The 57,671-nt window shown below is 63.8% G+C and carries 39 protein-coding genes, 1 tRNA gene and 2 riboswitches (1 of these 42 running past the window's edge); of the genes, 23 read left to right on the top strand and 17 right to left on the bottom strand.

The features are described from left to right. The 3 genes from SSA02_RS12525 to SSA02_RS12515 form a co-directional block, all read right to left on the bottom strand. Positions 1-108: the 5' end (the start) of a tagatose kinase gene (locus SSA02_RS12525; RefSeq protein WP_246103913.1), read on the bottom strand. Its footprint begins 879 nt before the window's first position; the window shows 108 of its 987 coding nt (coding positions 1-108); the start codon lies at positions 106-108; its stop codon lies beyond the left edge, outside the window. Between the two features lie 85 nt (positions 109-193). After that, entirely contained in the window at positions 194-988 is a 795-nt protein-coding gene (locus SSA02_RS12520; RefSeq protein WP_147094424.1) for a DeoR family transcriptional regulator, read from the bottom strand. Between the two features lie 102 nt (positions 989-1,090). Then, a complete protein-coding gene (locus tag SSA02_RS12515) occupies positions 1,091-1,783 on the bottom strand; it encodes an NUDIX domain-containing protein (RefSeq protein ID WP_246103912.1) in 693 nt (230 codons plus the stop codon). A 194-nt stretch (positions 1,784-1,977) separates the two neighbouring features. Between SSA02_RS12515 and SSA02_RS12510 the strand changes: the two genes are divergently transcribed. The 3 genes from SSA02_RS12510 (at position 1,978) to SSA02_RS12500 (ending at position 5,509) form a co-directional block, all read left to right on the top strand. Then, a complete protein-coding gene (locus tag SSA02_RS12510; RefSeq protein WP_147094423.1) occupies positions 1,978-2,931 on the top strand; it encodes a bile acid:sodium symporter family protein in 954 nt (317 codons plus the stop codon). 290 nt (positions 2,932-3,221) lie between these two features. Continuing rightward, positions 3,222-4,397, top strand: coding sequence for a mechanosensitive ion channel family protein (locus tag SSA02_RS12505; protein ID WP_147094422.1), 1,176 nt, complete (start codon positions 3,222-3,224; stop codon positions 4,395-4,397). 212 nt (positions 4,398-4,609) lie between these two features. Next, entirely contained in the window at positions 4,610-5,509 is a 900-nt protein-coding gene (locus tag SSA02_RS12500) for a sugar phosphate isomerase/epimerase family protein (protein WP_147094421.1), read from the top strand. Between the two features lie 106 nt (positions 5,510-5,615). Here SSA02_RS12500 and SSA02_RS12495 read toward each other — a convergent pair whose 3' ends face one another. After that, a complete protein-coding gene (locus SSA02_RS12495; RefSeq protein ID WP_147094420.1) occupies positions 5,616-7,466 on the bottom strand; it encodes a Na+/H+ antiporter in 1,851 nt (616 codons plus the stop codon). Positions 7,467-7,560: 94 nt separating this feature from the next. Here SSA02_RS12495 and SSA02_RS12490 point away from each other — a divergent pair, with 94 nt between their 5' ends. From SSA02_RS12490 to SSA02_RS12455, 8 genes are all read left to right on the top strand, one after another. Beyond that, a complete protein-coding gene (locus SSA02_RS12490; protein ID WP_147094419.1) occupies positions 7,561-8,835 on the top strand; it encodes a metallophosphoesterase family protein in 1,275 nt (424 codons plus the stop codon). Beyond that, a complete protein-coding gene (locus tag SSA02_RS12485) occupies positions 8,832-12,389 on the top strand; it encodes a YhaN family protein (RefSeq protein WP_147094418.1) in 3,558 nt (1,185 codons plus the stop codon). Before SSA02_RS12490 ends, SSA02_RS12485 begins: the two co-directional genes overlap by 4 nt. Positions 12,390-12,399: 10 nt before the next feature. Then, positions 12,400-13,365: an SDR family NAD(P)-dependent oxidoreductase gene (locus SSA02_RS12480; RefSeq protein WP_147094417.1), complete on the top strand. Its 966-nt coding sequence runs from the start codon at positions 12,400-12,402 to the stop codon at positions 13,363-13,365. A 48-nt stretch (positions 13,366-13,413) separates the two neighbouring features. Then, a complete protein-coding gene (locus tag SSA02_RS12475) occupies positions 13,414-16,725 on the top strand; it encodes an efflux RND transporter permease subunit (RefSeq protein ID WP_147094416.1) in 3,312 nt (1,103 codons plus the stop codon). Between the two features lie 10 nt (positions 16,726-16,735). Beyond that, the gene (locus SSA02_RS12470; RefSeq protein WP_186807795.1) at positions 16,736-18,712 is read left to right on the top strand and encodes a S9 family peptidase; all 1,977 of its coding nucleotides are present in this window, start codon (positions 16,736-16,738) and stop codon (positions 18,710-18,712) included. Positions 18,713-19,057: 345 nt separating this feature from the next. Further along, a complete protein-coding gene (locus tag SSA02_RS12970; protein ID WP_371859225.1) occupies positions 19,058-20,053 on the top strand; it encodes a L,D-transpeptidase in 996 nt (331 codons plus the stop codon). Positions 20,054-20,189: 136 nt separating this feature from the next. Beyond that, complete coding sequence (locus SSA02_RS12460) at positions 20,190-21,620, top strand: aspartate ammonia-lyase (protein ID WP_147094414.1); 1,431 nt, start codon at positions 20,190-20,192, stop codon at positions 21,618-21,620. Positions 21,621-21,679: 59 nt separating this feature from the next. After that, on the top strand, positions 21,680-23,179 hold the full coding sequence (locus tag SSA02_RS12455) for a replicative DNA helicase (RefSeq protein WP_147094413.1): 1,500 nt from the start codon (positions 21,680-21,682) through the stop codon (positions 23,177-23,179). A gap of 62 nt (positions 23,180-23,241) precedes the next feature. Here SSA02_RS12455 and atzF read toward each other — a convergent pair whose 3' ends face one another. The 4 genes from atzF to SSA02_RS12435 are packed head-to-tail and all read right to left on the bottom strand — an operon-like array spanning position 23,242 to position 28,046. Then, positions 23,242-25,056: an allophanate hydrolase gene (gene atzF, locus SSA02_RS12450; RefSeq protein ID WP_147094412.1), complete on the bottom strand. Its 1,815-nt coding sequence runs from the start codon at positions 25,054-25,056 to the stop codon at positions 23,242-23,244. 33 nt (positions 25,057-25,089) lie between these two features. After that, on the bottom strand, positions 25,090-25,737 hold the full coding sequence (locus SSA02_RS12445) for an urea amidolyase associated protein UAAP2 (protein WP_147094411.1): 648 nt from the start codon (positions 25,735-25,737) through the stop codon (positions 25,090-25,092). Positions 25,738-25,750: 13 nt separating this feature from the next. Next, the gene (locus SSA02_RS12440) at positions 25,751-26,488 is read right to left on the bottom strand and encodes an urea amidolyase associated protein UAAP1 (RefSeq protein ID WP_147094410.1); all 738 of its coding nucleotides are present in this window, start codon (positions 26,486-26,488) and stop codon (positions 25,751-25,753) included. 1 nt (position 26,489) lies between these two features. Then, on the bottom strand, positions 26,490-28,046 hold the full coding sequence (locus tag SSA02_RS12435) for an amino acid permease (protein ID WP_147094409.1): 1,557 nt from the start codon (positions 28,044-28,046) through the stop codon (positions 26,490-26,492). A gap of 176 nt (positions 28,047-28,222) precedes the next feature. Further along, positions 28,223-28,328, bottom strand: a riboswitch (guanidine-I (ykkC/yxkD leader). A 126-nt stretch (positions 28,329-28,454) separates the two neighbouring features. Beyond that, positions 28,455-28,564: riboswitch (guanidine-I (ykkC/yxkD leader) on the top strand. A 64-nt stretch (positions 28,565-28,628) separates the two neighbouring features. On the opposite strand from SSA02_RS12435, the gene uca reads away from it, so the two are divergent. Beyond that, positions 28,629-32,252: an urea carboxylase gene (gene uca, locus SSA02_RS12430; RefSeq protein WP_147094437.1), complete on the top strand. Its 3,624-nt coding sequence runs from the start codon at positions 28,629-28,631 to the stop codon at positions 32,250-32,252. Between the two features lie 69 nt (positions 32,253-32,321). On the opposite strand, the gene SSA02_RS12425 is transcribed toward uca, so the two are convergent. Further along, a complete protein-coding gene (locus tag SSA02_RS12425; protein WP_147094408.1) occupies positions 32,322-33,191 on the bottom strand; it encodes an aldo/keto reductase in 870 nt (289 codons plus the stop codon). 311 nt (positions 33,192-33,502) lie between these two features. Here SSA02_RS12425 and hisG point away from each other — a divergent pair, with 311 nt between their 5' ends. The 7 genes from hisG (at position 33,503) to SSA02_RS12390 (ending at position 37,918) form a co-directional block, all read left to right on the top strand. Further along, positions 33,503-34,246: an ATP phosphoribosyltransferase gene (gene hisG / locus SSA02_RS12420; protein WP_147094407.1), complete on the top strand. Its 744-nt coding sequence runs from the start codon at positions 33,503-33,505 to the stop codon at positions 34,244-34,246. Further along, entirely contained in the window at positions 34,243-35,550 is a 1,308-nt protein-coding gene (hisD, locus tag SSA02_RS12415; protein WP_147094406.1) for a histidinol dehydrogenase, read from the top strand. Before hisG ends, hisD begins: the two co-directional genes overlap by 4 nt. 130 nt (positions 35,551-35,680) lie before the next feature. Further along, positions 35,681-35,899: a translation initiation factor IF-1 gene (gene infA / locus SSA02_RS12410; protein ID WP_023979930.1), complete on the top strand. Its 219-nt coding sequence runs from the start codon at positions 35,681-35,683 to the stop codon at positions 35,897-35,899. Between the two features lie 12 nt (positions 35,900-35,911). Beyond that, positions 35,912-36,520 (top strand): Maf family protein, encoded by a 609-nt coding sequence (locus tag SSA02_RS12405; RefSeq protein WP_147094405.1) that lies wholly within the window; start codon positions 35,912-35,914, stop codon positions 36,518-36,520. Beyond that, on the top strand, positions 36,517-37,605 hold the full coding sequence (locus SSA02_RS12400) for a ribonuclease E/G (RefSeq protein ID WP_147094404.1): 1,089 nt from the start codon (positions 36,517-36,519) through the stop codon (positions 37,603-37,605). Before SSA02_RS12405 ends, SSA02_RS12400 begins: the two co-directional genes overlap by 4 nt. Beyond that, positions 37,602-37,814: a DNA gyrase inhibitor YacG gene (locus SSA02_RS12395; protein ID WP_147094403.1), complete on the top strand. Its 213-nt coding sequence runs from the start codon at positions 37,602-37,604 to the stop codon at positions 37,812-37,814. The genes SSA02_RS12400 and SSA02_RS12395 overlap by 4 nt, the downstream gene beginning before the upstream one ends. A 28-nt stretch (positions 37,815-37,842) precedes the next feature. Beyond that, a tRNA-Phe gene (locus SSA02_RS12390) sits at positions 37,843-37,918 on the top strand. Between the two features lie 176 nt (positions 37,919-38,094). Here the strand turns inward: SSA02_RS12390 and SSA02_RS12385 are convergent. Beyond that, on the bottom strand, positions 38,095-38,826 hold the full coding sequence (locus tag SSA02_RS12385; RefSeq protein ID WP_147094402.1) for an SDR family NAD(P)-dependent oxidoreductase: 732 nt from the start codon (positions 38,824-38,826) through the stop codon (positions 38,095-38,097). 138 nt (positions 38,827-38,964) lie between these two features. Here SSA02_RS12385 and SSA02_RS12380 point away from each other — a divergent pair, with 138 nt between their 5' ends. Next, positions 38,965-39,903: an AraC family transcriptional regulator gene (locus SSA02_RS12380; RefSeq protein WP_186807794.1), complete on the top strand. Its 939-nt coding sequence runs from the start codon at positions 38,965-38,967 to the stop codon at positions 39,901-39,903. 324 nt (positions 39,904-40,227) lie between these two features. On the opposite strand, the gene SSA02_RS12375 is transcribed toward SSA02_RS12380, so the two are convergent. Then, positions 40,228-42,486, bottom strand: a complete 2,259-nt coding sequence (locus SSA02_RS12375; protein WP_306345089.1) for a protein-disulfide reductase DsbD family protein — start codon at positions 42,484-42,486, stop codon at positions 40,228-40,230. A 1-nt stretch (position 42,487) separates the two neighbouring features. Here SSA02_RS12375 and hrpB point away from each other — a divergent pair, with 1 nt between their 5' ends. After that, positions 42,488-45,004 (top strand): ATP-dependent helicase HrpB, encoded by a 2,517-nt coding sequence (hrpB, locus tag SSA02_RS12370; protein ID WP_147094400.1) that lies wholly within the window; start codon positions 42,488-42,490, stop codon positions 45,002-45,004. 81 nt (positions 45,005-45,085) lie between these two features. Here hrpB and SSA02_RS12365 read toward each other — a convergent pair whose 3' ends face one another. From SSA02_RS12365 to SSA02_RS12340, 6 genes are all read right to left on the bottom strand, one after another. Next, positions 45,086-47,317 carry a TonB-dependent siderophore receptor gene (locus tag SSA02_RS12365; RefSeq protein ID WP_246103909.1) on the bottom strand — a complete coding sequence of 744 codons (2,232 nt, stop codon included), beginning with the start codon at positions 47,315-47,317 and terminating at the stop codon, positions 45,086-45,088. Between the two features lie 168 nt (positions 47,318-47,485). After that, a complete protein-coding gene (gene ydiJ / locus SSA02_RS12360; protein ID WP_246103908.1) occupies positions 47,486-50,557 on the bottom strand; it encodes a D-2-hydroxyglutarate dehydrogenase YdiJ in 3,072 nt (1,023 codons plus the stop codon). A 129-nt stretch (positions 50,558-50,686) separates the two neighbouring features. Continuing rightward, the gene (locus SSA02_RS12355) at positions 50,687-51,028 is read right to left on the bottom strand and encodes a hypothetical protein (protein WP_147094399.1); all 342 of its coding nucleotides are present in this window, start codon (positions 51,026-51,028) and stop codon (positions 50,687-50,689) included. A gap of 113 nt (positions 51,029-51,141) precedes the next feature. Further along, positions 51,142-52,554 (bottom strand): HAMP domain-containing sensor histidine kinase, encoded by a 1,413-nt coding sequence (locus tag SSA02_RS12350; protein WP_246103907.1) that lies wholly within the window; start codon positions 52,552-52,554, stop codon positions 51,142-51,144. A gap of 18 nt (positions 52,555-52,572) precedes the next feature. Continuing rightward, on the bottom strand, positions 52,573-53,253 hold the full coding sequence (locus SSA02_RS12345; RefSeq protein ID WP_147094398.1) for a winged helix-turn-helix domain-containing protein: 681 nt from the start codon (positions 53,251-53,253) through the stop codon (positions 52,573-52,575). 96 nt (positions 53,254-53,349) lie between these two features. Next, a complete protein-coding gene (locus SSA02_RS12340) occupies positions 53,350-54,531 on the bottom strand; it encodes a S1C family serine protease (protein WP_147094397.1) in 1,182 nt (393 codons plus the stop codon). Positions 54,532-54,825: 294 nt separating this feature from the next. On the opposite strand from SSA02_RS12340, the gene rfaE1 reads away from it, so the two are divergent. Further along, a complete protein-coding gene (rfaE1, locus tag SSA02_RS12335; protein WP_147094396.1) occupies positions 54,826-56,298 on the top strand; it encodes a D-glycero-beta-D-manno-heptose-7-phosphate kinase in 1,473 nt (490 codons plus the stop codon). 18 nt (positions 56,299-56,316) lie between these two features. Further along, on the top strand, positions 56,317-57,477 hold the full coding sequence (locus tag SSA02_RS12330) for an AGE family epimerase/isomerase (protein ID WP_147094395.1): 1,161 nt from the start codon (positions 56,317-56,319) through the stop codon (positions 57,475-57,477). Positions 57,478-57,671 lie beyond the last annotated feature (194 nt).

The raw sequence follows: 57,671 nt of genomic DNA, 5'->3' as shown, positions 1-57,671 counted from the left end.
AAAACCGGTTCCGGGCGTTTCGGCCATGATCTCCACCACGATCTCTCCGATCGTGACCACGCAACAGGGAGCTTCGGGGGCACCGCCCGCCTTTGAGAGGGACATCATGATCCGGCAATCCTCAGTGAACAGGAAAAAGTCTCAGGCGCGATGAGGGGCAGAAGGACGCGGATGCGATCACGGTCTCTCTCCGTCACTCAGTGCAGAACACGGCGGATCGGGAGCCGGGATTCTCCTCGCGGGCATCCCGCCCGGTTATCCCCTCACGGGCGTCCCGCCCGATCACCTCCATCCGGGCGTCCCGCCCGATCACGGGGCCGCCCTCCGACGCCCGTCCGTCCGGAACATGCAGAAGCAGGACACGCTCCGCCTGTCCGCACGCGGCCTCGAGGCAGTTCCCGCTCCGGTCCAGACAGACGACGCGGTCTTCGGTGACATGCGAGACGGCAAGGATGGCGAAATCGATCTCGTAGAACGAGAGGGCCTGCCGCGCAGCCGGATCGCCAACCGGAAGACCTTGCCGGTCATAGCTGCCACCGAGCAGGGCGATCGTGGAGTCGCAGCTCCGGCTTGCGAGATGAAAACTGTCGAGCCCGTTCACGAGGAAGCGCAACGCCCCGGACAGGGCATGGAGCGGAACAAGGGACGAGGCCCGGGAATTATCGAGAAACACCGTCTGTCCCGCACCGATCCGACGCGCGGCCTGACGGGCCAAAGCATGACATCCGGCGATATCGGGCGGCTCGTCGCCGGACGATACGGGCATCCTGTCCAGGCAGGGCCTGGCGCCGCCATTGACCCTGATCACGAGGTTCTGGTTCTGCAGATAGGCCAGATCCGAACGGATCGTCACGGAGGACACATCGAACAGCTCGGCAAGGGTCTCGGTACGGGCGAATCCCAGCCGTCTTACAGCATCGATGATCGCCAACCGTCGCTTGAGCGTTGCACGCCCCACACCCGCCGACATCCATCCCTCCCCGGTCATCGCATTCTTTCCAAACGAAAGAAGAGCTTTCGAAAGATAAGGTTCTTTTTTCCTCTCTGCCAGCGCCTCCCTGCGCCGTGCCGGTCACAATACCGGGATCGATCAGGGTCCCGCAGCGGGCCGAACCGAACAGAGCCCTTCCAGCGCCGCGTACTGAAGAAGCAGAACGGTCTTCGCATCCATGATCCGCCCGTCCCGGATCATGGCCATGGCTTCGGGAAATCCGATCTCGAGAGCCTCGATCTCCTCGCCCTCCTCGACCAGACCGCCGCCCGGGCCGGTACGCATGGCCCGGCTATAGGCACCGACGAAACAATGCAGCCGCTCGCTCAACGAACCGGGGCTCATGTAATACCGGCCGATCTCGCTGATCTCACCGACGCTCACGCCTGTCTCCTCCTCGACCTCCTTGCGGATTGCCGCCTCGGGCGCGCGCGCATCGAGCATGCCCGCGCAAACCTCGACGAACCCGGATCCGTCGCCACCGAGATAGACCGGAAGCCGGAACTGCCGTGTCAGCAGGACGGTATTGCGCGACCGGTCGTAGAGCAGGATCGCAGCGCCATCCCCGTGGTCGTAGACCTCGCGCGACAGGGTCTGTCGTGTTCCGTCCCGGCGGCGATAGGCGAGCGTGTATTGCGTGAGTTTCCCCCAGCCATCGGAGAGACGCGCCTCCCCGACGATCGATATCCGCTCATCCGTTTCCGCCCCTCCGCGTATCTCCGTGCCCGGCCCTTCATCATCCCGCCGCATCCCGTCCGAACCCCGCGCCTCGCCCGTATCGTGCTCCGTCATGATCTCGCTCCCTCCCTGCCCGTGATACGCGCCCGATCTGCGCACGCGTCATATGCGCGACATGCCTGTAAAGAAGGGTCGCGCACGGCATCGCCGCGCGCAAGCGTCCCGTTCACGCTCCCGCCCTCCGGCGAAACGAAGGGCCGCAGGGGACGCTCTTGCCAAAAAGGCCCGATGCAGGAGAAATCTCCGCCATGCCGAAGCTCGACCCCTTTCTCCTGAGTCTGATCGCCGCCATCGGGCTTGCGACAATCCTGCCCTGTCATGGACTGGGCGCGACCGTCCTCGCCCATCTGACGACCCTCTGCATCGCCATCATGTTCTTTCTCCAGGGCGCGCGTCTGCAGCCGCAAGCTGTTCTGGAAAGCGTGCGCGACTGGCGTTTGCAGGGCAGCGTGCTCGCCTGCACATTCCTGCTCTTTCCCCTGCTCGGCCTCGCCCTGCGGGCGCTCTTTCCGCATCTTCTCACACCCGATATGTGGCAGGGGCTTCTCTTTCTGTGCTGTCTGCCCTCCACCGTGCAGAGCTCGATCGCCCTGACCTCCATCGCCCGCGGAAACGTCCCGGCCTCGATCTGTGCCGCGACGCTCTCCAATCTCGCGGGAATCGTCCTCACCCCCGTGCTCGTAGGGATGATCATCCGCCGCGGCGGAGTCTGGTCCGGACAGGCCGTCATCGATATCGCAACCCAGCTTCTGCTGCCCTTCGGTCTGGGTCAGATCCTGCACCGGCGTCTTGGAGACTGGGCGAGACGCAACAGGAAACTGCTTTCCCTGACCGATCGCGGTTCGATCGTGCTTGTCGTCTATACCGCATTCAGCCATGCCGTCTTCCAGGGGCTCTGGCACAGCATCTCCCTTCCGGATCTGGCCCTGACCGCGGGACTCGATCTGGCGCTTCTGGTTCTCGTCCTGTTTCTGTCACGGCTCCTCGGACGGATATCCGGCTTTTCCGAGGAAAGCGCGATCTCGCTCATGCTCTGCGGTTCGAAGAAATCGCTCGCGACCGGCGTGCCCATGGCCAACATCCTGTTTCCCGCGTCGATCGTGGGAACGGTGGTACTGCCGCTGATGATCTATCATCAGATCCAGCTCTTTCTCTGCACGCTTCTGGCCCGTCATCTGGCCCGGCGCCCCGAGCGCCCCTGACCCCGCCTCCCAGCCCGCCCCCGGCCTGAACGAAGAGCCTCCCCGGGGTGGCGGCCTGCGCCCCGGGGTGGCACCGACGCACAGGAGAGCCGACGCCAGGAGAACCGGGGCACCAATGGGCTTTTCTTACCGTTCTTTCATGGGAAACGGGGCCGGGCTCGCAAGTTAGGGTCGTTGACGCCCCCTCCCGGTTACATCACATTAAAGTGATAATACCGCTCCGAGATCCGGCAGGACAGGCCGGAAGACAGCAAGGAAGACCTGTGATCAAGAAAGATTATGTGCACTCCATGTCGAGACTCCTCGCATGGTTTGACTGGCTCCCGCCCGCACTCGCCTCGACCCTTCTCCTCGTGGCGGCGGCCCTGATCGCACTCCTGTTCAGCAGGCTCATCACCGAGGCGCTTCCCCGTCTTCCCGGTCTCAAGCGCATCGCCTTCATCCACGAGACCATAGCCCGGCTCCAGAACCACATCCGCGTGCTTCTGATGATCGTGGCCGCGAGTGCCGCCCTTCCGGCCACGACCGGCTTCGCGCCGTCCACGACCCAGTTCCTCGGGCATTTCTTCGCGTTCTCCTTCATCATCACGATCGGTTTCGGTCTCATCAAGGCGTTCCGGTTCGGAACGGACAAATATCTCGACCGGATCGCCAACCGCGAACATGTCGATGACATCACGGTGCGGTCTCACCAGACCCAGATCCGGATCCTGCGACGCCTGATCGAGATCACGTTCGGGGTCATCACGGTCGCGGCTGCCCTGATGGTGTTCGAATCCGTCAGACAATACGGTCTCTCGCTCTTCGCTTCCGCCGGTGCCGCCTCCCTCGTCGTCGGTCTCTCTGCCCGCCCGGCCCTGTCCAACCTGATCGCCGGTATCCAGATCGCCATCACCCAGCCCATCCGCATGGAGGACATGCTGATCCTCAACGGCGACTGGGCCTATGTCGAGGAGATCAATGCCACCTATGTGGTCCTGCGCACCTGGGACCGCCGCCGCTATATCGTGCCGATCGCCTATTTTCTCGAAAACCCGTTCCAGAACTGGACGCATAGCTCGCCATCGCTCATCGGCTCGCTCTTCCTCTGGCTCGACTACCAGACCCCGGTCGAAACCGTCCGCAAGTTCTTCCTTGAGGAGCTCGAGAAAAGCACGGACTGGGATCACGACATGGGATCGGTCGGCTGTCAGGTGGTCGACAGCAATGCCACGGTCATCTCGATCCGCCTCATCGCGGGGGCGAACGACGCGAACTGCATGTGGAATCTCTGCTGCGATCTGCGCGAGCGCATGCTCAAGCGCCTGCGTGAGGAGCTGCCCCAGTCCCTGCCGCGCGATCGTACCGCAATCGTGCCGGGCACGCCCGACAGCCCCGCATGGCCGGACAGCCTCGTTTCGCCGCCGGTCAACCGTCCCGCACCCGGCAGCCAGTACGACGGGCCGGATATCCGCCCCCGGTCCTGACACCTGCTCCGGGGGGGCAGCCCGGATCGGGCGCGGCAAGGCAAGGCAAGGCAAGGCATGGGGCATGATCGGATTTGATCATCCCCGTCGCGACGCGGGGCGTCGGCATTGCCTAATCTGGCGCCGACCTGCCCGCCCCGGACACCGCCCGGATACATCCGGACGATGGGGAGGCAGGACGCCGGAATGCCTCTGCCGAAGGAGCCCCAAGGGTGAAACTCGTTCTCGATCCCTATATGCAACGCCACCTCTCATTGCCGGAGATCGCCAGGGTCACGGCGGATTACGGTTTTGATGGCATAGAGCTCTCTCCCCGCTCGGATTTTCTCGAATGGTGGGTCATGCCCCGCGCCACCTCGCAACGTATCCGGGAATTCAAGCGGGCCATACGCGAGCACGGCACCGAGCTCGCCACGCTCCAGCCCATGTATCGCTGGGCCAGCCCTGTCGAGGAGGAACGCCGGGCCGCGATGCGCTACTGGCGTCGTGCCATCGAAATCGCCTCGGAGATGGAATGCCCTCTCATGGTTTCCGAATTCGGGCGCGGCACCTCGCCCGAGCGCTCGGCGGGGCTGCCGCCGGGGGTCGCTACACCGGAGACCTGCGAGGACGCATTCTGGCGCTCGATGGACGATCTGGTCCCCATTCTCGAGCGTTCGGGCATCACCCTTTCTCTCGAACCGCATCCCGAAGACTGGGTGGAGACCTTCCACCCGGCCATCGATATCATCCGCAATATCGGCTCCGATGCGGTCAAGATGTCCTATATCGTGCCCCATACCTTCTTCTACGGGGGCGATATGGCGGCCATGCTGAAGGAAGCCGCAGATATTCTCGCCCATGTGAGGGTGGCGGATACGTTCGACCATCGCGGATCTTCCGAGCTGCGCTACATCGTCAATCCTCCGGGCGCGAAAGTCCGTGTGCATCAGCATCTCGATATCGGGCAGGGGGATATCGACTGGAAGCTCTTCTTCGACACGCTGGCGGAAATCCGCTTCGACGGGGTCCTGTCCTCCTGCGTCTTCGCCTGGGAAGAGCGCGCCGAGGACTCGTCGCGTTTCATGCTCAGGACGATGCGTGAGGAACTCGCCAAGCGCAATCTCGGCTGATCCGCGCCGGTAACGCAGAGGCCGGAAACCGCATCGGTCTCACCGCGCCCGGGATAGGGATCGGGATAGGGATCGGGAATATCCCGTGCTCCCGGGTGGCGGCATCTCAGATGTCCTGAGGAAGCCGCTGCACCCGCGCCCTCAAGAGCTGTTCCTCGAAATCGAGCTCCTGCTCCAGCTCCCATTCCGTCTGATCGTTGATCTTCCGCTCCGAAAACAGGGAATGGAGCGCCTGACGCTGGGCCCTCAACAGGACGAGACGCAGAGCGAGCTCGATCCGCTCACGCCTGAGCGCAAGATGACGGTTCATGGGGGTGATCTGCCGGGCCTCGTCGATCTGGTTCAGACGATTCTCGTAGCTTTGTCCGAGCCGGTCGATCACATCCTGACGGATCGCCTCATCCTCGCTCGTGCCGTCCCCGCCCCGCTGGCCGCCCTGACCCATCTGCTGCACGGCAGCCTGTGCGGTACCCTGCGTCGCACCCTGGGCCGCACCTTGGGCCGCATCCCGGGCGGCATCCTGTACAGCACCTTGGGCGGTATCCGGCACTTCATCAGGCCCGGTGTCCGGTTGGGCGCCCCGTCCACGGCCTGCGTCATGCGCGTGCTTTTCCTGCTGCAGGCGCTCCAGGGCTGCGCGCAGCAGCGTCTGACGCGCCATGCGTTCCTCCAGGGCATGGCGGTCCGTCCCCTCGGGCGGGATGAACCGGATACAGGCCGGCATGATCAGCCCCGCGCCGATCAGCGACATGACGATCACACCGGCTGCGATCGTCACGATCAGCTCGCGATCGGGGAATCCGTCCATCCCCGCGCCTGCGACGGGAAGGGAGAGCACCGCTGCAAGCGTGACCGCACCGCGCACCCCGGCAAAGGTCAGCAGAACCGAGCTCAGAACGCCCGGCCAGGCGAAGGATTTATGCATCCAGCGGGAAACGAGCCAGCGTCGCAGGATCGAGAGCCAGAGCCCAGCCAGACGCAGGAGGCTCATGATGGCGTACACGGCCGCAACGAGCGTCACGAGCTGGATCAGCGTCACATGACGCGCATGGGCCAGCTCCATACCCCGATCGAGCAGAGACGGAAGCTGGAGCCCGAGAAGCAGGAAGATCAGGGCGTTGAAGACGTAGCTCAGCATCGTCCAGACCGTCGTCGCCTGGAGCCGTGTCGCGGTATTGGCTTCCTCGATCACGCCCATCATCTTGATGACCATGCAGGCGGCCACCGAGGCCAGTATCCCGGACCCACCGAGCCTCTCGGCCACGATATAGGTCGAGAACGGGAGCAGGACCATGAGCGTGATCTGCAAGGGCGGATCGTCGAAACCGCGCCGCAGCAGAACACGATTGATCCGTGCCGCTCCATAGGCGATCAGCGCGCCCACTCCCATCCCGCCGAGTGCGACGAGCAGAAAGCCGCCGAAAGCCTGACGGTAGGAAAAGACCCCGGTCATGGCCGCAGCCGTGGCGAAGCGGAAACAGACGAGCCCCGATGCATCGTTGAAAAGCGCTTCGCCAGACAGGATATGGATCATGCGTTCGGGCACATGTCGCCCCGCGATCAGACTGGTTACGGCAACCGTGTCCGTCGGCGAGAGCGCTGCGGCCAGAGCGAAGCAGCAAGCGAGATCGAGCGTGGGGATGAGCCAGTGTATGGCGTATCCGCAAAAGACCGTGCTCAGCACCACGAGGCCGAAAGCCAGAAAGAAGATCGTACCGCGCAATTCGTGGAATTCTCTCAGCGGCATCCGGAACGCATCCGCGAACAGGAGAGGCGGCAGGAAAACCAGCATGAAGAGATCGGGCTCGAGCCCGATACGAACCCCGAGACTCGCAGCGACGACGCCGAGCAGGATCTGGATCAGGGGAAGCGGCACGAGATTGCGAAGAAGCCGGGCCAGAAGACTGCTCAGGGCAGCCATGACGAGAAGGAGGAGGATATTGTCTGCGGGAATCATGATCGCCGAGCCCGGCAGATCTCTTCTGGTAATCTCGTCATGGGTCGGACAAGGCGCCTGACGCAGGGCCGGAAAACTCTGCTACAAGACGCTGATGAGCTCCTTTCGCTTTCTGCATGCGGCCGATCTTCATCTCGATAGCCCACTTCGCGGGCTTGCGCAGCACGAGGGATTGTCACTTTCCCGCATTCGCAATGCCTCGCGCAAGGCGCTCGACACGCTGGTCGAGACGGCATTGCGCGAAGACGTGGCCTTCGTCGTCATCGCCGGCGATCTCTATGACGGCTCCTGGAAGACCATCGGCACGGGTCTCTACATGGCGCGCGCCCTGGGGCGTCTGCTCTCCCACAATATCCGTGTCTTTCTCCTCCAGGGCAATCACGATGCGGTCTCGGTCCTGACGCGTGACCTTCCGCTCCCCGAAGGGGTCGCCCGTTTTCCGTCGCAGGCGCCGGAGACGTTCCGTATCGACACGCTCGGGGTCGCGCTTCATGGCCAGAGTTTCGCCTCCCGTCACGTTCCAGACGACATGACCCGGTTCTATCCGCCCCCCGTCCCCGGCTATTTCAATATCGGCGTTCTGCACACCTCCCTCTCGGGACACGGACGGCACGAAACCTATGCGCCCTGCACGCAGGAAGGACTGGCCGCGCTCGGCTACGATTACTGGGCGCTCGGCCATGTGCATGAACGCATGATCGCCGGCCCCTCGCCTCACATCGTCTTTCCCGGCGTTCTGCAGGGTCGGCACATCCACGAGCAGGGCGAAAAGGGCGCCGTGCTGGTGACCGTGCGCGACGGGGCCGTCTGCGCGGTCGATCCCGTCCTTTGCGACGATGTCCGGTGGACGCATGAAACGCTCGATTGCACCGGGATCGAACAGGACTCCGCCCTGCACGAGCGTATCGGCGCATTGCTCCGTTCCGTCGCCGGACGCGATCCGGAGAGGCTCTTCATCCTGCGCCTGACCCTGTGCGGGGAAACCTCCTTGCATCAGACACTCGCGCGACAGCCGCAGGCCCTGCGGGAAGCCATACTCCATCTGGCGGCGATGAGCGGCGGAACGGTCGAACTCGAGAAACTGGTCATCGAGACGCGGCCGCCCGAAAGGACAGCCTCCCTCTCCCCCGCAGGCCGGGACGACGATGCAATCGCCGGTTTTCTCCGCGAGGCCGCGGAAGATCCGGCCCTGCGCGCGCAGATCAGGGACGATCTCGAAGCCTGCCTCGGAACCCTCCCTCTCGACACGCCCGTACCCGGCTCGCTTCTGGCCCTGATCCGGTCGGGGGACTGGGATACGCTCCTCCCCCGTATTTCCGAAACATTGCTCGCGCGGCTTTCCGACGGGTCCGAAGGTGACGCGCCATGAGAATCGCACGGCTCGACCTCATCCGTTACGGCGGGTTTGCCGGGAAAACGCTCGATTTCGGGCAGCCCGCCTGCGATCTGCATATCCTGCACGGACCGAACGAGGCGGGAAAATCGACACTCATGCAGGCCGTGAGCGATCTGCTCTTCGGTTTTCCCCATCACAAGGGGCAGGACTGGCAATTCGATGCCGACATGCTTCGCGTGGGCGCACGCCTTGCCCAGGGAGACGAAACGCTCGACATGATCCGCCGCAGGGGACGCGTACGCACCCTGCGAAACGGCGACGACACGACCGAATGCGACGAGAACCTGCTCCTGCGCTGGCTCGGCGGCGTGGACCGGGAGCGTTTCGAGCGAATGTGGAGTCTCGACCATCAGCGCCTCCGTCACGGGGGCGAGACGATGGCGGCGCTGGAGGGAGATCTCGGGGAGCAGCTTCTTGCTGCCGGGTTCGGCCTCGATACGGTGCGCAGCGTGCGCGACTCCCTCGACCGGCAGGCCAGCGCCCTCTGGAAGAAAGGCACGGGACGCAATGCGACCCGGCTGCACGAGCTCGGCAGGCGCTACCGGACCGCCAGGGACACGCTGTCCCGCGCCGCAAGCGATACGCAGGACTGGGTCGCCCTCACGCGTGAAGCCCGCACACTCGAAAAGACCCTGACGACGCTCGATCAGGCCTTGCGCGACGAGGAAGCCAGCCTCACGCGCCTCCAGCGCAGCGGACGTATCCTCCCCGATCTGCGCAGGCTCGAGACGCTCGAAGCCGAACATGCGGCGTACACCCCCGCCCTCTTCTCGGTTGAGGAAACCTCCCGCTTCCATGCGCTTCTGAAGGAATGGGCCGATCTTCGCGCGGAGCGCGACGATGCCGTGCGCAAGCGCGAAGGCCTCCTGCCCCTGAGGGCGGCGTGCAAACCCGATACCGCGATTCTTGCCCATAAAACCACGATCGGGGATTTTCGCGCCGCATTCGCTGCGCGTGCCGCCCGGGAGCAGGCGCTTTCCGAAGACCAGGCCGCCATGAGGGCGCTCGAGAGCGATCTGAAGGCGCAAGGCCTCGAAGGAACGCCCGAAGCGATACGTGACGCCTTGCCCGATCTCGCCCTCATCGGGATCATGCGTCCCCTCTGCGACGAGACGGAGCGGCTCGCCCGCCGACGCACCGAATGGCAGGCCGCACGCAGCCTCGCGCAACACGCGCTCGACGAGACGATGCTCAGGCTCGACGCACTTCCCGCCTATCCGGTCGATGCCCTGCGCATTGCGCTCCGTCAGGCGGAACGGGGTGAAGATCCGGATCGCGCCCTCGAGCGCCTAGACCGGTCCCTGGCCGGAAACAGGGCCGAATGCGCGCAGGCGATGCGCGATCTCGCGCCCTGGCAAGGCAGTGTCGCCGCCCTCGACGCCATGGCGATCCCGGATGAAACGCGGCTGACACAGGCCCGCGATCTGTGGCGGAGCCGTATCGAGGCAGAGCGCAACGCTCTGGAGGCGCTCCGGGAACAGGATCGGGTGCGCGAAACGCTCGAACTCGAGCTGAGGCAGCTCGAACGTGAGGAGATCGTCTCGGCTGCGACGCTCGAGACGGTCAGACGCGAGAGAAACGCCCTGTTCTCGGCCCTGATCGCGCAACCGACCCGACCCGGGCCGGACGATATCGCAGCCTATGAAAGCGCACGCGCCCGAAGCGACGCGCTCGCCGATCGCCGCTTCGCTGCGGCGGAAAAGACGGCACGACTGGCGGCACTCGAACAGGCGCTCGAACGCAATGCGCTGGACCGCCGTCAGTCCGAAAACGCTCTGGCCTCCTCCCGGGAGGCCCGGAAGAACGAAGCCGCGCTCTGGTCACGGGAACTGGCCGCATCCGGACTGCCGGCTCTCGATCCGGAGCATCTGCCGGGCTGGCTCGCCCGGCGCGCGCGCGCCTGCGCTGCATTCTCTGCCCAGGCGACCCTGACGGCCGAGCGGGCAAGCATCCAGTGCCATCGCGACCGCCATCTCGAGGCGCTGCGCCAGCTCGTCCCCCCCTTTCCCGCCTTTCCGGGTCCTGCCCTTCCCGGGCGCGACGGCAGTCCCGGGCCGGAAGAGGCCGGGGTCCCGCCCGGCAGCGCATCCGACGCAACGGCCTGCCCGGAAGACCCGACGGACCGGCAGGAGAGAGCCGGTCGCGCATGGAGCAGCCTCGGCGACGCCATCGCTCATGCCTCGACCGTGCTCGAGGGATGGGAGCAGAACGAAACCCGCATCCGCACGCGCCAGCAGGACGCCGAACAGCATCGCAAGAGGCTGGACGCGCTGGATCGTGAGGAAGAGGCACTGTCTCATGCCGAAGACCGGCTCGACGCCGCCTGGAGCAACGTTCTCCGGTTGCGTCCGGATCTGACGCGCTGCGACAGCGCCACACTTGCCCTCATGGAGACGCGGCGACGCGACACCGAGACCCTGCTCCGTCACCGGGAGCGTCTCGCCCGGGAAGATGAGGCTCTTCGGGATCTCGAAGACTCATTCCGCGCGTTTCTCACGCGGCTGGCCCCGCAGGACGCGCTGTCCGAACGCGCTCTGGCGGACAGGATGGCCGAATGCGTCCTGGCACTGGAGACAGCCACGATAGACGCCGACCACGCTGCGAAACTGGACCGGGGAATCGCGGAGGCGAATGCCGAGATCGGAACGCATCAGCGCAGTCTGACCGCCTGCGAGGCGCAGCTTGCGGACTGGTTCTCGCGTTCGGGCACGCAGGACATGGAGTCCTTGCGCGCCGTCTTCGCCCGAAGCTCCGTCTGTCATGCCCGCCTGGAGGAGATGGACCGCCTCAGATCGGCCATCTGCCGGAGCGGCGACGGTCTCGCGCTCGAAACGCTCAGACAGGCCGCCTCCGAAACCGACCCCGATATCCTGCCCGCCCTGATCGCCGAGCATGAAACACGCAGGGACGCAAAGCGGCAGGAGCGCGAAAAAGCCGTGCGACGACAAGGAGAGATCGACGAGCAGCGTCGCCATATCGAGGGGGAGGATTTGGCACGGGATGCCGCTCTGGAGATGGAAACCTGCCGCGCCGAAATGGCGATCGAGGCCGAACGCTGGGCAAGCGCGCGCATACAGTCGCTCCTCCTTCACCGGGTCGCGACACGGCAGCGTCCGGAACATACCAATCCGCTCCTGCAGGGCGCGTCGCATCTGTTCGGCCGGCTGACCCTGGGCCGGTATCAGGGCCTGACCGTTCTCGACAGCGGAACGCCCGAACTGGTGGGGATCCGCGCCGGGGAGCAGGGCTTCGTTCGACCCGGCCAGATGAGCGAGGGCACGCGCGACCAGCTCTTCCTCGCCCTGAGACTATCCGCCGTCGAGCAGGCACAGGCGCGCGGGATCGTCCTTCCATTCCTTGCCGACGATCTGTTCATCACCTTCGACGAAGCCCGCGCCCGGGCAGGAATGGATATCCTGACGGATCTCTCGCGCACCACGCAGATCCTGTTCCTGACCCATCATGCCCATCTGGCGGAGCCGGAGAGTCTCTCCGTACGGTCTGGCGCGACCAGACACACCGTGTAACATTCCTCTCATGGATTACAGGATCGTCTTCATCACCGGTGCTGCCTCGGGCATCGGTCGCGCTCTGGCGCTTTCGCTCGCCGCCCCCGGGCGCATGCTTCATCTCCTCGATCGCGATGCCGGGGCCCTGTCCCGGACGGGGCAGGACTGCGAGTCGAGAGGCGCGGATGTCCGGTGCTGCTGCCTCGATGTGACCGACCGGGACGGCATGGCGGAATGGTGCCGCAGCGCCTCCGGGCGGTCGGTCGATCTGTTGCTGGTCTGTGCCGGCGTGACCGGCGGCATGCAACCGGCAGGGACGGAGGATGCGGCCTTCGAAACGCCCGACCAGATCCGTTACATGATGGCGGTCAATCTCGACGGGGCGCTCAATGCCATTCTTCCGATGATGGAACGCATGAAGGCGCAACCGCGTCGCAGGGGCGGCACGCTCCGGGGTCAGCGCGGCCAGATCTGCGCGATCGCCTCGGTTGCAGGGCTCGTCTCCTATCCGGGAACGCCGTCCTATTCGGCGTCGAAAGCGGCTCTGGACCGGTTTCTCGTGGCAAGCGGCGCCTATAGCCGCCGCGCCGGGATCCTGCTCTCGAGCGTCTGTTGCAGCTTCGTCGCGACGCCGATGATCGAGAACAACCGGTTCCCGATGCCCGGCCTCGTCAGCACCGCAACGGCCACCCGCCATATCATGCACGGGCTCGCCCGCCGGAAACGACGGATCGTCTTTCCCGGATGGCTCGTCTTCGGCTCCCGGCTGATGGACCTCCTCCCGATACGGCTCGCAGAGCTCTATTATCTGAATCAGCCCAGCGGGTGCCCGGGTTCGATGCCCCGCCTCGCCATACCGCCCCGGGCCTCCACCCGCGCGCGCAAACCGGACCGGATCGCGCCGGAGGCCCCCTCATCCCCGGGATGCGAAGAGACGGCGGAGCGGCTCGCAGGGGCGCCCGTGCCGCATGATCGCGAAAAGATCACAGGCTGAGCAGAAGATCGACAATATCCAGAGGCGTTTTTTTGCTATGGAGACGTAATGAATTTCTGCCGTCTCTTCATTCTGCGACCCGTGGCGACGATTCTGCTTGCCGTCTCGCTGCTCGCTGCGGGCGCCATCTGCTATCCGCTCATGCCCGTGGCGAGCCTGCCGGATATCGGGTCCTCCACCATCAATGTCGAGGTCGAGCAGCCCGGAGCGAGTCCGGAGCAGATGGTCAGCTCCGTGACGACGCCGCTCGAGCGGTATCTGGGCCAGATCTCGGGGGTCAAACGGATCGAGTCGGAAAGCGATAACAGCTTTGCCTATATCCGCCTCGATTTCGTACAGTCGCGCAACATAGACGGGGCGCTCCGGGACGTGCAGGCCGCCTTGCGCGCGGCACGCGCCGATCTGCCCAAAGGCACGCTCGATCGCGATCCCTTTGCCTACAAGCAGGATCCGACCGCCCAGCCGGTCTATCTTCTCTCCCTGACATCCGACGTCATGACCCTGCCCAAACTCTTCGATCTGGCCCAGATCAGGGTCAAGCCCCTGCTGGCGCAGATCAAGGGCGTGGGCCATGTACAGGCTGTCGGCTCGTCGGCCCCGGCCGTGAGAGTCGATGTCAATCCCTATGCCCTCTACAAATGGGGGATCGGTTTCGAGGACGTACGTCAGGCTCTTGCCTCGGCAAACGCGAACACGCCGAAAGGTTTTCTCGATTCCGGCGGACAGCGCCTGATGCTGGAGACGAACGACCAGGCGAAGGATGCCGCTCAGTATCGCGACCTGATCATCGGATACCGCAACAACATCAACCCGATCCGTCTCTCTTCCGTGGCCGAGGTGACGGACAGCGTTCAGGATCTGTACCAGGCGGGTTATTTCAACAACAAACCCGCGATTACCCTGATCGTTCGCGGGCAGCCCAAGGCCAATACCGTCCGGATCGTGGATGCGGTGCGCGAACGCATGGCGGTATTGCGGTCGGTCCTGCCTCCCGGGGTGGAGATGGATACCGCGATCGACCTGTCTTCGAGCATCCGCGCCTCGCTGGACGATACCCAGCTCACCCTTGCCGTCTCGATCATCCTCGTGATCGTCGTGATTCTCGTCTTCCTGCGGCGTCTGCGCTCGACCATCATCCCGGCGGTGACGGTGCCGATCGCGCTCATCGGTACGATCGCCGTGATGAAATGGCAGAATTTCACACTCGACATCATGTCGCTCATGGCCCTCACCATCGCCGTGGGCTTCGTCGTCGACGACGCGATCGTCGTGCTCGAGAACATCGCGCGCCATATGGAAGCGGGCATGGACCGCATGAGCGCCAGCCTGCGCGGCTCCGCAGAGATCGGGTTCACCGTGCTGTCGATCACGGCCTCTCTCGTTGCCGTGTTCATTCCCCTTCTGTTCATCCCCGGTCAGGTCGGCGCGATCTTCTATGAATTCGCGATGACCATCGTCTCGGCGCTGCTCATCTCGCTCGTCCTGTCCCTGACGCTCACGCCGATGATGTGTGCCTACTGGCTGGACGTGGAGCACGAGACGCCGACCGGGCGCGGTCTGCGCGACCGCCTTGTCCGCGGGATCGACATCCTGCTCGAAACCGTCATCGCCCTTTACGGTCGCAGCCTGCGTTTCGCCCTGCGTCATCATGTCCTGACCTTCCTGACGCTCCCCCTGAGTTTCGTCGTCCTGATCGCCTCGATCGTCCTCATGCCGAAAACCGGAATCCCGGCCCAGGACATCTCCCTGATCGGCGGATCGGTGAGTGGCGACGACACGATGTCCTTCTCGGAAATCACCAGAAGGATCCATTTCGTGGGCGCCGTGATGAAGCAGGATCCGGACGTGCTGTCTCTCACGAGCTGGAACAACAGCAACAGCAACGGCCAGCTCTTCGCCCGGCTCTCGGACAAGCGCACCCGTACCCGCACCGACAAACAGATCGTCGAGAGCATCCGCAGGAAACTCGGCGCGATGCCGGGTTTGCAGACGGCTTTCTTCTCGGCCGGCGATCCCAATAGCGGCGGCGGCCAGCGCCAGAACGGCACCTATCGCTATGTCCTGCGCGATCAGGACCCCCAGGAACTCAGGATCTGGATACCGCGCCTCGTCGCAAGACTGCGCAAGGATCCGATGATGACCTCGGTCATGACCAATATCGAGGGGCACGGCGCCTCGGTCCATGTCAGATTGCAACGCGATACCGAGGCACGCTATCTGGTCACGCCGCAGCTCGTGGGCAACGTGCTCTACGACGCCTACGGCCAGACCGTCGCCTCCCGCATCCATACCGAGATCACCACCCATTCCGTCGTGCTCGAAGTCGCCCGGGATTATCGCAAATCGCCCGAAATGCTGCGCAGTACCTGGATCTCCACCGCATCCGGCACACCGGCAGGCGCCGTACGCTCGAACCAGATCCGGGTCCGGGCGAGCGGCAATGCCACGGCCTCCACGGCAACACAGCTCAGCCAGGCCTCCTTGCGCAATGCGATCGCAAACCAGATCACCGGCGGCAATTCCAACGGTTCCGCCGTCGCCTCCTCGGTCGAGACGATGATTCCCCTGATCAACGTGGCCAGTCTCGTCATGGAGCCGACCGCCATGGAGATCGAGCATGAAGACGGCATGACCGCAACGGCGATCAGCTTCGACGTCGCGGACGGGAAAACCTTCGAGGATGCGCGCAAGCTGATCGAGCAGACCCTGAAGGACATGGGCGCGCCTCCGGGGCTATCGGGCTCGCTCTCCGGCCTGGCGGGAGAGACGAAGGAGATGCTGATCAACGAGCTTCTGGCATTCGTCGCGGCCCTGTTCGCCATGTATATCGTGCTCGGCATTCTCTATGAGAGCCTGATCCATCCCTTTACGATCCTCTCGACCCTGCCCTCTGCCGGGATCGGCGCGATCCTGGGACTCTGGATCGGAGGGGAGTCGTTCAGCCTCATCGCGATGATCGGCATGATCCTGCTCACCGGCATCGTGAAGAAGAATGCGATCCTTATGATCGATTTCGCGCTCTATGCCGAAAAGGAGCTCGGCCACACCCCGCGTGAGGCGATCTACGAGGCGTGTCTGACGCGGTTCCGTCCGATTCTGATGACCACCCTTGCCGCGGCGCTCGGTGCCGTGCCTCTCATGACCGGACACGGATACGGCGCGGAGATGCGCCGTCCTCTCGGCGTCGCCATCGTCGGCGGCATGCTGATCAGCCAGCTGCTGACCCTTTACACGACGCCCGTCGTCTATCTCTATATGGATGCGGTCGGCCGTTTCGGAACGAGGCTCTGGCATCGCGTCTTCCCGCACCGTCCAGGGCGCATCGTACCCGCCGCACCCTCCTTGTCCTCGGAATCCTAGAAGGCCCGACATGCCCGTCTCGCGTTCCCTGCTCTCCTGCCTCGCAGGTGGAGCGATTTTTCTCGCTTTCGGGCCGGTCGGCCCGGCATATGCCGAACCGCTGCACGGTTTCTCCGCACCGACGCTTTCGCCCGACGGTTCCGTTCTCGCCTCTCTGCACACGGTCGAGCATGCCGGAGCGGATACCCCATCGCCGCCGGAGCTCGTTCTGCGGGATCTGCGCTCCGGTCAGAGCATCACGATTGCCCCTCCCTGTACCGGCTGCGTTCTATCCAGCCCGAGCTGGAGCCCGGACGGACAGACCCTCGCCTATATCTCGGCCATTCCGAAAACGCGCAAACGCCAGGTTCTGGCCGTCTCGCGCGACGGTCGGGCGGCTCATGTCCTGCTCAGATTCACCGGGTCTCTCCAGGCGCTCCGTTACGGACCGCAGGGACAGCTCGCCGTGCTGGCGATCGCGAATGCCCGGCGCGATCCCGGCGCGCTCCAGGCCGGGGCACCCCAGACAGGCGAGATCGACAGGACGGAAGACGAGCAGCGTATCGCCCTGATCGAACAGGGGCATCTGACGTGGCAGTCGCCCGCCTCTCTCTATGTCTATGAATATGACTGGCAGAAAGGCGACCGACCGGCTTTCATCGGCACGGTCGCCCAGGGGAATGGTGACGCCCATTGGTGGGAGGCTCATCTCTCGCGTTTCAGCGAGGGCAGGGAAACCATTCTCTATACGCATGGGCTGACCCGGCAGATCGGGCTGCCTGCCGTCTCGCCCGACGGGACGCGTGTCGCCTTCATCGCGGGACTGATGAGCGATTTCGGCTTCTTCGGCGGCGATGCCTTTCAGCTCGACCTCACGCGAAGCGGGGCCGAGCCGGTCAATCTCACGAAGGACAGGACCGATACGGTCACCGGCCTCACCTGGTGCGACGGTCGTCTCGTCGCATCCGGACTCTCCGGCGCGCGCACAGTCATGCGCGCACTCGATCGCGGCCCGACGCTTTCCGTCTCCAGCGACGACCTCCTGTCCGACGGTAGCGGAGAGCCGCGCCTCGTCTGCGCCGCAGGCCAGAGCGTGGTCGTGCGGCAGAATTTCGTCCGGGCTCCCGAACTATGGGCGGGGCCCATCGGCCACTGGAAACAGATCACCCGTCTCAACAGCTCTGTCCCCCTGGCTGTCGACGCCCGGAGCGTGACCTGGTCCAGCGACGGGCTGACCGTCCAGGGCTGGCACCTCTCTCCGAAACACCGCGCTCCGGCCATGATGCGGGACGGCAAGGCGCCGATGATCACCATCGTCCATGGCGGCCCCTCTTCCGCCGTTACCCCACGCTATCTGCGCGAGACGGGAGATGCCCGCGGCTTTCTCGAGGCCGGATACGATCTGTTCATGCCCAATCCGAGAGGGAGCTACGGGCAGGGCGAGGCCTTCACGATGGCCAATCGACGCGATTTCGGTCATGGCGATCTGCGCGATATCCTGCGCGGGATCGACACGCTCGAGAAAACGGCGCTGATCGACGATACGCGGCTTGCGGTAACCGGCTATTCCTACGGCGGGTACATGACGATGTGGATCGTGACCCAGACCGACCGGTTCAAGGCCGCCGCCGCCGGGGGCGGCGTTGCGAACTGGCAGTCCTATTACGGCCAGAACGGTATCGACGCATGGATGCCGCCCTTTTTCGGTGCGACCGTCTATGACGATCCGGAGATCTATGCCCGCTCGTCTCCCATGACCTTCATCAAGAAGGTCAGGACACCGACATTCCTCTATGTCGGCGCGAACGACGTCGAATGTCCTCCCGCGCAGAGTCTGGAATTCTACCATGCGCTTCGCACCCTCTCGATTCCGAGCCGTCTTGTCATCTATCCCGGCGAGGGCCATGGCATGAGAGGGACCGCCCATGCAGCGGATGCCCGCAGGCGGATCCTCGACTGGTTCGACCGATATCTGAACCAGCCCCGGTCAGGAAACGGAGCGCCCTGACCCCGGCTGAACCCGCATGACCGCCGGACGTTGATACCGCCGGGGCCTGGAGACACGATGCGACAGAGAGAAAGGACCGGCGTCACGACGCCGCACACCGGAAAGCCGGAAGAACCGGTCGGGCATGTTCACGGATGCGCGCTTCCGCCTGCGTCCGCAGGATCCGGCGGACTGCCTGAGGCGGCTATTATCGCGCGCCCTGCCGCCGCGCCTCCCGCCGTGACGCCCTCTTCGCCGCTGCCGATCATGGCCAGACGCGCCTTCTTCCGGCGTTTCGCCATCGGGAGTCCGCCCAACCGGGAGCGGTTCTCTCCGGCGCTCCCCCTCCCTGCATCGCGTCATGCGATGGTGATTTGTCTGTTAGCGGCCTGTGTCATTCTTCCCCGGGCCGAGGCCCGGAGCCAGGATCCGGCCATGCCTGCCGCGACGCAGGACCGTCCGGCCCCCGAAGCGACCATTTCGCCCTCCGGCGTGCCGCAGGCACAAGCGGAGGCACAGACGCAGGCACAGGCACAGACCGCCGACAATGCGTCCGCTCCCGTCATCATTCCGCCGCTGCCCGTCCTGTCGGATGAGAAGGCACGCGAGGAAGCGGCGCGACTGACCCGGTCGATGAAACGCAAGGTTGCGCGCTTTTCGACCTATACCCCCGAAATACGACAGCGCTTCATCCGTCTGGCCCATGCCATGATCGCCCGGACGGGAACCCCCATAGATCGTCCCCAGCTACTCATGGTGGTCGACCGCAACCCAAGGGTGCAAAGGCTGAGCTTCGTACTCGCCCTGCCGGGTACCGCTTCCTGGGAAGCGCTCGGCGGCACGCCGGTCTCCACCGGGCGGGCAGGCCGCAAATATTACTACATCACGCCCGTGGGCGTCTTTCCGAACACGACCGACCGTCTCGGTTACCGGGCACTCGGCACGAAGAACCGCAACGGCATTCGTGGCATCGGGGCGAAGGGCATGCGGGTCTGGGATATGGGCTGGCACAATGCAGTCAAGGGCTGGCGTGCCGATCACGAAACGGGCGATATCCGGCTCGAGATTCACGCAACCGACCCGGATTTCCTCGAGCAGCGTCTGGGTCATCCCGCGTCCGAAGGCTGCATCCGTATCCCGGCGAGCCTCAACGTGTTCATGGACAGGAACGGTCTTCTCGACGTCCAGTACGAACAAGCCGCCAGCTATGATGGGCGGTTCCGCGCCCTGTTGCCGAAGGACCGCACCCCCACGCCGATCGCAGGCGATCTGCTCGTGGTCGTCGATTCCGCCGAGCCCGTCCAGGCCGTGACCGCTGCGGCGGCCCCGCCTCATGCCGGACCGGCAGGACCGGCGGGCTGACACCCCGGAAAAAAGGCGCGGGGTCGCCTTTCGCATACCACCCTCCCGCCATGTGCATGAGGGGCCGATCTTTGTGACTTGCCCCGACAGACGGACTGTCCTTCCCTGATCGCTCCATCAGGGAGGGGTCGAAATCATGTCAGGAACGCGCACGGAGCACGATCTGCTCGGAACCCTCGAGATTCCCGCAGAGGCCTATTACGGAATTCACACCTTGCGGGCGGTCGGGAATTTTCCCATCACGGGCCGGACGATCTCGTCCTATCCCGAGCTGATCAACGCTCTGGCCGCCATCAAGCAGGCCGCGGCTCTGACCAATCACGATCTCGGCCTTCTGGATGAGCGCCGCAAGGATGCGATCGTGGCTGCCTGCGAGGATATCCGCGCAGGCGCATTGCACGACCAGTTCGTGGTCGATGTGATCCAGGGAGGGGCGGGAACCTCCACCAACATGAATGCGAACGAGGTGATCGCCAACCGGGCGCTCGAGCATCTGGGCCGGGAGCGCGGCGAGTATACGGCGCTTCATCCGATCGATCACGTCAATATGGGCCAGAGCACGAATGACGTGTATCCGACGGCGCTGCGCATCGCCACGATCCACGGCGTCAATACGCTCTGCGGTGCCATGGGCGTCCTGCGATCGGGTTTCGAAGCGAAAGCGGTCGCGTTTCACGACGTTCTGAAAATGGGTCGAACCCAGCTTCAGGATGCCGTGCCCATGACGCTCGGTCAGGAATTCACGACCTACGCCATCATGATTGAGGAGGATCAGAAACGGCTTGCCGAGGCGATCCTCCTGATCAGCGAGATCAATCTCGGGGGAACCGCAATCGGCACGGGTATCGCCGGACATCCCGAATTTCCGGAACGGGTCTGCACCCATCTCAACCGGATCACCCGGCTGGGGCTTCTCACCGCGAGCGACCTGATCGAGGCGACGCAGGATTGCGGCGCCTTCGTGCAGCTGTCGGGCGTGCTCAAGCGCTTTGCGGTCAAGCTCTCGAAAATCTGCAACGACCTGCGTCTGCTGTCTTCCGGCCCCCGCGCGGGATTCAACGAGATCAATCTGCCACCCGTGCAATCGGGCTCTTCCATCATGCCCGGCAAGATCAACCCGGTCATTCCGGAGGTGGTGAACCAGGTCGCCTTCGAGGTGATCGGCAACGACCTTACGGTGACCATGGCGGCCGAGGGCGGTCAGCTCCAGCTCAATGCCTTCGAACCGATCATCGCCCATAGTCTCTTCAAGAGCCTGACCCATCTGGTCGCGGCCTGCCTGACCCTCGAAGAGAAATGCATCAGGGGAATCACGGCCAACACCGCACATCTCCATGCGATGGTGACCCATTCCATCGGTCTGGTCACGGTGCTCAATCCCTATATCGGCTACGAAACCGCCACGGAAATCGCGCTGGAAGCGCACAGGACGGGTCGGGGCGTGATCGAACTGGTGCGCGAGCGCAAACTCGTTCCCGAAGCGGTTCTCGAGAGCGTTCTTTCTCCCGAGACCCTGTGCCGTATCCATGGGAGCGACCAGCATCTCGAACGATCGCACATGGACTAGATTACCGCGTGTCGGCATGTCCGAATCGTCTCCGGTCGTGATAGAGAGATGCCGTGACGATGACCGATACCCAAGACCGCCCCGCGGCCGATGACGGCCTGACTGCCCTCCTCCGGCGTTCGCCTCCCGCCAATCCCGAGGCGGAGCGTGCCCTTCTGGGTGCGCTCCTGACCAACAACAAGGCCTATGAACGCGTCTCGGATTTCCTGATCGCGGCGCATTTCGCCGATCCCCTGCATGGACGCATTTTCGAGGCCATCGCACGGCGAATCGATCGCGGAATGCTGGCCGATCCCATCACGATGCGTGCCGAGTTCGAACATTCCGGCCTGCTCGACGAGGTGGGCGGCCCGCAATATCTGGGCCAGCTTCTCATGGCCATGGTCGGTATCGTCAATGCGGGCGATTACGGCCGCGCCATCCATGATGCATGGATCCGCCGACAGCTGATCGAGATCGGCGAGAACGTCGTCAACAATGCCTATGGCGCCCGTGCCGATCTCGAGGGCAGTGACCAGATCGCTGCCGCCGAGGAGACCCTTTTCAAGCTCGCGACCGACAAGGGACAGGATGGCGGGTTCGTCACGTTCGAGCGCGCGCTGACCGGCGCGCTCCAGGTCGCCGAACAGGCATTCCAGAGAACGGGCGATGTCTCCGGGCTTACCTCGGGCCTGCGCGATTTCGACAAGAAGACGGGCGGGCTCCATCCATCCGATCTGCTCATTCTCGCCGGACGTCCGGCCATGGGCAAGACGGCCCTCGCGACCAAGATCGCTTTCTCCGCGGCGCGGGCGCTATTACGCGAAGCCGAGGACAAGGGCACGAAACCCCGCGGGGCCGTCGCCATCTTCTCCCTCGAAATGTCGTCCGAACAGCTCGCCACGCGAATCCTCTCCGAGCAATCGGAGGTTTCCGGCGAGAAAATCCGCCGCGGCGATATCGGACAGCGCGAGTTCGACCGCTTCGTGCGGGTTTCACGCGAACTGTCCGAACTGCCCCTGCATATCGACGATACACCTGCCATTTCCCTGTCCGCCATGCGTACGCGCTGCCGCCGCCTGGCAAGAACCAAGGGGCTGAGCCTTGTCGTGGTGGATTATCTGCAACTGATGCGCCCGGCGATCGGCACCAAACCCGAAAGCCGCGTGCTCGAGATCTCGATGATCACACAGGGCCTGAAAGCGATAGCAAAGGAGCTTTCCGTTCCGGTGATCGCTCTTTCCCAGCTCTCGCGACAGGTCGAATCCCGCGAGGACAAGCGTCCCATGCTCTCAGATCTGCGTGAATCCGGTTCGATCGAGCAGGACGCCGACGCGGTCATGTTCGTTTACCGCGACGAATATTATCTCCAGCAGCGCATGCCCAAAGACAGCGCCTATGAGAGCATGGACAAATACCAGGTCGCCATGGAGGAATGGCAACGCAAGATGGCGCTCGTCCATAACAAGGCGGAACTCATACTGGAAAAACAGCGTCACGGACCGACCGGCACGATCCCTCTCTATTTCGAGGGCGAATTCACGCGCTTTGGCGATCTCGACACGGTTCACGACATGTGAGACCGCGTGGGGCAGGTGTCGTGAGGTCGATGCACACGCGGTAAGTGCATGCAGCCCGCGTCTCACACATCCTGCGCCTGAAGCCAGCCACGCCAGCCGCCGCTGGCAGTGATGTCCTTCGCAGCAGCGAGGGCGAGTCCCTCGCAGATAAACCCCGTCTCCCGGCGCCCGTCTGCAAGCTCGATCCTGCCGAGCCCGAGAGGCTCGGGAATCTGGGCGAGAAACGAACCGAGTTCGACCTGAGGCATCTCCCATACCTCCACGGCAATGGCTGCGCCTCCCTCAGCGCATTTCTCCAGCCCGGGCCGCAATGGCTCCCCTCCCGCCAGAACATGAAGCCGGTAGCACGGCGCGGTCGTCGTCGCTTCGATCAGGGACGCGCCGCGTGCACGCAATTGCCAGTTGAGCGCCAACCCGTCGAGATGGGCGCCACAAACGACGATCCTGATCCGGTCTCCAGTCACCGGACGCGACGGCGGCGCGCCCGGAAGGCCGCGATCGCAGGCGAGTCGCAGCGCCGATTTTCTCTGAAATGCGTCCGCAACGCTGAGAAGATACTGATCCGTAAAACACCTGCCGACGAGCGTCACGCCCCAGGGCAGGCCATCGGTCATGAAGGCCGACGGTACGGCCACCGCCGCGTAATCGAGGAGATTGACGAAATTCGTGTAGGTCCCGAGCAGGGAATTCGCCGCAACCGGCTGCGCCTCGAGTTCGGCGAGAGTCACCGGCCTCGGCATGGTCGGCGTCAGCAGAAAAGACAGATTATCGAGGATGGCATCGCACCGGCGTTTGAGTTTGCGAAGCCTGTAGAAAGCGGAAAACACGTCCGTCGCCGCATAGTCGGGCGCTTTCGCCAGCACATCGCGAATGACGGGCAAGATCGCCTGCGGCTCTCGCGCGAGAAGCGCCTCGACCACGAGATGACGCTCGGCAACCCAGGGGCCTTCGTAAAGCAGCCGTGCCGCCTCCAGAAAAGCCGAGAGATCGACGGAAACGGCGATGCCTCCCATTGCCTCGAGGCGCGAAACCGCCTGCGCGAAAAGCGCCGGACTTTCGACGCATCCCGCGAATTCTGCCCCTTCGGGCACGCCGAAGCGGAAACCGGCCGATACCGTGCCGAACCCTGCGGCCCCGTTCCATTGCGGATTACGGCGGCTATAGTCATCCAGCGGGTCGTACTGCGCCAGAAGCGCGAGCAGATGACTGGCCTCCCCTGCCGATGCGGTCAGGAGGGTCGTACAATCGAGGCTACGGCAGGCGGGGACGACACCCCGGGTCGAAATCAGTCCGCAACTCGCCTTGAGACCGACGAGGTTGTTGTAGGCGGCCGGAATGCGTCCGCTACCGGCAGTATCCGTGCCAAGGGCGAAACTTGCGAGCCCGAGAGCGACAGAGACGGCAGAGCCGGAGCTCGATCCGCCGGAAGGATGCCGGTCGGACACAGCGTTGCGACAGATTCCGTAGGGGGACCGTGTGCCGCTGAGTCCGGTGGCGAACTGGTCGAGATTGGTTTTCGCGACGGGAACGGCGCCAAGCATCAGAAGCCGCTCCACGACGGTCGCCGATCTGTCGGACGTATAGGCGAAAGCCGGACAGGCTGCCGTCGTGGGCACCCCCGCCAGATCGATATTGTCCTTTATCGCAAACGGTACACCGTAGAGCGGAAAGTCGTCCATCGTCCCACGCTCGAGACGGTGCAGGACCGGCTCGAGTTCCGACGGATCCAGAATATGGATAAAGGCGCGATAATAGTCGTTAAGCGCCATGGCCCGATCGCGCAAGGCATCGATCAGGATCCGAGGCGTAAAAGCGCCGTCGCGATAGGCGGCATGCAGGGTCTGGAGGTCGAGTCGCGGCAATTCGATCATCTTCATCTACTTCGCAAATACTGGCTCGGGGGAGCGATCTCAGGCTGCCGTATCGTCCCAGACGATGACCTCCGTGGGTGTCGGATTCCAGGCATTGCAGGGATTGTTCAGCTGTGGACAATTGGAAATGACGACGATCAGATCGATCTCCGCGCGCATTTCCACATATTTGAGCGGTGCCGACACGCCATCAGCAAAGACCAGCGAGCCATCCGGCTCGACGGGAACGTTCATGAAGAAATTCACGTTCGCGGTCAGATCGCGCTTGGTCAACCGCCCGTCATTGAGGCAGCTGCAAAGGAAGTTCGTGCGGCACGCATGCATATGAAACCGGTCGGCCGCATAACGTGTGGTGTTGCTTTCCTGCGCACAGGCCCCGCCGAGCGTATCGTGCCGACCGCAGGTATCGGCAGTGATCGTCGCCATCGGGTGCCCGAGACTGGAATACAGCACCGTACCTGTCGTCAGGAACAAGGCATTCTGCCGACGGATGGTGCGCTGCGCGTCGTACCGTTCACGGATATTGCGTGCATTGTAGAAAAGCGTATCGACCGCCTGGTTACCTTCCAGATCCAGAAGGCGCAGCGTCTGCCCCTTCTTCACGTCGAAAATTCCCGGCTCTCCCGCACCGATAACATGGCGAAACACGGCATTGACGGGATCGCGTTGGCTCGCGCTCATGGTCATCCGGCGTACTCCCTTACAGACAGAAAATTTCGGTGTTGCGAAAGGCGCGTTCGTTTTCCCCGCAGGACCGGCGACAGGCGTCCAGAGCGGCGGGATCCGATGCGTCCTCGATGGCGAATGAGACGGAACCGGGTGTGTAGGACGGGGACGGATCCATCGGGTGCGGTACGGCCGTCATGACGACGAGCGTATCCATCAGCGCGTGAAGCACCACATCCTGACCCGGCTGCGCATGATCGGGGACAAAACGAAGCACGCCCCCGGACCCGACCGCCACCTTGCTGAAGAGATTGACGACCATCGGAATGTCCCGTGCGTCGAGATCCCATTTCCCGAGTTCGACAAGCAGATTATCGTAACCGTTGCGAAAGAAGGCGTTTCGCAGATCCTGAAACCGCCCGGAGCCGTATTTCTCTTCCGTCTCGACCGCATTGAGAACGCCTCCGAAACAGTCATGCCAGCCGCAGCGATCCTCGGTAATCGCAAGCAGGACGCGCCCCATATCGGAGTGAAGGCAATGTCCCTTCGTGAGAAAGGCCGTATGCTGGGCCTTGAGCGTATCGGGAAGGTTCAGTCTTTCGCTTGTCAGAGCGGCATTGAACGCGACCAGTGCCAGATTGGCGTTTCTGTCGCACGCAGTCAGCCGCAATTGCCATCCCGCCTTGACGACGAGAGATCGGTGTCCGCCTCCCGGGATCGTCTCCCGGTAGAGAACCGCAGCGGTGGAGGGTATCTGCGCAGATTTGATCACGTCAGAGTTCCTTGTGAGAAAAATGATCCCGGCGAGCAGACCGGATCTTCCGGAGAATCAGTCCCAGCCCGAGCGCAGCACCGAGAAAGACAACCGGAAACGCCACCATGCCGGGACGCTCTCCGGAGGGATCGAACACGGCCATGCGTGGCCAGAGCGTATTGATGAAAAAGGCCGCCCCGCTCACGACGGCGACGATATTGACGCCCGCGCGCCATGTGCGTCCCTTCACCCTGAAGCCATAGCTCGGGCTTCCGCCGCGCAGCCATTGCACGCGCCGGACCAGGAGCGGGAGGGTCACCATCAGATAAGCAAGATAGGTCACAGTAACGGCAGATGCGGTGATCGCACTGAAAAGGGACGCATCCCCGAAATTGACCCAGAGAAACCCTATGCTCAGGATGCCGACCACGATCGTGGCCGTGATCGGCGTTCCGGTCCGCGACGAGATTCCGCCCAGGCGCCTGCATCCCGGTATGACCCCGTCCCGCGACATGGAGAACAGGACACGCGAGGCAGAGGTCTGGATGGCGATCGTTGCGGAAAAGACCGAAATGGCTACGGTCGCCAGAAGGATATGACCGGTGACGCCCGATGTGATCGCGTGAATGACATAGGGGATACCGATCGTCGCGAGCTCACCGGAGCCGAGCGAGGGTGCTGCCATCAATGTCCCGAGAATCACGAGCCCGCCTGCCACGAAAGAGAGGAGCAGACACCGCACGATCGCCTTGGGCGCAACGAGATCGGGCCGGCGCGTTTCTTCCGAAAGCTCCGCCGCACTGTCGAACCCGTACATCACATATACGGCCATGAGCATGGAAGCGAGAAACGCGCCGTGCGGCGTCATGCCGGGTGAGAGATGGGTCATATCCATCGTCACCGAAAAGCCCCGCCGTATATTCATGAAAAGCGCTGCGATCAGAAGACAGAGCCCCAGCATCTCGGCATAGACGCCCGCAACGGTGACGAAAGCGGAAATCCGCACGCCTATGCAGGAAATCAGAGTACTCGTCAGGATGGTGAGCGTACCGAGAATGATCGCGTTTTCCGCACCTGTCAGGGTGGTGATGTCCGCACTGCCGCCGACGAGCTGAAAACCGTCCCACAAGCTCGGCAAAATCGACTGCATGGCAATCGCGATCGCAGACACACTGACGATATAACCGATCAGCGTGAGCCAGCCCGCCATCCAGCCGATGCCGGGGGATGCGAGACGCGTCGACCATTGATAGATCGCCCCGGCTACGGGAAAACGCGCGGCCAGCTCGGCAAAGCACAGCGCGACGCAGAACTGGCCGAAAAAGACCAGCGGCCACGTCCAGAAAAAGACGGGTCCTCCGAACCCGTATCCGAGAGGGAACATCTCGAAAACCGTCGTGAGGACGGAAACGAAGGAAAATCCCGCAGCGAAGGAGGCGAAAGGACCGAGATCCCGGCGCAGCTCCTGCTGATAGCCGAAAAGCGCGAGACGCTCCTCATCCTTCAGCGAGGTGGACGCGACCTTCTGTCGTCCTGCGGGATGACGCGTCTTCACGCGTATATCGTCGGCGATCATGCTGCCGGAATCGGGAGCGGGAAAGGGAGCATCGCTCCGAAAGAGGTGTCAGCAACCGTATCGGTCGTAACCGAGATCTTGCGCCGTTTCATCGTCATATCCTTCCCGAATCAAGTCGGTTGGAAATGACGCACGCATCTCGCAGGAGATATGCGACGCCATTTCCGGCATCAGATATCTCCCGGGCTTTTGTCCCGCCGTGTAACCTTGCATATGGCAAGGCCGCGCGCTCTCGGACCAGTCATTCGGCAAAGACCGAATCGGAACCCTAGCTGCTTCCTGTTTTTCATAACGTCATCGGAAAGGAAGGTGCAATTAAAATTGTTCAAGCGAAACGATATATGTTCGTTACGTTCCGATAAAACAATCTGCGCTCTTGACGACCATACGCATCGTCATGAAAGTCGACATCTGGCGCGCTAGGGTTCCGCATTCGATCCGACGGATCGGCTGGCTGGTCCGAGAGCGGGCGGCCTTGCGCAAGCGGGGTTACACGGCGGGACAAAAGCCCGGGAGAACATGTTGCACCGTTCGAGAGGACGGCTGCTTGTGCGCACTCTCGGAGCAAGATATCCCATGCCGATATTCGATCGCATACTGATTGCCAATCGCGGCGCAATTGCCTGCCGGATCATCCGTACGCTGCGTCAGATGGGCATTTCTCCCGTCGCCATCTATGCTGAAGCCGATGTCGCGAGCCGCCATGTCCGCGAGGCGGATATCGCTATCTGCCTGGGCGAAGGCAGTGCCGCACAGACCTACCTGCAGGCCGAACGCATCATCGCAATCGCCCGGGAAACCGGCGCTTCGGCAATTCACCCCGGTTATGGCTTCCTCTCGGAGAATGCCGCATTCGCGCAGGCCTGCGCCGATGCGGGCATGATTTTCATAGGGCCCGAGCCGGATCATCTGCGCGCCTTCGGCCTCAAACATGAGGCCCGCGCTCTCGCCGCATCGCAGGACGTCCCTCTTCTGGAAGGGTCTCCATTGCTTTCCTCGGTCGAGGAAGCCTGTGCGGCAGCGTCACGGACCGGCTATCCCGTCATGCTCAAAAGCACGGCTGGCGGCGGCGGAATAGGCATGCGTATCTGCCGCGACGAGACGGAACTGACCGGGATTTTCGAGACCGTCCGTCAGCTCGGCAGCAATAATTTCGGCGATGCGGGCGTCTTCGTCGAGAAATTCATCGAGCGCGCGCGCCATCTCGAAGTGCAGATTTTCGGCGATGGCCGTGGAGGCGTGATTTCGCTGGGCGTGCGTGACTGCTCGGTGCAGCGACGCAATCAGAAGGTCATCGAGGAAACACCGGCCCCGGGCCTGCCGGACGGTCTCGCCGACGCCTTGTGCGATGCAGCCATCCGGCTTGGCAGGGCGGTATCTTATCGCAACGCCGGCACTGTGGAATTCGTCTATGACAGCATCACGAGGGGCTGGTATTTCCTCGAGGTGAACACCCGCCTCCAGGTCGAGCACGGCGTAACCGAAGAGGTCTGGGGTGTCGATCTGGTGCGCTGGATGATCGAGCTGGAGGCGGGAACGCTCCCCCCTCTGGAACAGCTCGCCTCGGGGCTGAAACCCTCCGGCCATGCGATCGAGGCGCGACTTTACGCAGAGGATCCGGGCAAGAATTTCCAGCCAGCACCCGGCCTGCTGACCGAAGTCGCTTTCCCGCCATCCGATAAAGGCAGCCTCAGGATCGATGGCTGGCTCGAAGCGGGCGTCGAGATCTCCCCCTTCTTCGATCCCATGGTGGCGAAATTCATCGCCCATGCCCCCTCTCGGGAAGCAGCAATCGCACGGCTCGACGATGCACTGGCAGCCACACGCCTGTACGGCACGGAAACGAACCGGACCTATCTGCGGCAGATCCTGGCCTTCGAGCCATTCCTGACAGGGGCGCCCTGGACGCGCTGCCTCGAGACGCTCGCCTTCGAGACGGCACGCATCGACGTGATTTCAGGAGGCACACAGACGACGATCCAGGATTATCCCGGGCGTCTCGGCTACTGGAATGTCGGCGTACCGCCCTCGGGCCCCATGGATAGTCGCGCTTTCCGGCTCGGCAACGCACTCCTCGGCAATCCTCCGGAGACCCCCGGTCTCGAGATCACGATGAGCGGACCGATACTGCGTTTCACGCGCGAGACGCTGGCCGTCGTGACCGGGGCGGATATTCCAGTTTCCATCGACAACCGCCCCTGCGCGATGGGAACGGTATTGCGGATCGGTGCGGGAGAAACCCTGACCCTCGGCACGGCGCGCAAGGGTACGCGGGCAATGCTCTGCCTCCATGGAGGTCTTGCGGTTCCGGCCTATCTGGGCAGCCGCGCCACCTTCACCCTCGGGCAGTTCGGCGGCCATGCCGGGCGCGCGATACGGGCGGGAGACGTTCTGCATCTCGGATCTCCGGACCGGTCGCCCGTTCCGGTCGAAGGCGCATCGCTCGCGCCGGAGCTGTATCCTGTCCCTCAGGACGAAACCGGCGCAACACGCATTCTGCGTGTGATCTACGGTCCGCACGGCGCGCCCGAATATTTCACCCCTGCCTATGTCGAGACCTTTCTCGCTGCCGAATGGGAGGTTCATTTCAATTCGAACCGAACCGGAATCCGCCTGATCGGGCCACGTCCCGAATGGGTGCGTGACAGCGGCGGCGAGGCGGGACTTCATCCCTCGAACATTCACGACAATCCCTATGCCATAGGTGCGGTGGACTTCACCGGAGACATGCCTGTCATTCTCGGGCCGGACGGTCCCAGTCTCGGGGGGTTTGTCTGTCTCGTCACGATCATCGAGGCCGATCTGTGGCAGCTGGGCCAGCTCCGCGCAGGCGACCGCCTCCGGTTCGTGCCCGTCGATCTCGAAACCGCCCGGCGCCTCTCCCTCGCGCAGAATGCTGAAATCGCCACCCTGTCGCCACGGGTCGTGCCCTGGGCGCCCGTCCGGCCGCAAAGCCCCGTCGTTCTCTCCCTCGGTGAAGGTGCATTAGGTCTCGTTGCCCGTCTGGCAGGCGACACTGCGCTTCTCGTCGAGATCGGGGAAGCCACCCTCGATATCGCGCTGCGCTTTCGTGTCCACGCGCTCATGCAGGCCTTCGAACACGACTGTCCTGCCGGTGTCATCGATCTCACCCCCGGCATCCGGTCCCTGCAAATCCACTATGTTCCGGAAAAATTGCCGCTCCCCTCATTGCTCTCGTATCTCTCGACCCTGTGGCGCGACGTAACGGAAAACCGCGATATCAGGGTGCAGTCGCGCACCGTCCATCTCCCGCTCTCCTGGGACGACCCGGCCTGTCGGCTCGCCATCGAGAAATACGCAACCACGGTGCGCCCCAATGCCCCATGGTGCCCGAGCAATATCGAGTTCATTCGCCGCATCAACGGACTCCAGACGACAAAAGCCGTTCAGGACCTCGTTTTCGATGCACGATACCTCGTCATGGGCCTCGGGGATGTCTATCTTGGCGCCCCTGTCGCAACCCCGCTCGATCCGCGCCATCGTCTGGTCACGACGAAATACAATCCGGCCCGCACATGGACGGCCGAGAACTCGGTCGGGATCGGCGGCGCCTATCTGTGCGTCTACGGCATGGAGGGGCCGGGCGGATACCAGTTCATCGGCCGGACGCTTCAGATGTGGGTACGCTACCGGCTGCCCGACGCTTTCGGCGGCAAGCCGTGGCTGCTCCGTTTTTTCGACCAGTTGCGCTTCTTCCCTGTCTCCACCGGGGAACTCGAGGTAATCCGGCGGGATTTCCCTTTAGGCCGTTACGCACCGCGCATCGAGGAGGGCACGCTCTCCCTGTCGGAATATGAGGCGTTCCTCGATCGGAACCGCTCCGAAATCGCGACGTTCCGTGCACATCAGGCCGAAGCGTTCGAGGCAGAACGCCGCTACTGGATCGAAGCAGGTCTCGACCGCTTCGAGAGCGGGGACGCCGTGCTTTCTACGGAGGATGACAGGCCGCTCGACGAGGGCGAAATCGCCATAGAGAGCAGCATCGCGGGCAATGTCTGGCAGGTTCTGGTTTCGGAAGGCGAAACCGTCTCCGCCGGTCAGACCGTTGCGATGCTCGAATCCATGAAGATCGAGATCGCGGTCCAGTCTCCTGCCGCCGGGACGATACGCGCCGTGCGTGTTGCGCCCGGCGGGCTGGCCAGGGCAGGGCAGACGATCATGGTGCTTGCGCAGGAGAACCCGTAAGCCCGCCCGGTTCCTGGGCAGGCAGCACGCCGTGCCTCGGGCGCGGCGTGTCATGGGGCGGGAAGCGCGTCAGAAATCGGCGGTCATGGGGTCGGGGCCGGTACGGCCGTCCGCGCGATCCAGCGTCGCGATTTTCGCCATGTCGTCCTCATCCAGAGAAAAATCGAACACATCGAAATTCTCGTCGATCCGCTTCGGATTGGCCGATTTGGGAATCACGATGTTTCCGAGATCGAGGTGCCAGCGGATCACCACCTGACCCGCGCTCTTGCCGTGTTTTCTGGCGATACCGGCAACGATCTCGTTATCCAGCCCTGCGCCGCGTCCGAGCGGGCTCCAGGCTTCCGTCCGGATATCGTGCGCCTCGTTGAAAGCCCGCAGCTCCTTCTGCTGGAAGGACGGATGCAGCTCGATCTGGTTGAGCACCGGCGCGACGCCGGTTTCCTCGATCAGGCGCGTGAGGTGTTCCGGCTCGAAATTGCATACGCCGATCGACGTGACGCGTCCTTCCTCCCTCAGGGAGATCAGCGTCTTCCATGTCTCGACATAAAGATCCTTTTTCGGCATCGGCCAGTGAATCAGATAGAGATCGACGGGATCGTGGCGCAGCTTCTTCGCGCTTTCGTCGAAGGCGCGCAATGTGGCGTCCCGCCCCATATCGGTGGCCCAGAGCTTGGTTACGGCATAGAGGTCCGGATAATCCTGCAAGGCATCTCCGACACCGCTTTCATTGCCATAGAATGAAGCGGTATCGACCATCCTGTAACCGGTTTTGGCGGCATGACGGACGATCTCCGCCGTTTCGTCGGCAGGCGTCTTGTAGACACCGAGGCCGAGCTGGGGAATCCGGGTGCCGTCATTGAGCGCGAGGTGAAGATATTCCTCATTTGCGAGAGGCGTGGCCGAAGCCAGATCGGGAGAAAAGTTATCACGGGACATGGGAGGCTCCTTGGGGGCAAGCAGGCGTCAGGGATAGGGACCTAGCGATCAAGCCCCCTTCCAGGTTGCACTGCATTGCGCGATCGGATGAGCCGCGCAGCTCATTCATGCGTGAGGCCCGTTCCCGCACGAAGTCCGGCCCGGGGCCTTGCGCACATCGGGGCCGGGATGAAGGGCGGGGCAGAACGAAGGGGACACGACGGGAGCGCGCGCGCCTTTTTCCGGTCGGGCCACGGAAGAACATGCCGTGGCAAAAACCTCGTGCCACCCCGGTTCTGGCAAGGCCCGGAATGTGATAGCCTTGCTGCGTGATGACTGCCCTGACCGCCCCCGACTCCTCCCCCGATGCACCGCGTGCCGCATCGCCATGCGCCACGTCTTCCTGCGTCGCGAGCGATGCCCCGCTCGTTCTGGCCCTTCCGAAGGGGCGCATCCTCAAGGCGCTCGGCCCGGTTCTGGAGCGCACGGGGCTGTTCCATGACGGAAGCGCGATCGGCGAAGGCACACGCAGCCTGCGCTTTCCGACGCAGGATCCTCAGGTGGACGTGGTACGGGTACGGTCCTTCGATGTGGCGACCTTCGTAGCCCATGGAGGGGCCCAGATCGGCGTATGCGGCGCCGATGTGCTCATGGAATTCGATTATCCCGATATCTACGCCCCCCTCGATCTGGGAATCGGCGGATGCCGCATCTCGATCGCCCGCCCGGTCGATGCACGGCATGAGGAAACCGCGGTAGCCAGCTCACATATTCGTGTAGCGACGAAATACCCCACCATCACGCGTCGTCATTTCGCGACGCAGGGCATCAATGCCGAGATCGTCCATCTCCATGGCGCGATGGAGCTTGCCCCGACACTCGATATGGCCAGCATCATCGTCGATCTCGTGGATACGGGTTCGACGCTCAAGGCCAACGGTCTGCGCGAGACGGAGGTCATCGCGCACGTCACCAGCCGGCTGATCGTCAATCGTGTCGCACTCAAGACCCGCCCCGAAGCCATTCGCGCGCTCATCGAACGGTTTCGCGACGCCCTGCAGGAGAAAGCGGCATGAAATGGCTCGAGACGACAGAGGCCGATTTCTCCACCCGACTCGCTACGCTCCTCGCGGATCGGGGCGCTGTGGAAACCGGGGTGAGCACGCCCGTCAGTGAGATCATCGCTGACATTCGCAGGCGCGGGGACGACGCGCTTTGCGCCTATACGGCCCGGTTCGACAGGCTGACCCTTGCCCCGGACACGATCCGCATCGGCGAGGACGAGATCGCGCAGGCGGCAGATCGCGTCGAGGGCGACCTTCTCGAGGCCCTGTCTCTGGCAGCGCAGCGTATCGAGTCGTTCCATCGGGCCCAGCTGCCGCGCGACATGTCCTACACCGACGAAGCCGGCCTCACGCTGGGCATGCGCTGGACGCCGCTCGATGCGGTCGGACTCTATGTGCCGGGAGGCAAGGCAGCCTATCCTTCCTCGGTCCTCATGAACGCCCTGCCCGCCCGGGTGGCGGGTGTCGGCCGCATCGCCATGTGCGTCCCCTGTCCCGACGGGGTGCTCAACCCGCTCGTTCTGGCCGCGGCGCGCCTTAGCGGTGTGACCGAGATCTATCGTGTCGGCGGCGCGCAGGCCGTGGCCGCCCTCGCCTATGGCACCGCCAGCATCGCTCCGGTGGACCGGATCGTAGGCCCGGGCAATGCCTATGTCGCCGAGGCGAAACGTCAGGTTTTCGGCCATGTGGGCATCGATTCCATCGCAGGCCCCTCCGAGGTCGTGATCGTTGCCGACGACCGCAACGATCCGCGGTTCGTCGCGCTCGACCTGCTGGCCCAGGCCGAACACGACGAGCTGGCGCAGGCCGTTCTCATCACCGACAGCGCGGCTTTCGCCCGGCAGGTGGTTGCCGCAGTCGAAAACGAGCTCAGGACCCTGCCTCGCGCCGCCATCGCCGGTCGCTCCTGGGCCGATCACGGCGCTGTCGTCATCGTGCGGAACTGGCAGGAAGCCGCGCAGATCGCCAATGATTTCGCATCCGAACATCTCGAGATCATGCTCGATGCGCCGGAGGACTTCGCAGCCCAAATCCGCCATGCCGGCGCGCTGTTCCTCGGACGTTACTGCCCTGAAGCCGTGGGCGATTATGTCGGCGGCCCGAATCACGTCCTGCCCACCAGCCGTACGGCCCGCTTCGCTTCGGGGCTTTCGGTCTTCGATTTCCTCAAACGCAGCACTTCGATCGCTGCCGGTCCCGACGCTTTGCGTGCCGTGGGCCCTGCAGGCGCCCGACTCGCGCGGGCCGAAGGACTGGACGCACACGCTTCGAGCCTGACCGCCCGACTCGACGCTCTGGGGGCGGCGCAGGACTGAACGCGCCGCTTTCCCCCTTCAGAATGCCAAGAAACTTGACGGAACGGCCGCCAGTCCGCACATACGCGGCAGAATTTTTCCTGCCGACACGTCGTCGGCCCGATCCAGCACCCATATCGTAAGGACTCAGATGTCAAAAGAAGACATGATCGAATTCAGCGGCACCGTGACCGAGCTGCTGCCCAACGCCATGTTCCGCGTCACGCTCGACAACGAACACACCATTCTGGCCCATACGAGCGGAAAGATGCGCAAGAACCGCATCCGCGTTCTGGCCGGTGACCGCGTCAACGTCGAAATGACCCCATACGACCTTTCCAAAGGCCGCATCACCTTCCGCTTCAAGTAAGAGCGCTCTTTCGTGACCGATGGCATACGGCCGGCGCTGATTCTCGCCTCGGCCTCGCCCCGGCGGATCGATCTCCTGCGCCAGATCGGGATCGTTCCCGACCGGATCGAGGCGGCTGCGCTCGACGAATCCCCGCGCCAGAACGAATCGCCGCGCGGCTGCGTGGCGCGTCTGGCACGGATGAAGGCCGAAGTCGTTGCGGAGCGCTGCGAGTCGCCCGCGCTGGTTCTGGGGGCCGATACGATCGTCGCGGTCGGTCGCCGTATCCTGCCCAAGGCCGAAGACAGGGCGACAGCGGAATCCTGCCTCCGTATGCTCTCGGGGCGGCGCCATACCGTTCTGACGGCCGTATCCCTGGTGCCGAGCGCGCATTGGCCCGAAGGGCGGATGGCCGAAAGACTGGTCGAGACGGCTGTAACGTTCTCGCGCCTGTCCGAGGCTCAGCTGAACGCGCTGCTCGATCAGGGCGACTGGGCGGGCAAGGCCGGAGGCTATGCGCTTCAGGGCGCCGCGGCCTCGGTCATCCGATATGTCGGCGGCAGTCCCTCGGGGGTGATCGGCCTGCCCCTGTTCGAAACGGCCCAGCTGCTGCGCGGCCAGAAAGCCCGTTTTCTCCCATGACGGAATGCCGCATCGCCTGGTCTCCGGGCGAGGCGTGGATCGCGATCTGCGACGGGGATCTTCTGATCGACTTCGCACTCTGGCGGCCCGGAAGCCCTGACGGATTCGGCGATCGTCATCTCGTGAGGGTCCGGAGCTGCATGCCCGCACTCGGCGGCGCCTTCGTTACCCTGGGCGACGGTACAGACGGTTTTCTGACCGGCACGCATCAGGAGGGTACCCTCGTTCGCGCGCGCGTCACGCGCAGCCCCCAGAACGGCAAGGGCCTGCGTCTCAAGCCGGCAGGCGATCCCCACAGCATAGCGGACTCCGGGGACTCCGGCCCCCGGCTCCTGGCGCCTGGCCCCTCGCCGCTCGAGGAAATCGCGACCCGCTTTCCGGATGTGCCGCTCTGCCATGACAATCCGGCACTCATCCCCCATATTCCAACGCCTTTGCGCTCCCGGCTGAAAAGGGTCCCGCGCGCCATCGACGACGTTCTTGCCGCCGAATGCGCAGAGCTGATGACCCCCGAGGCCATGCTGGCGCACGGGATCAGAGCCACCTTCACCCCGACGCCCGCCCTGATCGCCATCGATCTGGACGACCCCGAACCGGACAGGCGCGGGCATGTCGATACGTTCACCGCCAACCGGGACTCGTTCGTTCCTCTCGCCCGCGAGATACGGATGCGCAATCTCAGCGGTGCGCTGTTCGTCGATCCCGCCGGGATACCCCAGCGCAAGCGTGCGGCTCTGGTCCCGTTTCTCGGCAAGGCGCTTGCAAGCGATCCCATGCAGGCCAGGATACTGGGAGCGACATCGCTCGGCCTTCTGGAGCTGGTGCGCACGCGAGGGCGCCCCCCACTGCACGAGCTGGTACGGTCTCCGATCGGCATCGGCCTCGCGGCCCTGCGCCAGATCCTGAACGGGCACGAGCGCCATCGTTCCGGTCGGACGCCCAGACTTGCTGCATCGCTTGCCGTCTGCCATGCGCTCGAAAAAGACCCCTGTGCGCTCGATGCCTTCGCTCTGGCCTTCGGTGCGCGCCTCATGCTCGACATGGAGCCCGGTTTTCCGGATCGCTACTGGAGATTCACGCCATGACGTCCTCAGCCAGATCCGGTCCGGCCAGACCTTGCCCGGTCTGTCGCAAAGCTGCGATCGAGACCTTCCGTCCCTTCTGCAGCAAACGCTGCGCCGATATCGATCTCGGCCGGTGGTTCAACGAGGATTACAGCGTGCCCGCCTCTTCCGGAGACGAGGAAGAAAAAATCGCCGCCTCCCTGCTTGATCCCCGTGAGTTCATGGAGTAAACCCCCTTTCACACCGCAAGGTGCCGGTGCCCAAGTAGCTCAGTTGGTAGAGCATGCGACTGAAAATCGCAGTGTCGGTGGTTCGATTCCGCCCTTGGGCACCATGACGATCGCAAGGATCGCAGCCTTTTTTCCCCAAAAAGATACTTCCTGAGGACCGGCTTTGCGGATATCCCCGCTTGCGTCCGGAACGCATACGCGCCGAGGCAGCGTCTCCCCGCCCTGCTGTGACAGTCACTGCCGTGAACGTCATCTGCCGGAGCCGGGAAACGCTGTGCCTTCAGGCAGTCAGACCGCCATCGACGGTCAGTGACGTACCGGTGATATAACCGGCCTTCTCATCGACGAGGAAGGAAACGACCCGGGCAATATCCTCGATCTCGCCATAGCGTCCCGTCGCCACATGACCGGCCAGGATACGGGCGGCATCGGTATCTGACGGGTTCATGGCGGTGTTCACTGGTCCGGGTTCGACCACATTGATCGTGATGCCCCGATCCCCGAGATCGCGCGCAACCCCTTTCGCAAATCCCCGCAAGGCAGCCTTCGTCGCTGCGTAGAGCGACAGACCCGGTAGCGGTGCGCGCTCGCCGAAGGCCGATCCCATCAGCACGATCCGCCCGCCGGCGCGCATATGGGCGACGGCACGGATCGTCTCGACCATGGGACCGCGCACATTGAGATCGAGACCGGCCTGGATGGTCTCGAGAGCGATATCGTCAACCGTACCCCTGGGATAGAGTCCGGCATTGCAGACGAGAACGTCGAGACGTCCGAATCGAGCGACGGTCTCGTCGACGACCTTCTCGTTGCCTGCCGTGGTTCTGCCGTCTGCCTGGATCGCCAGAGCACGGCGCCCCAGCGCCTCGATCCGCTCGATTGTCTCCTGCGCCGAGGACGGGTCGCCCGAACAGGAAAAGGCGATATCGAAGCCCTCCGAAGCGAGACGGATGGCAATGGCAGCACCGATGCCGCGACTGGCGCCGGTCACGAGAGCGACACGTGTGGTCATGAGCGGGTTCCTTTCCCTGACATGCGGGACGGGCCATCCCGTTCCGACCCGCGCATCCTGCGACGCCCTTTCCGACAGGCGTTATCGCCGCACTCCGCAAAACTTGCCTTTTCCTCTCTTTCCCGGTCTCCTGCGCGCATGATCCTGCAGGACAAAACAGATCTTCTCGACGAGATACAGGCGCGTGTCCGCAGGCACAGCCCGCAGAAAAGCAACAAGACGGCGATCGACTTCCTGACCCTGTATCGCTCGGATTGCACGACGGATCCCTTGCTGGTGGTCCATAAGCCGCGGATCTATGTCATCATCCAGGGTGCCAAGGCGATACGCATCCGCGAACGGGGCTTCACCTACGATCAGAACAATTATCTCGTGGCGACGGTCGATCTCCCCCTCTCAGGACACATTACGCGCGCCACGCCGGAAGCCCCCTATCTTGCCGCCTGTATCGCCTTCGATCCGGACGAGATCGCAACCGTCATCGCCGAAACCCACGCCGATCCCGGGCTGCGCTCTCCCGAGCGCGCCAGTCTCGGCCTCAGCCCCATGACCGAGGATCTTCTCGATGTGTTGCGCCGTATCCTGGTCTGCCTCGACCGGGAGGAAGACAGGGCGTTTCTCGTGCCCATGCTCAAGCGCGAACTGATCTATCGCGTGCTCCAGGGCGCACAGAACCATGTGCTGCATGAGATTGCCGACAGGAAGAGCGATGCCTCGCGGATCAACCGCGCACTCGCCTGCCTGCGGGCGCATTTCATGACCGATATCCCGACCGCCGAGCTCGCGCGTCATGCCGGAATGGCCTCATCGACGTTTTTCCGGAAATTCCAGGCTGTGACCGGTCTGTCGCCCGTTCAGTATCGCACACGCCTCCGGCTCAGAGAGGCCCGGCGGCTGATGCTCGACGAGAACCGTCTCGCCACGGAGGCCGGTTTCACCGTCGGCTATGAAAGCCCCTCCCATTTTACCCGCGAATATCGCGCGCTTTACGGCCTGCCCCCCCATCGGGATATCGCCCGGATCCGTACCGTCGGCCCGGACCGGTATCGCGCCATGAACGAGGATATCTGGCAATGATCCCGACATCGACGTCCCGTCGCTTCTCCCGCCCGCGCCGTTCGCTCCCGACGCTCACGGCTGCCGTCATCGCCTTCTGTCTCTGTGCCTGTTCCCATCCGCCCCCTCCGCCGGAGGATGACAGCCGGGCGGCGCTCCTGAGGCCGATCGGCCGGACGGGCGTCGCCGTGCCCACCGACTCCCGAACCGGCACACAGGAACCGCTTTCCACAGGCACAGGGTCAGGCCGACACCGCTCCAGATTCTCCGGCCCCATCATGGAAACCGGCGCAGGCGGATTTTAAGGCAGGTCGGGAGGACCCCCACCTCCCGCAGGGAAAGGCGTCAGCGTATGGCGTCCAGAACGGTGGAAACGGTCAGGATCTGGGGGAGGATCGCTCCGTCGCGATGGGGGGCGTAATAGACATAGAGCGGCACGCCGTCACGGCCGTGATCGCGCAGAAAGGCGCTGATCGAGGGGTCGCGATTCGTCCAGTCGCCTTTCATGTAGACGATCCCCTTCTCGGCAAACGCCTTCTGCACCGGCGCCTTCTGCAGTGCCACGCGCTCATTCACCATACAGGTGATGCACCAGGCCGCCGTCATGTCGATGAACACCGGCTTTCCCTCCTTTCTCAGCGCTGTCAGCTTTTCAGGAGAGTATGGAACCGCTTTTTCCGCCGTCCCGTCTCCGCCGCGCATGGGCGGTGCCACCTCCTGCGGAACCTGCCATAGGGCAGCGCCGACAAGGACCAGAACCAGAACGGACAGAATACGGCCGGTCGTGACCGCGGCGGAGCCGCCAGCGATCATCGCCCGACGCTGCGCCAGACCGAACAGCCACCCCGCAAGTCCGATCCCGACTGCCCCCCCCAAAGCGATCGGCACGATCATCGCACCGCGCTGGATACAGGCGACCCAGAGCAGCCACACCGAGGTGGCGAGAAGCGGAAATGCGAGCGCCTGTTTCAGCACTGCCATCCATGCCCCCGGTTTCGGCATATGCCGTGCCAGAACCGGAATGGTCGCGATTGCGAGATAGGGTGCGGCCAGACCGAGCCCCATGGCAATGAAGATGATCATCCCCGACCAGGCCGGGCCACCCAGAGCCCCCGCGATGGCAGCCCCCATGAACGGCGCCGTGCAGGGCGTTGCCACGATAACGGCAAGCAACCCGGTCAGCATATCGCCCCATGGTCCGTGGCGCGGCACGACGTCCTGACCGAGGCGACCCGAGGTCACTTCGAATACGCCGAGCAGATTGAGCGCCATCGCGACCAGGAGCCAGGCCACACCTATGACGAAAACAGGTGACTGGAACTGGAACCCCCATCCCGCCGCGGATCCGACGCCGCGCAGCACGATCATGGCGGCGCCGAGCGCGGCAAAGCTGCCCATCACGCCCAGCGTATAGGCCAGGGCACTGCCGATCTGCGCCCTGCGGGCACTCCCCCCCAATCGGGCGAGAGAAAACGCCTTCATGGCAAGAACCGGGAAGACGCAGGGCATGAGATTGAGAATAAGCCCGCCCGCAAAAGCGAAAACCAGCATCCGCAAGAGGGACGGCGCAAGGGCCTCATGCGCCGCATCCTGTGCGTCCACCGGAGCCGCGCCACTGCCGCCAGCCCCCGCCGATCCGGCGGAGAGAGGCGCATCGATCCAGAGCGGCGTCTGCTGACCCGCATCGTCCTGCAAGACGACGATCCCCGAGAGATCATGCGGTTTTTCTGCACCTTCGACCCAGCGCAGATCGAGGCTGATCCGGCCGGGAGCCGTTGCGAGTTTCTGGGGCGCGACCTGATCGATCACGCCGCTCGCCGAAGGCATGAACCATGCCTTGTGAACGGATCGGGGCGAAAGCCCCTGTCCCTCGAGTTCGAGAACGCCATCCGGCGAGACGCTGGCGCGGAAAGGCGAGGGAACGGGACGCGCCTGCAGCGCATCGTGAAAAAGCCCGGCCTGGGGCGATGCGTCGCCCCGCATAGCGGGAGAGGGGCTGGCCCGATCCCTCGGGCCCTGATTCGCGGAGACATTACTCACGGGGGCCCGGTCCACGGGAAGCGTTACCGTGAAATCGCCGTGCTCCGGCACGCAGGTCGCGGCGCAGACGAGCCATTCGGCATGCGCCTTCAGGGTCACATGTCCGGACGCATCCCCGGAGGCCGGACCTGAGAGGTGCAGCTCCTGGGGCAGCAGGACGTCGCCTGTATAGGCGTAGGACATCAGCCCGCCTTCGCTGATGCGCACCGGGGTCGGGAACAGGATCCGACTGGCCTGCCCCGTCAGCGCGCCCGCCGCATCGGTCTCCAGACGTGGCGCCTCGCCTGCATCGCCCGGATTGAGCCAGTAGGTGTGCCAGCCCGGTTTGAGCTGCAGACGCAACCCCACACCCAGTGTCTCCCCGGGGGAAGCGCGATCGCGATCCGTGACCAGCGTCGCGGTGTCATGGGCGGTGATCACGGGCAGGCTTTCCGCTGCCCGGGCAGCGTGGCCCAGAAACGGCGCAAGAACGAAAACGAGCAGGGCGAGCGAACGCAGCATCGGTACGACCATGAAAGACAGAGGAATTTGCCGACCGCCCCATGGACGCGCCATACAGGTCATTATGACCGGTCCTGAATTGCCCGCCAATCTCATTTCGCTTCCCGTCCTTCCGGTTTCGGCAACGCTTCCCGAGCTGATCGCAACACTCGATGCCGGGCGCAATGCCGTCCTTGTCGCGCCACCGGGCGCAGGCAAGACAACATTGGTGCCGCTTCATCTTCTGCAAGCCCCGTGGCGACAGGACGGACGGCTGCTCGTGGTGGAACCCAGACGGGTCGCCGTGCGCAGTGCCGCCAGACGGATGGCGGCGCTTCTGGGGGAGGAAACGGGACGCACGGTCGGTTTCCGCACCCGCACCGATTCCGCAGTCAGCGCAGAGACCCGCATCGAGGTCGTCACCGAAGGGCTTCTGCTGCGTCGCCTTCTGGGCGATCCTCTGCTCGAGGGCGTGGCTGGCATCCTGTTCGACGAGGTGCATGAACGCTCGCTCGATCTCGACACGGTTCTTGCACTCGCCTGCGATCTGCAGCGCAGCCTGAGGCCGGAGCTTCGTCTCGTGGCCATGTCGGCCACCACCGATGGCCGCGCTTTCGCCTCCCTGCTCGATGCCACGCTCATCGAGAGCGAAGGGCGCGGATTTCCGCTCGACATCCGTCATGCCCCGAGGGACATCGCTGCCCTGCGCGATCTGCCCGAGGCTGTGGCGCGCGCCGTGCGCAGCCTTCTTGCCTCCGAGGACGGCGATATTCTCGCCTTTCTTCCCGGCGCGGGAGAAATCCGGCGCTGCGCCGCGCTCCTCTCCGATCTCGATCTCCGTATTCTTCCGCTCTATGGAGAGCTCGACACGCGGGAACAGGATCTGGCCCTCAGCCCGCAGACGGAACGGAAAGTGGTTCTCGCCACCTCGATTGCCGAGACCTCCCTCACCGTGCCGGGGGTACGGATCGTCGTCGATGGCGGTTTTCATCGCACGCCCCGGCTCGACCCCGGTTCGGGCCTGTCGCGTCTCGAGACGATACGCATATCGCGTGCGACCGCAACGCAGCGGGCCGGACGCGCCGGGCGTGAGGCACCGGGCATCGCCTATCGTCTGTGGACCGAAGCCACAGGCCGGAGTCTCGCCCTGCATGACCTGCCCGAAATTCTCTCGAGCGATCTCTCGGGTCACTGTCTCGATACTGCGGCCTGGCGCGAGGTCATGGGCACGGCGCCGGAAGCGCTTCCCCTGCTCGACCCGCCGCCATCGGGCGCCTGCCAGGCGGCCATCGCGCTGCTCCGGACGCTCGGCGCCCTCGACGACGATAGCCGTATCACCCCGCTCGGCAAGGCCATGGCACGGCTGGGCACCCAGCCGCGTCTGGCCGCCATGATGTGCGCGGCCCGATCGGGGCCGGAGAAAGCGACGGCCGCTCTTCTTGCGGCCCTGCTCGAGGAGCGCGACCCCTTGCGCATCCGCGTCGTTCCCGGACAGAAAAAGCCGCTCATCCCTGCCGATATCCACAATCGCCTCGCAGTGATCGAAGGGGACATGCCGCATCCCACGGCGGATCGGGCCAGTCTGGCACGTATCCGACAATCGGCTCAGCGATACCGGGCGCGTCTCGGCCTGAAACAGCGCATTGCCTACGATCCGGGATGCGTTGCCTCCCTTCTGGCTGCCGGTTTCCCCGACCGCGTCGCACAGGCGGCGGGCGAACGCGGACGCTACCGGCTCTCGGGCGGCGGGTCGGCGCGGCTTTCCGCAACGGATGGCCTCTGCGGGGAAACGCTGCTCGTGGCTCCGGCCCTCCATGTCCGTACGGCGACCGAGATCTGTCTTGCCGCCGCGCTCGATGCCGCCAACCTGCCCGGAACGCTCCTCGCCCGCATGAGCGAGCAGATCGAGACCGCGCTCGACCCCTCGACCGGCAGCGTCATCGCCCGCAAACGCCTGCGACTGGGAACACTGGTCCTGCGAGACCGTTCGGTCCCGGCAAGTCCGGAAGAAGCCCGCGCGCTCATTCTGTCGCGTATCCGTGCCGATCTGACGGGCAGCCTGCCCTGGACCGATGCCTGCCACCAGTTCCGCGCCCGTCTCGCTCTGGCACGCGCCTGTCTCGACGAAACCCTGCCCGATCTCGGCGATGAGGAACTCGGCGGAACGCTGGAGGAATGGCTCGCCCCCTATCTCGAGGGCGTGACCCGTCTCGCCCAGATCCAGACGCTCGATCTGCACGCGCTCCTGCGTCAGATCCTGCCCTATCCGGCGCTGAGGCAACTCGATCAGGATCTCCCGGCGTCTCTCACCCTCCCCGGTGGGACGGCGCGGATCGATTATTGCGCGCCCGTTCCTCTCGTTTCCGCCCGGGCGCAATCCTATTACGGTCTCAGGGAGACACCTCGCCTCGCCAACGGACGCGTCTCTCTACGCTTCGCGCTGCTTTCCCCTGCCGGACGCCCCCAGGCGATCACGGCCGATCTCGCTTCTTTCTGGTCCACGGGCTGGGCGGATATGCGCCGTGACATGCGGGGGCGATACCCCCGCCATGACTGGCCGGAGAATCCCGCCCTCGCCGCCCCGCCCGCGCGCAGACGCTAGGCTACGGATCGACCGATCCGGTCCTCTGGCACCAGTCCTCTGGCACCAGTCCTCTGGCAGCGGTCCTCCGGCACCGGTCCTCTACCACCGTTGCGAAAGAGTCAGGAAAAAGGCCCGACCGGGCGCCCAGGCGCAGGCCGTATCCCGCGTGCAGATCGCTACATAGCGACGATCCGCAATATTCGTTCCGTTGAGTTTCAGACGCGTGCGCCCGCGATCGAGATGCGCTTCCAGATCCCAGACGAGCTGCGAAGGCACCAGAAAAGTCGCTGGCAGGGCGCCTGCCGTATTGCCTGTATAGCGCATTCCGCTCCCGATACCGGCGTGCCACGGCCCTTCGAGCGCGACATCGCGACTGAGGAAGAACGAGGCCATATGCGACGGCACCGTCACCGGACGCTGCCCGATCCGGGCGACGACATTCGAGCGGGTCACGCGCGGGTCCTGCCAGGTGAAGCTTGCGATGAAATCGATCCCTCCCGGAAGCCGCCCGGAGCCCTCGCATTCGACGCCCCGGGTTCTCTGCTGTCCGGTCTGGACGCTGAAGGACGTGTTGACCGGATCCGGGGTCAGGACATTGTTTTCGGTCAGCGAGAAGACATCGGCCGTCAGCATGAGATCGTCCAGACCGCGCAGCGGCGCGGGGCGATATTTCACGCCCGCCTCGATCTGCCGCCCGGTCATGGGAACGAAGGCCTTGCCCGACACATCCGTGCCGGTGACCGGCTGGAACGACGTCGCATAGGAGATATAGGGATTCAGACCCGCACCCGAACGATAGACCAGCCCCACCCTTCCGGTGAACGCGTCGTTTTCCTGCGGGGTTCTTCCCCCGCTCCGGTTGTCCACCGTCAGACCCTGCGTGAAATCGCCCCGCCCCGAAAGGGTCAGGAACCATCGCCCGAACCGGGACTGATCCTGAACATAGAGCCCTGTATCGGTTCCGGTCTGGTTGGTGCTGATCGTCGAGGCATAGGCGGGCCAGACGATCCTGCGATATCGGGGTGCATAGAGATCGAGCGACGGCGCCGCTCTCTGTCCACGCCGGTTGGCGAGAAAATCGCTCCGGAAATCGATGCCGGTCAGAACGGTATGATGCAGCAATCCCGTCGCGAATGTGGCGACCGAACGCGTATCGAGCGTGACCGTGTTGTAGTTGCCCTGCTGGTTCAGCGCACGACGGGCGATCTCTCTCTGGCTCGCGGACAGCCCGGTCGTCGTCACGAAACGGTAGAGAACATCGAGATGAGCGTATCGCATGTTCTGGACGATGGACCAGTGCGGCAGGATCTCATGCGCGAAGTGATACCCCACCGCCGCCTGTCGCTTGGAATACACGTCGTAATCGGCATCGCTGGTCAGGATATTGCGAGCGATCCGCCCCCAGCGGGACGGAAATACCGTTCCCGATGCCGGAAGGAACTGCGCCGTCGATCCCGCATCGAGCTGTTCGAAACTGGACAGAAGCGTAAAGACCGTCTCCCGGTCCGGGCGCCAGCTCAGAGCGGGCGCCACATAGATCTCGTTGTTCCTGATATTGCGTGCATAGCTGCCGGATTTGCGGATCAGACCGTTCAGCCGCCACAGCCAGGCCTTGTCGCCATCGAACGCACCGCCCAGATCTGCCGCGCCCTGAACGCGGCCATAGGCACCCGTCTGGAACGATAGCTCATCGGTCTGGTCCGGGCGCGGACGCTTGCTGACGGCGTTGACGATCCCGCCGAGCTGCCCCGATCCGTACAGGGCCGAAGAGGCCCCACGCAGGACATCCATTTCTTCCAGCCCCCAGGGTTCGATGCTGAAGGATTGTGCGCTACTCGCATCCGGTGCCCGCGTGCCATCGAGATAGATATCGGGCGAAAATCCCCGGATCGTGCCGAAATATCCGCGAGGATCGTCCTTGGAGCCGTAATCGGAAACACCGGCCGTATAACGGATCGCCTCGGAGAGCGTGCGTGCATTGAGTAACGTCATGCGCTGGCGGGTGATGACCGTGACGTTCTGGGGGATCAGCTCGAGCGGCGTGTCGCTCTTTGTCGCAGCTTGCGTCGCACGGGCGAGAAAAGGCGGGCGCCGCCCCGAGACCCGGATCGTCTCCCGGACCGGCCTGCGTGGCGCCAGCGGATCGGTGTCGGACCCGGAATCGGAGTCAGACCCGGAATCCGACCCGGAATCGGATCGGGTTTCCGGCTCCGTCCCCTCTCCGGGCCCGATAGCGGTCCCGCGCGAGGCATGAGCCGGGGCGTCTGTTTCATCGCCTCGATCGCTCCCGGCAAACGCACAGGCCGGTGCGACCAGAAGACATACGGACACAGCCAGACTCCGGCGTAACGAGACGATCATCATATCCCTGCAACAAGACGCGGATCGCCCTCAAATGAGAACGACTATCATTTGCGTAATGCGCGAATAGAATGCCTCATCGCACCTGTCAATCGACCCGGGCGTCGTAGCGCCGGGTATGTCCGCCCTGCCCCCGTTTCAGGAGATCCGTCTTTCTCTGAGGCGTTCGAGCAGCACGCAAAGCGGATGATCGAGGGACCGTCCGCGGAACCGCTCGACCTGGCTCCGGCAGGAATAGCCGCTCGCAAGAACGCGCAGCGTCCTGTCCCGGTCGAGATGAGGCCCCCAGGACTGCTCGAAAATCACGCGCGACGTTTCCACATTGCGCGCTTCATGGCCGAACGTGCCCGACATGCCGCAGCATCCGGTCTTGCCGATGGCGAGCGGGACGCCAACCCGCCCGAAAAGATCCTGCCAGGCCGCGCCGGAACCCGTCAGGGCCGTTTTTTCGGTGCAATGCCCGAGATAGACATACGCCGTCCCGTCCCGATCGCCCTGCGCGGGCAAGACGGGCAGAACGTCCTGCAGCCATTCCTGCGGAAGCAGCACATCGGGCACGGTCCCGACCCCGGCGAGCTTCCGGTATTCCTGCCGGTAGATGAGCGTCATTGCAGGATCGAGCCCGACGATCGGCACATTGGCCGAGGCAAGACCGCGCAGCCAGGCGGCATTACGGCGCGCCTGCCATGCGAAAAGCCCGAGAAACCCGTGAACGTGAAGCGGCTTTCCGCTGGCGAGGCTCTCCGCCAGATAGACCTGCTGGCCGCAGCGCGCCGCAAGCTCCACGAAAGCGGATACGAGACCCGGCTCGAAATGCCGGGTGAACATATCGGGCAGGAGCACGACCGACCGGCTCCGCTCCCCCGGGCTGAGAAGCGCGAGACGTTCGGGAGTTGCGGGGAGGACGTTCCATCTCCGGCATGTTTCCGTCAGCGTCGCCCGGCCCATCGAGGGCATGTCGACAAGGCCGAGGCAACGCGCCACGAAGCGCTTCATCGGCGCGAAACCGGCTGCGACATTGTAGATCCGCGAGACCTTCGAAAGGACCGGCAGACCGTATTCGATGAAACCGACCGCGTAATCGCGCAGGGGGCGCGCGTAGCGTCTGTGATAGAGAGCGAGAAAACGCGCGCGGAAATCGGGCACATCCACCTTCACCGGACACTGGCTCGTGCAGGATTTGCAGGCGAGACAGGTCGCGAGGCTGTCATAGAGCCGGTGCGAGAAATCCTGCGGCGCGTGCGCGCGGCGGCGGAACGTCGCCGGAATGGCCCGCACTGCCGACCGGATGGGCCGCGCGATCGAGAGCCGCTCGAGCGCGGCGATATCCGCGCCCGAGCGGCTCTGCAGACGCACCCATTCGCGGAAAAGCGAGGCCCGTCCCTTCGGGGAAAACCGCCTGTCCCGCGTCGCCTTCCAGGACGGGCACATCGGATCGTCCTGATCGTAGTTGAAACAGGCGCCGTTACCGTTGCAATGCATCGCGGCCCCGAAACCTTTCCAGACAGGATCGGGGATCTGGCGATCCTGATCGCCGCGAAACGGAACCCGGTCGATCTGCAACAGGCCGCCCGTCTCCTCCTGCTGCGCTTCCGGTGTCGCGATCTTGCCCGGATTGAGCTGGTTGAAAGGGTCGAACACCGTCTTGATGCGCTGCAGAGAGGGATAGAGCGGCCCGAAAACGGCAGGAACATATTCGGAGCGCACACCCTTGCCGTGTTCTCCCCAGAGCAGCCCGCCATAGCGACGCGTGAGAGCGAACACAGCATCGCTCAGCGGGCGAATGAGCGCAGCCTGTGCCGGATCGCGCATATCCAGAAGCGGTCGGACATGGAGCACACCCGCATCGACATGGCCGAACATGCCATAATCGAGCCCGTATGCGTCGAGCAGGGCCCGGAATTCCTCGATGAACGCCGCAAGCCGTTCCGGTGGGACCGCCGTGTCCTCGACGAAAGGCTGCGGGCGCGCCTCTCCCTGGACATTGCCCAGAAGCCCGACCGCACGCTTGCGCATGGCGTAGACCCGGGCGACCGCGTTCCGTCCCTCGGCGAGCGTATGCCCCCGTCTGCGTACGGTTCCGTCCTGCCGCAGATGCACGAGAAAGGCCTCGACCGTCTCTCTCAGCGCGGCAGCGTCGTGACCGGCAAACTCGACGAGATTGATCCCCTGCGCCGGGCCGGCCTCGTCCTGGGGGAAATACGCCTCGACCGAATCCCAGATGAAATCCTGCATGGCGAGGCCGAGAACCCTGGAGTCGATCGTCTCGATGGAAAGCGGCCTGAGGGCGATCAGCGCGCGCGCGTCGCGCAGCGCATCCATGAAGCTGTCGTAGCGGATATTGACGAGAATGGAATGCGTCGGGATCTCGAGAAGCGACAGCTTCGCCTCGGCCAGGAATCCGAGCGTTCCCTCGGATCCGCAGAGGAGACCGGTCAGATCGAACCGCCCTTCGTCATCGCGCAGATGACGCAGATCATATCCGGTCAGGCAGCGATTCAGAGGGGGAAAGACACGGGCGATCGTCTCTTTCTCGGCCTCCCAGATATCGGCCACGCATCCGACGATCTCGGCCACACGTCCCGTGCCGGATCTCAGCCCGGCAAGGGCGGCCTCGTCGCAGGGGCCGGTCTCGAGACTCTCTCCCCCGAGCAGAACCGTCGAAACCGAAAGAACATGATCGCGCGTCTTGCCGTAGGTACAACTGCCCTGCCCGCTCGCATCCGTGCTGATCATGCCCCCGATCGTGGCGCGATTGGATGTCGAGAGTTCAGGCGCGAAGAAGAGGCCATGCGCCGCGACGGCCGCATTGAGCTGATCCTTCACGACGCCGGGTTCGACCCGGACCCATTTTCCCACCGGATCGATCTCGAGGATCCGGTTCATGTGACGGGACAGATCCACCACGATACCCGCGGTCAGGGACTGCCCGTTCGTACCGGTGCCCCCTCCGCGCGGCGCCAGAACCACCGAACGGAAACGCGCCTCTCCCGCCAGACGTGCCAACCGGACGAGATCCGGGCGATGACGGGGAAAGACAACCGCCTCGGGATGACGCTGATAGATCGAGTTATCGGTCGCATGAACGAGGCGCACATCGTGACCTGTCTCGATCTCGCCCTCGAATCCCTCTTCCTTCAGGGCCTCGAGAAAAGAGACGTGATTCGCGTCATTTCCCGGAACCTGATCGAGAACCGCTATCATGTTCATGGCAACCCATCCCCGGGACACTCGCAAGGAATGCGCCGGTAGATCCCCGGAGACGGAACCCCGGAGTCACGAAAGGCGCGGCACCGGATTAGCCCGAAGCCGCGCCGAGCGATAGAGCGCCGCGCCCGCTCACGAACGGGTGAGAACAGCGAGCGCCCGTCTCTCATGGGTGATCCCCGCGCGCAGATGCCCGTGCGCACAGAGCCGCTCGCCCTCATGCTCGAGATACATGGCCTGGCTGATGACAGAGCCCGGAATATCGGAAGCCCTGTGCAGGGTGTTGTGCACCTTGCGGGAGAGGGAGCGGCAGTATTCCAGTGTGTCGCTGGTGACCGCCATAGGGGTCTTTTCGTCCTCGACCATATCGGTCGGGATCGGTTTTGCCATGTCTTCTGCCTCGGCCGCTTTCGCAATGCCGAGCGCACAGATCAGACCGGACAGGCAGAGGACTGCGACGAAACCATGGGCCATGAAGTTGTACTAATCATGTCCACATTACTGCCCTGTGGTGGATACATGAAGACTTGGTTAAGTCTATGACAGGATTTCGCCCCATCGCGCCGCCCGGGCCCTGTCAGGCCGTGTCAGGCCGATGCCGGCTCCTCGACGGGCAGACTCAGCACGACACGCAGCCCGCGCTGCAACGGTTCGAGGCTGAGGCTGCCACCATGGAGCTGGGCCACGGCCTGCACCAGAGACAGGCCTAGTCCCGCACCGGGGGTATTGCGCGCCTGATCGGCCCGGAAGAACCGCTCCGAAGCGCGCATGAGATCGTCCTCCGACATGCCGGGTCCCTCATCGGTCACGCTGATACGGACCAGCGCGCCGGACACGCTCGCCCGGAGCGTCACCGTCGTCCCTGCGGGCGAGAACTTGATGGCATTGTCGATCATATTGGCGACTGCCTGCTGTATCAGGCGGGAATCGCCGTGAAAACGCAGACGGGGAGGAAGATCGAGAGCGATCTGAAGCCCGGCCTCTTCCGCCGTGGCCTCGTAGAGTTCGGCGATGTCGTGCAGCGGCCTGATGAGATCGGTCGTCTCGAATGCAGCGCGGCGGGCTCCGGCCTCGATCTGGGCGATACGCATCAGCGCATCGAAGACCGAGGTCACATGATCCAGATCCGCTACCGCCCGGAAAATCGCCTCATGCATCTCCTCGGTCGTGCGCGCATGAAGCGCTGCATCTTCCAGACGATTGCGGGCGCGGGTGATCGGTGTCCTGAGATCGTGCGCGATCGAATTGGAGACCTGTTTCACCCCTTCCATGAGTCGTGAGATCCGGTCGAGCATACGGTTGATCGAATGGGCCACCAGATCCACGTCGTTCCCGACGAGCGGCATCCTCTGGCGCATATCGCCGGTCGCGAGCGCGGTGGTGGTGCGGGCGATCGAACTCAGGATCCGCTTGAATATGCCGCGCACCACCCAGGCGCCGCCGACCGCCAGCGCCGTCACCATCAGCCACGACCACAGGAAGGTTTCGGTCAGAACCCGCCGCAGGATATCGCGCCCCCGGATGTCGCGCCCGACGAGCAGTTGCAGCCCATCGGGCAGGATATAGGCATGGAGCGCCGCCGTGGCCGTATTGCCTGCACGGCTGATCTTCAGCGTATAGAAGCGATCTGCCCGCTGCACGGCTTCGGGCCAGGCGGGCATGTTGCCCGCCAGCCTCTTTCCTCCGGGCGTGATGAGGAGATAGAGATCCTGATCCTCGACATCCTGATCGAGGCGATCCTGGATGGCGCGTTGCAGGCTCGGAAGACCGCCCTGCATCCAGCGCTCGGCAAGGCCGTGCGCGTCGGCGTCCACGGCCTGTCCCACCTCGCGCTCGAGCGCCCCGATCGTGTGCCACCAGAGAAAGGTCAGGAACAGCGTGGCGGAGAGAGCGAAAACCAGACCGTAGGCCAGGGAGAACCCCAGTCCTGCAGAACGGAACCGCCAGGCGCGCTTCCACCATAATCTGAGCATGGGAAAGCGCGAGAGGCTGAACCTCATGAAAACGACCTGTCCCGATCAGTTGGCGCGCAGGATATAGCCCGCGTTGCGAATCGTATGGATCAGCGCGGTCTCGAAAGGCTTGTCCACCTTCTGCCGCAGCCGCGAGACATGCACGTCGATGACGTTGGTCTGCGGGTCGAAATGATAGTCCCATACGCGCTCGAGCAGCATCGTGCGCGTCACGACCTGGCCTGCATGGCGCATCAGGAACTCGAGCAGCCGGAACTCCCGCGGTTGCAGGTCGATCTTCTCTTCGCCTCTCTTCACCGTCCGGGACAGGAGATCCATCTCGAGATCGGCCACCACGAGTTTCGTCTGCGGCGCCTGTTCGGCGCTGCCACGGCGGGCAAGCGCTTCCACGCGCGCAAGAAGCTCGGAGAAGGCGAACGGCTTGGTCATGTAATCGTCGCCGCCAGCCTTGAGCCCGGCCACGCGCTCATCCACATCGGCCAGAGCGGATAGCAGCAGGACCGGGGTCGCGTTGTTCTGTGCGCGAAGCGTCTCCAGAATACGCAGACCGTCTATGCCGCCCGGCAACATACGGTCGAGAATCATGATATCGAAATTCTCGCTCACGGCGAGAAACAGACCGTCCTTGCCGTTATCGGCTTCCTCGACGAGATGTCCGGTTTCCTTCAGACCCTTGACGATGAAGCTTCTGACGGTTGGATCATCCTCGACAAGCAGAATACGCATGGTCAGTCCTCGACTCCAGCGGGTGGGATTCCCACCCCTCACTTTACAGTGACCTCATTATCTTTCAGTTACGCCTCAGAAGAAAGGGCTGTGTGGTCATTCATCCACATCCGGGGGACGTTTGCCGACCGGCAGAACGATCACTTTGGTTTTCCCCTTGCGGATTACCGAGAAAGTAACGGCGCTGCCCGGCTTGTCCGCCGCCACGATGCGAAGCAGGGCGCGCCCGTTCTGGACTGGCGCCCCGTTGATGGCGATCACCTTGTCCCCTTTCAGAAGCCCGCCCTTCATCGCCGGCCCGTTCCGGTCGACATCGACGAGCACGACCGATCCGTCTCCGTCATCGAGCGTAACGCCGAGCCAGCCGTGATCGACATGGCCGGTCCGGCGGATCTCGTCGACGATGGGCGCGACGATTTCGGACGGGATTCCGAAGCCTATCCCCACCGAGCCGCCTGCAGGGGAAACCATGGCGGCATTCACGGCAACGACCTGACCTCTCATGTTGAAGGCAGGACCGCCGGAATTGCCCGGATTGATCGGAGCGTCCAGCTGCAGGAAATCGTCGAGCGATCCCGCTCCGAGATCGCGCCCCCGTGCGGAGACGATCCCTGCGCTGACCGACGATCCGAATCCGAACGGATTGCCTGCGACGAGAATCCAGTCGCCGACATTGACCTTGTGACTGTCTCCCCAGGTGACATAGGGGAGAGGCTTGGGCGACTCCACCTTGATCACCGCGATATCGGTCAGGGCATCGACGCCGATCAGCTTCGCCGGAAGCTCCTGACCGTTCGAGAGGGAGACCGTCACGTTATCCGCGTCACCGACGACATGATCGTTGGTCACGATGATGCCCGAGGGATCGATAATGAAACCGGATCCCGCCCCGAGAATTTCCTCCTGATGGCGTTGCATCTTCTCACGGTAGCGCTTCTCGAGCGGCGTCCCCCTGATCTGCGCAGGAATCCTGCCCCCGCCTTCGCTGCTGATCTGTGTGATCGCGATATTCACGACGGCCGGAATGACCCGCTGGACCAGAGGCGCGAAGGACAGGGGCCCGGATTGCACGAGAACGGGCGGCAATGCGGGCGTGCCGTCGGGAACCGGGGCCTGGGGCGGTATCTGGACAGTCTTGGCCGAGGGCACCGCAGGTATGGCCGGATGACTCGGCGGATGGGGCGGATGCGGCAGGAATTTCTCGAGAAAGGCAGGCAGGGCAGAGGCCTGCGCGACACCGAACGCGGCAAGCACGAGCAAGGCGAGAACAAGACGCATCACAAAACCACGATCGGGACGAAGAGCTGGGTCATGCGGGCACGATAGCGCAGAAACATCCGAATGCCATCTCTCTTCCCCCTGACCGGCATCTCTCCCGCGCCCTGTTCCCGCGCCCCTGTTCCCGCGCCTCCTGCGCTCTGCCCTCCGGCCCCCGTCCTGCGCCGGATGCCCGGCATTGCCAAGAGCGACACCCGATGGCAGGACAGGACGAGACGGATACCGGAAGGATCGTGACAGCGGGCCGGGTCTCCTGTCCGGCGAAAACGTCTTCTGGCGGATTGGTAATGCTTCATGCTCAGTGACTTCACATTCGGTCGGGTTGCGATCGTGGGAGACCTTCTCCTCGACTGCTACGTTCATGGCTCGGTCGATCGCATTTCCCCTGAAGCACCGGTGCCGGTCCTGCTCAGAGCGCAGCATAGTGCCGTTCCGGGCGGTGCGGCCAATGTCGCCATGAATGCCGCAGCCCTCGGATGCGCCGTCACCCTCGTGGGGCTGGTCGGCGCGGATCAGGCCGCACAGGATCTCGACCGGGCGATCCGGGACCGGAGCGATATCGATCTTTCGCTCGTCGTCCCGGACGGGGGCTGGACGACCATCACCAAGACGCGCGTGCTGAGCGGACGACAACAGATCGTCCGTATAGACGACGAACCGAATGTGAGCATGACTCCGGCCATGGAGGCGAAGCTGATCTCCGCCGCGCGCGAGGCGGTGAGCAGGGCGGATGTCGTCATCTGTTCGGATTATGCGAAGGGTGTCCTGAGCGATGCCGTTCTGGACGCGATCATGGAAACCGCACGCTTGCGGGGCGTGCCTGTCGTGGTCGATCCCAAACGCAGGGATTTCTCGGCTTACCGGGGTGCCTATCTGATCACGCCGAACCGGAGCGAACTTGCGGCGGCAACGGGGCTGCCGGTACGCAACGACGCCGAAATCCGCATCGCGACGCAAGCCGCACAATCCCGCTTCGGGGGAAACGTGCTCGTGACGCGCTCCGAGGAAGGGATGACCCTGCTCGAGACCGATGGCGCACTGACCCATGCCCATGTCCGCAAATCCGAGGTCTTCGATGTTTCGGGCGCAGGCGATACGGTGGTCGCGACGATCGCGAGCATGATATCGGCTGGAGAGGATCTCAGGACGGCCATGGTCATTGCGACCAGCGCTGCCTCGATCGTCGTCGGCAAGCTCGGTACGGCCACGGTTTCGCGCGCCGAACTCAGCGCGGCTCTGAAATCGGAGATCGCCGATGACAGTGTGTTCGCAACCCGGGACGATGCGGTCGAGACGATCGAGGCATGGCGCCAGCACGGCGCACGGATCGTTTTCACGAATGGTTGTTTCGATCTGCTCCACCCCGGCCATGTGGCGCTGATCCGCGCTGCGGCACAGCATGGGGACAAGCTCGTCGTTGCCCTGAACAGCGATGCCTCCGTCCGGCGTCTCAAGGGACCGGAACGCCCCCTGCAGGACCAGACGGCCCGCGCCACCGTCATGGGCGCGCTGCGCGATGTGGATCTCGTCGTCATCTTCGACGAGGATACGCCCTATGAGACGATACGCGCGCTCAGACCCGACGTTCTGGTCAAGGGGGCCGACTATACCGAGGATGAGGTCGTCGGTGCCGATCTCGTCAGATCCGGCGGCGGTCGCGTCGTGCTCGCCGATCTGGTATCAGGTCGATCGACGACTTCGATCGTCAGTAAAATCAAGAAGAGAACGCCGGCCGGAGCCAGTATGGCCGATCCGGGCGACCATTGAGGCCGAAATTCCAGGTAAATGACGAGCAGCACCCCTCAGCAAGTCCGTACTCCCCAGACACTCTGGCGCGAATGGCTGGTCGACAAGGCGCTGCCTCTCTGGCGTGAGGCAGGTTTCGATACGAAACGCCGCCTGTTTCATGAAAGACTCGACTGGCAGGCCGGACCGGTTCGCCTCGGCGCCCTGCGACTCATGGTTCAGGCCCGCCAGATCGCGACCTATTGCCGGGCAACGATCGACACGTTGCATGACGGCATGGATCAGGCACTCACATGTCTGGACACGGTCGAGGCGCTCTATCATCGCGGAGACGGTTCGGCAGGCTGGGTCTTTTCCGTAAATCCCGAAGGACGCCCTGCCAGCACAAAACGCGATCTGTACGCCCATGCCTTCATTCTTTTCGCCTATGGCTGGGCCATACGCATGGCCGATCGCCCCGAAGATCGCAAAATGGCCCGACTGATTGCCGAAGAGATCGATCTGATCTTCACCGCACCCAATGAAGGCTATCTGGACAGCATTCCGGACAGCGGAACGCTTCGCAGCCAGAACCCCCATATGCATCTTCTGGAAGCCTATCTCGCGGTTTTCGAAGCCACGGGCGATGCATTCTATCTGGAGCGCGCCCGTAAACTGATCGATCTGGCCAGAACGCGTCTGATCGACCGGAGCTCTGGCCTGTTGCTCGAATTTTTCGATTACCGCTGGACGCCTCTGAAGGCAGGAGGACAGAATCAGGTACAGCCCGGGCATCTCTTCGAATGGAGCTGGCTGCTGCGTGACTATGCGCGGCTGTCCCGCTGCGACGAAGCGGATCGTTCATGGCTGCTCGAGACGGCCGAAGGATTGTTCCGGGCCGGTTTCGTCAGCGGATGCGACATGTCGACCTCCCGCGTATACGATTCGATGACCGAAAACAGGGTTATCACAGGGCACGCGTCACGGATCTGGGCGCAGACCGAATTACTGCGTCTCCTGCATGGCGCGCCTTATTCAATGACGCATGGCAACGAAGCAGATCGTTTCGCGCATGGTTTTCTGGAACGTTTCGCACCGGAGAGGCTCAATGGCGGCTGGATCGATCACATCGACGCAAATGGCGAGCCCCTTGTCGACTACATGCCTGCGAGCTCTTTCTACCACATCTATGGCGCGGGCCGTCAGATCGTTCTGAAGTAAGGGCTCTGCCCCGCGCCGCTCCGGCCTGGATCCTGTCTGGCTGGACGCACGCCCGATGAAGCCTATCACGACATGCCGAGTTCATCGGGGCCGGGATTGGCCCTCAACCCGGTGGCCAGGAGCAACGCCATCAAACAGGCGATACGCCTTGTTCGACGCGCTTGTGCACGAGATGCAACAGCATCGTCTGCTGA

Source organism: Swaminathania salitolerans, assembly GCF_007988945.1.
Taxonomy (GTDB): domain Bacteria; phylum Pseudomonadota; class Alphaproteobacteria; order Acetobacterales; family Acetobacteraceae; genus Swaminathania; species Swaminathania salitolerans.
The sequence above is the reverse complement of the archived record's forward strand: the minus strand, read 5'-3'. Positions and strand labels throughout refer to the sequence as shown.

Excerpts from the sequence above, each read along its gene's own strand:
- SSA02_RS12340 (WP_147094397.1), bottom strand. The coding sequence starts at position 54,531 with ATGCGTCTTGTTCTCGCCTTGCTCGTGCTTGCCGCGTTCGGTGTCGCG.
- hisD (WP_147094406.1), top strand. The coding sequence starts at position 34,243 with ATGAAATGGCTCGAGACGACAGAGGCCGATTTCTCCACCCGACTCGCT.
- atzF (WP_147094412.1), bottom strand. The coding sequence starts at position 25,056 with ATGAAGATGATCGAATTGCCGCGACTCGACCTCCAGACCCTGCATGCC.
- SSA02_RS12395 (WP_147094403.1), top strand. The coding sequence starts at position 37,602 with ATGACGTCCTCAGCCAGATCCGGTCCGGCCAGACCTTGCCCGGTCTGT.
- SSA02_RS12445 (WP_147094411.1), bottom strand. The coding sequence starts at position 25,737 with ATGACCATGAGCGCGAGCCAACGCGATCCCGTCAATGCCGTGTTTCGC.
- SSA02_RS12480 (WP_147094417.1), top strand. The coding sequence starts at position 12,400 with ATGGATTACAGGATCGTCTTCATCACCGGTGCTGCCTCGGGCATCGGT.
- infA (WP_023979930.1), top strand. The coding sequence starts at position 35,681 with ATGTCAAAAGAAGACATGATCGAATTCAGCGGCACCGTGACCGAGCTG.
- SSA02_RS12350 (WP_246103907.1), bottom strand. The coding sequence starts at position 52,554 with ATGAGGTTCAGCCTCTCGCGCTTTCCCATGCTCAGATTATGGTGGAAG.
- SSA02_RS12435 (WP_147094409.1), bottom strand. The coding sequence starts at position 28,046 with ATGATCGCCGACGATATACGCGTGAAGACGCGTCATCCCGCAGGACGA.
- SSA02_RS12330 (WP_147094395.1), top strand. The coding sequence starts at position 56,317 with ATGACGAGCAGCACCCCTCAGCAAGTCCGTACTCCCCAGACACTCTGG.
- SSA02_RS12970 (WP_371859225.1), top strand. The coding sequence starts at position 19,058 with ATGGTGATTTGTCTGTTAGCGGCCTGTGTCATTCTTCCCCGGGCCGAG.
- SSA02_RS12485 (WP_147094418.1), top strand. The coding sequence starts at position 8,832 with ATGAGAATCGCACGGCTCGACCTCATCCGTTACGGCGGGTTTGCCGGG.
- SSA02_RS12475 (WP_147094416.1), top strand. The coding sequence starts at position 13,414 with ATGAATTTCTGCCGTCTCTTCATTCTGCGACCCGTGGCGACGATTCTG.
- ydiJ (WP_246103908.1), bottom strand. The coding sequence starts at position 50,557 with ATGAACATGATAGCGGTTCTCGATCAGGTTCCGGGAAATGACGCGAAT.
- SSA02_RS12460 (WP_147094414.1), top strand. The coding sequence starts at position 20,190 with ATGTCAGGAACGCGCACGGAGCACGATCTGCTCGGAACCCTCGAGATT.
- SSA02_RS12375 (WP_306345089.1), bottom strand. The coding sequence starts at position 42,486 with ATGACCTGTATGGCGCGTCCATGGGGCGGTCGGCAAATTCCTCTGTCT.
- SSA02_RS12455 (WP_147094413.1), top strand. The coding sequence starts at position 21,680 with ATGACCGATACCCAAGACCGCCCCGCGGCCGATGACGGCCTGACTGCC.
- hrpB (WP_147094400.1), top strand. The coding sequence starts at position 42,488 with ATGACCGGTCCTGAATTGCCCGCCAATCTCATTTCGCTTCCCGTCCTT.
- SSA02_RS12520 (WP_147094424.1), bottom strand. The coding sequence starts at position 988 with ATGACCGGGGAGGGATGGATGTCGGCGGGTGTGGGGCGTGCAACGCTC.
- SSA02_RS12345 (WP_147094398.1), bottom strand. The coding sequence starts at position 53,253 with ATGCGTATTCTGCTTGTCGAGGATGATCCAACCGTCAGAAGCTTCATC.
- SSA02_RS12515 (WP_246103912.1), bottom strand. The coding sequence starts at position 1,783 with ATGACGGAGCACGATACGGGCGAGGCGCGGGGTTCGGACGGGATGCGG.
- SSA02_RS12510 (WP_147094423.1), top strand. The coding sequence starts at position 1,978 with ATGCCGAAGCTCGACCCCTTTCTCCTGAGTCTGATCGCCGCCATCGGG.
- SSA02_RS12495 (WP_147094420.1), bottom strand. The coding sequence starts at position 7,466 with ATGATTCCCGCAGACAATATCCTCCTCCTTCTCGTCATGGCTGCCCTG.
- SSA02_RS12470 (WP_186807795.1), top strand. The coding sequence starts at position 16,736 with ATGCCCGTCTCGCGTTCCCTGCTCTCCTGCCTCGCAGGTGGAGCGATT.
- SSA02_RS12400 (WP_147094404.1), top strand. The coding sequence starts at position 36,517 with ATGACGGAATGCCGCATCGCCTGGTCTCCGGGCGAGGCGTGGATCGCG.
- hisG (WP_147094407.1), top strand. The coding sequence starts at position 33,503 with ATGACTGCCCTGACCGCCCCCGACTCCTCCCCCGATGCACCGCGTGCC.
- SSA02_RS12355 (WP_147094399.1), bottom strand. The coding sequence starts at position 51,028 with ATGGCCCATGGTTTCGTCGCAGTCCTCTGCCTGTCCGGTCTGATCTGT.
- SSA02_RS12505 (WP_147094422.1), top strand. The coding sequence starts at position 3,222 with ATGTCGAGACTCCTCGCATGGTTTGACTGGCTCCCGCCCGCACTCGCC.
- SSA02_RS12425 (WP_147094408.1), bottom strand. The coding sequence starts at position 33,191 with ATGTCCCGTGATAACTTTTCTCCCGATCTGGCTTCGGCCACGCCTCTC.
- SSA02_RS12380 (WP_186807794.1), top strand. The coding sequence starts at position 38,965 with ATGATCCTGCAGGACAAAACAGATCTTCTCGACGAGATACAGGCGCGT.
- SSA02_RS12385 (WP_147094402.1), bottom strand. The coding sequence starts at position 38,826 with ATGACCACACGTGTCGCTCTCGTGACCGGCGCCAGTCGCGGCATCGGT.
- SSA02_RS12490 (WP_147094419.1), top strand. The coding sequence starts at position 7,561 with ATGAGCTCCTTTCGCTTTCTGCATGCGGCCGATCTTCATCTCGATAGC.
- rfaE1 (WP_147094396.1), top strand. The coding sequence starts at position 54,826 with ATGCTCAGTGACTTCACATTCGGTCGGGTTGCGATCGTGGGAGACCTT.